This is a genomic window from Ligilactobacillus acidipiscis (assembly GCF_900116935.1).
Taxonomy (GTDB): Bacteria; Bacillota; Bacilli; order Lactobacillales; family Lactobacillaceae; genus Ligilactobacillus; species Ligilactobacillus acidipiscis.
Genome location: NZ_LT630287.1, coordinates 1,614,800 through 1,672,470, shown reverse-complemented (window position 1 = coordinate 1,672,470; position 57,671 = coordinate 1,614,800). Strand labels below are relative to the sequence as shown.

The following is a 57,671-nucleotide window of genomic DNA, read 5'->3' as shown; positions in this document are numbered from 1 at the left end:
TGATCTTGTCGTCATTTCTGGGGGCCTTGGACCTACCGCAGATGATTTAACTAAACAGGTAGTTGCTCGCTATTTGAAGCGTGACTTGGTCGTCGATAAAGCGGCCATGCACAAAATCACGGCTTTTTTTAAAAAAAGAAAACGCGAGATGACACCAAATAACAAGATACAGGCGATGTATGTTCAAGGAGCACTTTCGCTGCCAAATGAGGTCGGGTTGGCCGTTGGTAATTATTATCAAGATCCAAATGGTGCCGATTTCTTATTATTGCCAGGTCCGCCTCATGAGATGCAGTCGATGTTTGAAAAAACGGCCAAGCCCTTGCTGGCCAAACAGTATCAAGGACAGCAAGTGTTGAACTCACGACTGCTGCGGTTTTTTGGCATTGGCGAGTCCAACTTAGTTACTAAGCTGGCCGATCTGATCGATGAACAGGCCAATCCAACGATCGCACCTTATGCCAAGGAAAATGAAGTGACCTTGCGTTTGACCGCTGCTGGGCATTCAGATGCTGAAGATGCAAGGTTGTTGGATGAATTAGAAGAAAAGATCACTGATCGTGTGGGTGAATATCTTTATGGTTATGGTGAAAACAACAGTTTGCCAGCAGTAGTCGTCAATAAACTACGGCAACGCAAATTGACCTTATCTGCATCTGAAAGTTTGACAGGCGGGAGTTTTCAAGCTGCTGTCACGGCGATCCCAGGTGCATCTGAGATCTTTCCAGGCGGCTTTGTGACTTACGCTGCTGAACAAAAAGAAAAATTACTGGGGATACCTGCTGATTTGATTGAAAAAAATGGTGTTGTCAGTCGAAAAACAGCGATCGCGATGGCTGAAAATACTCGCGATCTGCTTCAGACGGATTTTACTGTTTCATTTACTGGTGCGGCTGGTCCTGATCCGTTGGAAGGCAAACCTGCCGGGACCGTTTGGATCGGTTTAGCTGGCAAAAATATGGTAACCCAGGCAAAGCTTTATCATTTCCAGTATGATCGGCAACGGGTCCGCAACAGTGCAGTTATGACTGGTTTTGGAATGTTGAATAAGGCATTGGATAAATAATTTTTTCAAACATTCGTTCGATTTTTCTTGCGTTTTGGGTAAAACATCAGTATGATAAGTATACGGTATTAATCGAAAGTTGCTGAATTAAGCAATAAGGAGGAACTTGATGGTGGCTGATGAAAGACAAGCAGCATTAGACGCTGCATTAAAAAAGATTGAAAAAAATTTCGGTAAAGGTTCAATTATGCGGATGGGCGATAAGGCCGACACGCAGATCTCGACGATCCCAAGTGGTTCATTGGCTTTAGATGAAGCTTTGGGGGTAGGAGGTTACCCGCGGGGACGGATCGTTGAGATCTACGGTCCAGAAAGTTCTGGTAAAACAACGGTTGCTTTGCATGCTGTCGCTGAAGTACAAGCTCAAGGAGGCACTGCTGCTTATATCGATGCCGAGAACGCTTTGGATCCGGTCTATGCGAGTGCTCTTGGAGTCAACATTGATGAGCTTTTGCTTTCACAGCCCGATACTGGTGAACAGGGCTTGGAAATCGCCGATGCCTTAGTTTCTTCAGGTGCTGTAGATATAGTTGTTGTTGATTCTGTAGCGGCTTTAGTTCCACGAGCTGAAATAGAAGGTGAAATGGGTGACGCGCATGTTGGTTTGCAAGCTCGCCTAATGTCACAAGCTTTAAGGAAGCTTTCAGGTACGATCAATAAAACAAAGACGATTGCGCTTTTTATTAATCAGATCCGTGAAAAAGTTGGTGTGATGTTTGGTAATCCTGAAACAACACCAGGCGGACGAGCTTTGAAATTTTATGCTACGATCCGTTTGGAGATCAGACGTGCCGAACAGATCAAAGACGGTTCTGACATCGTCGGGAATCGCGTGCGGATCAAGGTCGTTAAAAATAAAGTTGCTCCGCCATTCAGGAAAGCCGAAGTTGACATTATGTATGGCGAAGGTATATCTAAGACCGGAGAGCTGATCGATATGGCTGTTGAAAAAGACATCGTGCATAAAAGCGGTTCGTGGTTCTCGTATGGTGAAGAACGAATCGGTCAAGGGCGTGAAAATGCCAAGAAGTATATGGCTGATCACCCTGAAATGATGAACGAAGTTACAACTAAAGTTCGTCAAGCATACGGGATCGCCGATGAAAATAGTGACAACGCTAAAGAAGCAGGGCAAAAAGATCAGTTAGATCTTGATTTAAAAAATAATGCCAAAGAAACAAAAAAAGAATCTAAAAAAGCTGCTAAAAAATAATTTTTAATAACTTTAAAGAACGGTGAAAATAATCAGTTAGGTGGGTGTCTGCTAGAAGATGAAAGTCTGATTTTGGCAGATATTTGCTCTGACTGATTTTTTAGTGGGACATGTTTTACTTGTTGTTAAGCCTTCTTTGAGAATAAGATCAAGAGATAGACCAATAATGATTGACAGCAACAGCTAACAAACATTAAAATAGTAATGTGTGCATGAACATTGAGCATCGAATTGACGTAATTGTTGAATTTTAAATAAAAAATTTAACGATGCGGAGGTGCAATTTGAATTCTATATTTATTATCCTCGTCATCGCTATTTTGGCTTTATTGATAGGTTTCGCTGGTGGTTCTTCTTATCGCAAAAAAACATATGAAAAATCACTTGATAGTGCGACACAAACGGCTGAAGGTATTGTTGCAACTGCTAAAAAAGAAGCAGAAGCACAAAAAAAAGAAACTCTTTTGGAAGCAAAAGAGGAAGGTCATAAGTATCGCAGCGAAATAGAAAATGAACTCAAGGACAGACGCTCTGAAGTTCAAAAGCAGGAAAACCGGATGCTCGCGCGGGAAGAAAATTTGGATCGTAAAGATACCAATTTGGAGAAACGTGAACATATGCTTGAACAAAAAGAAAAGCAATTGGATTCTATGCAGAGCGACCTTGATAAAAAACATCAAGAAGTCTCATCATTGGTTTCGAAACAACAAGATAAACTTGAAGAAGTTGCGGCCTTGACTAAAGATCAGGCCAAAGATTTGATTTTACAGCAGACTAAATCAAGCTTAGATCACGAAATGGCAGTGATGATCAAAGATAGCGAAGAACAGGCTAAAGTAAGTGCTGATAAAAAAGCAAAAGTGTTGATTGCAGAAGCAATCCAACGCAGTGCAGCAGATACAGTCTCGGAAACTACGGTGTCCGTGGTAAATCTCCCTAACGATGAAATGAAGGGTAGAATTATTGGTCGCGAAGGTCGAAACATTCGGACGTTAGAAACCTTAACTGGAATCGATTTGATTATTGATGACACTCCCGAAGCTGTTGTTTTAAGCGGCTTTGATCCAATCAGACGTGAAATCGCTAAGATTGCCTTAAAGAAGTTGATTCAAGATGGGCGGATACATCCGGCACGGATCGAAGAAATGGTTGAAAAGGCCACTAAAGAAATGGATGCTAAGGTCCGAGAGACCGGTGAAGAAGCAATTTTTGATTTAGGTTTGCATTCTATGCATCCAGATCTGATCAAAATCGTCGGTCGTTTGAGTTATCGAACAAGTTATGGTCAAAATGTTTTGGATCATTCGGTCGAAGTTGCAAAACTAGCTGGTGTTATGGCTAGTGAGCTGGGCGAAGATGTTACGCTTGCTAGGCGTGCTGGTTTACTGCATGATATTGGTAAGGCGGTCGACCACGAAGTCGAAGGCTCACACGTTGAGATCGGTGTGGAATTAGCGAAGAAGTATAACGAAGGTAAAACTGTTGTTAATACTATCGCTTCTCACCATGGTGACGTTGAAGTAGAGTCGACTATCGCCGTACTTGTAGCTGCTGCTGATGCAGTTTCTGCTGCTCGTCCTGGTGCACGTAGTGAGTCGTTAGAAAACTACATCCATCGTTTGGAAAAACTCGAATCGATTTCAAATAACTTTGAGGGTGTCAAAAAGAGTTATGCTATCCAAGCGGGTCGTGAAGTTCGTGTCATAGTAAAACCTGACAAGATCACTGATGCTAAGACGACGATTTTGGCTCGGGATATTAAGAACCAGATCGAAGAAGAAATGGAGTATCCAGGCCATATTAAAGTCACGGTTATTCGTGAAACACGCGCTATTGAATACGCAAAATAAAGCACTAAAAGCTGAAAGTTTACCTAACCACGGTACTTTCGGCTTTTTTAGTTCTTGTTAAGACAGTTATGATTTTCTAACTCGTTTTATTAGTTGCATTTTGAAACTCAGATAAGTCTGCTGGTCTAACTTAGATCTTACAGTGTAAAAAAACATATAATACTTAGATCCGACATTTCTGCTGCTTAAACGGCTAGATGTACTTTCGTTATTAGTATGCACATTTACTCTTAAAAATGGTAAAATTAACTTTAACTGAATTGTGAAGAATAGAAGAGGAGATAAATAATGCGGATCTTATTTATTGGCGATGTTATGGGTGAGCCTGGGCAGGATATGTTCGAAGAAACGGTACCTGTTTTAAAAAGAAGTTTACACCCCCAACTTACGATCGCTAACGGTGAAAATGCAACACGTGGGCGAGGGATCAACGAGAAAGTTTATAAAAAACTATTGAAAGCTGGGGCTGACGTGATCACCATGGGAAACCATACTTGGGATAATCAAGAGATCCAAGATTTTATTTCCTCTACCAACAAGCTAATCCGACCCGCTAATTTTTCAGCAGGACAAGTTCCGGGAGCTGGTCATACAATAGTTAACGTTAATGGAGTTAAGGTCGGTGTTTTGAACATCCAAGGACGAGTATTTATGAATCCTTCTGACGATCCATTTGCTGTGGCTGAAGACTTGATCTCAAAAATGGAAAAAGAAACTTCGGTGATCTTTGTTGATTTTCATGGTGAAGCAACCAGTGAAAAAGGGGCTTTTACTTGGAACTTTGATGGTCGTATTTCGGCGGTCATTGGTACGCATACTCATGTTCAAACTAACGATGCACGGATCTTGCCACAAGGAACAGCTTTCTTATCTGACGTTGGTTTTACTGGACCGTATGACGGGATCTTAGGAATGCGGCGGGAAAACGTGATCAGTCGTTTCAAAAATCAGATGCCAACTAGATTTGAAGTTGAAACCGATGGACAGCAGACTTTAGGCGCTGTTATGATCGATGTTGATGAAAAAACAGGACGAGCAAAAAAAATTAAAAACATTCGGGTCGATCCGGATCATCCGTATATGGACTAAAAATTAAGTGGGGGGAACTGTTGATGCCGCAAAAAACAAAAAGAACACCGATGATGGAACAGTATATGAAGGTCAAAGAGCAGTATCCAGATGCCTTCTTGTTTTATCGCCTGGGTGATTTTTATGAAATGTTTTATGATGATGCGATCAAAGGTTCTCAGATACTTGAACTAACATTAACGTCACGAAATAAAAATGCGAGCGAACCGATTCCTATGTGTGGAGTACCGCACCATGCTGCGCAAAATTACATTGATATTTTAGTTGACCAGGGCTATAAGGTCGCAATTTGCGAGCAGATGGAAGATCCTAAATTGGCTAAGGACATGGTCAAAAGGGAGGTCATTCAATTAGTGACTCCGGGGACTTTGATCGATGATAAGGCTGGGGAAGCTAAGGAAAATAATTATTTGACAGCTGTTCACGAAAGTAGCGGCAAGTTTGGTTTTGCATATACAGACCTGTCGACTGGTGAGCTGAAGACTGCTGAGTTAGACAATGTGGATGCATTGATCAATGAAATGTTGAGTCTGCGTACTAAAGAAGTTGTGATCGATAAAAGTGTGAGTGGTTCAACAATAACGGCCTTCAATAGTTTGAAAATATTGTTATCTCATCAAGATGAAATCGAAGAAAAATCCGAAGTTGCGTACTCCACGCAAGAATTGACCAACAAACTGGAAATCAATGTAGTTAGTCATCTGGTTTCTTATTTGGAAGTCACACAAAAAAGAGCCTTGGCTCATATTCAAAAGGCGATTCACTATGAACCTGCACAATATTTAAAACTAGATCATAGAGTCAAACGTAATTTAGAATTATTAGAAAATTCACGAACGCATAAAAAATCGGGAACATTATTGTGGCTGCTTGATAAGACAAAGACTGCGATGGGTGGCCGTTTGCTTAAACAGTGGATCGACCGGCCATTGTTAAACAAAGAAGGTATTTTAGAGCGACAAAATATTGTCCAAGTTTTACTGGATAACTATTTTGAAAGGTCAGGCCTCCAAGAAGAACTTTCTCAGGTCTACGATTTAGAACGTCTTGCTGGTCGAGTAGCATTTGGCAACGTTAATGGGCGAGATTTGATCCAGTTGATGACTTCTTTGCATCATGTGCCACAGATCAAATACATCCTAGAACAATTAAACAATGGTCAGCTGGACAATTTACTCAGTCAGATCGACCCAGTCGAAGAAGTTGCTGACCTGATTGAAACTGCAATAGTTGATGAACCGCCAATTTCAGTGACGGATGGTAATTTGATCCGAGAAGGATACAATTCACAATTAGATGAGTACAACGATGCATTGAACAATGGACAAAAATGGCTAGCGGAGTTGGAAGCAAAAGAACGTCAAGAAACTGGTATCCATAACTTGAAAATTGGGTATAACAAGGTTTTTGGCTACTATATTGAAGTTTCCAAGGGCAATGTTGCCAAGCTGGCTGAAGGACGTTATCAGCGCAAACAAACATTGGTGAATGCAGAACGGTTTATTACACCAGAATTGAAAGAAAAAGAAGCAATGATACTGGGGGCTCAAAGTAAGGCGGCTGATTTGGAATATCAGTTATTTATCGATATTCGCGAACAAATCAAGGATCAAATCCAACGTTTGCAGAAATTAGCTGCTGCGATTGCTAAGTTAGATGTGCTGCAAAGTTTCGCAGTCGTGAGTGAAGATGGCCATTTTGTCAGGCCAGAATTTGTGAGCAATCATCAGATCGATATCAAGCAAGGCTGGCATCCAGTTGTTCAAAAAGTCATGGGTAAGCAAAGCTACGTGCCAAACAAGATTTCAATGGCACAGGATCTGACGATCTTGCTTATTACGGGTCCTAATATGTCCGGTAAAAGTACCTATATGCGCCAGTTGGCTTTAACTGTGATCATGGCTCAACTTGGATGTTACGTGCCCGCACAAAGTGCAAAGATGCCGTTGTTCGATCAAATATTTACGCGGATCGGTGCTGCAGATGATCTGATTTCAGGTGAATCAACTTTCATGGTGGAAATGATGGAGGCCAATGAGGCTTTGAAAAACGCTACTCCTAACAGTCTCTTGTTATTTGATGAGATTGGCCGTGGGACTGCGACTTACGATGGGATGGCTTTAGCGCAAGCAATCATTGAGTATGTTCATGACAAAGTGCAGGCGAAAACTCTATTTTCCACGCATTATCATGAATTAACGGCTTTAGAAAGCGAGTTGCCTCAGCTCAAAAATATCCATGTTGGTGCTGTTGAAAAAAATGGTGAATTGGTCTTCTTACATCAGATGCAAGCTGGTCCTGCGGATCGTTCTTATGGTGTGCATGTTGCAAAACTGGCTGGTTTACCAGAAAGTTTGCTTAAAAATGCCGCTCAAATCTTGAAAAGACTTGAAAATGAAGGACAACAATTGCCCGCATCTGTAAGTAAACCGGAAGAACAACCTGCTTTGAGCAGTGAACAGAAGGAAAGTACTGCAGAAAATAACGACGTTTCCCCAGACCAGCAGCTTTCGTTATTTGGCGATTCAGAACCGGCAGTTGATCCTGTGGGGGAAAAAGTTGTTAGTGAGTTAAAAAATGCTAACCTAATGGCAATGACGCCGATGGAAGTTATGAATGCTGTGTACAAGTGGCAGGGCCGTCTAAATAAAAAGAAGTAATTTAAAAGTACGTACTTTGTTAAGTTAGGATCATATTGATACCCAAAAATTCACGAAAGGAGAGAGCTTATGGTTCAAATTCATCAACTCGACTCGATTTTAGCCGATCAAATTTCGGCCGGTGAAGTTGTTGAACGACCAGCCTCAGTTGTGAAAGAATTGGTTGAAAATTCGATCGACGCTGGAAGTTCACAAGTTGACATTGCTGTTGAAGATGCTGGCCTCAAGTCTATTCAAGTCATCGATAACGGTCAAGGGATCCCTGTTGATGAAATTGAGATGGCTTTTCGCCGTCACGCTACCAGCAAGATCTCAGACCGCCAAGATTTATTTCAAATCGTGACTTTAGGATTTCGTGGGGAAGCTTTGCCGAGCATTGTTTCAGTTTCTGACGTGACAATGGAAACAGCGATCGAAGGCAAAGCCGGCACGAAGATTCATCTTAAAGGTGGTAAAATATTAGAAAAGCAGGTTTCTGAAAGTCGACGTGGAACCAATATCATTGTCAATGATCTCTTTTTTAATACTCCAGCCAGATTAAAATATTTAAGTTCTGTGCAAACGGAATTGTCTGCGATCACAGATATTGTAAATAGACTTGCGCTTAGTCATACAGATATTGCTTTTTCTTTATTAAGCAATGGACGTGAACTGTTGCACACGCCAGGTAATGGTAATTTAAAGCAAGTGATCAGTGCGATTTACGGGATCAATGTTGCAAAACAGATGATTCATTTTGAAAAACAAAATAATGATTTTAAAGTGAGCGGATATATTTCTTTGCCAAAATTGACAAGAGCGTCTCGCAATTATGTCAGCTTTTTGCTGAATGGCAGGTACGTTAGGAACAATCAGTTGAGCAAAGCTTTAGTTCAAGGTTACGGTTCTAAGCTAATGGTCGGCAGGTATCCGTTGGCCGTAGTTTCGATCGAATCCGATCCCATTTTGGTGGATGTTAATGTGCACCCCACTAAACAAGAAGTTAAGATCAGTAAGGAACAAGAACTGTGTGAGTTATTGTCTAAAAGTGTTTATGCCAGGATCTCACAGGAAAACTTGATCCCAGACGCTTTAAAAAACATGCGCAGCCAAAAACGATCTGTGCCAAAAGATGAGCAGCTTGATTTTGGATTGAGTGAAAGTTCGTCACCTTATAATTCACAGCAGTCTACTCGACCGGACAAAAAAGAAATCTTGGATGCGTTGATGGGTGGAGCTAAAAAAGTTGAAAATGAGTCGATCGTTCAAGCGGATCATCAGCAAAAAAATGATGTTGAACCAGTCATGATCAACGATGTGGCTGACTTGAATTCTCCGGCTGTCAAACAATGGGACGAAAAGTACCAACAAAATTCACAACAAACTGTGGACGTAAAAAAAGAATCGAATTATAAAACTGAAATACAGGCTTCAAAAGATTTTACTGAAAAAGAAGTTACAGGAAAAGAACCTTTCCCAGCTTTAAACTATTTTGGACAGATGCATGGGACTTTCTTATTTGCAGAATCGAATGACGGTTTTTATATTGTCGATCAACATGCGGCCCAAGAAAGGGTCAAATACGAGTATTATCGGGAACAGATCGGTCAAGTTTCTGCCGACCAACAAAATATGTTGTTACCGATCATTTTGACATATCCTGTCAATGATGCTTTAAGGATCGAGCAAAATAAGGATAAATTAGCTGAGGTCGGAATTTATTTGGAAGATTTTGGTCAAAATACGTTTGCGATCCATCAACATCCTACTTGGTTTAAAAAAGGTCAGGAAGAATCAATAATTCGTGAAATGATCGACTATGTCTTAACTGATAATAAGTTGACTGTAGCCAAATTCAGAGAAAAGACGGCTATCATGATGAGTTGTAAGAGATCGATCAAAGCCAACCATCATTTAGACGAAAAACAAGCACGATCGCTTTTAGAGCAGTTGCGTCAGTGTGAGAACCCCTATAACTGTCCTCATGGCAGGCCAACGTTAGTTCATTTTACGACAGGGGATATGGAGCACATGTTCAAACGGATCCAAGATCCACATCAGGGACATGATTTTTTGGATTAAGGATCTGCTTATTCCATGCTTCGTATAAAAAATGTTACAGTTGATAAGTTGGATGATGTCTTGGTCATTAGAACTGGAGAAGTATTATGTATGAATATTTTATTGGTTTGATCACCAGTGTTACACCGCATTATATTGTTTTGGAAGTGAATGGGATCGGTTATCAGTTAAATGTGGCTAATCCCTTCAGCTATCGGATCGATCATGAGAAGAAACAACAATTGTTTATTTATCAAGCAGTTAGAGAAAATGATGTCAGTTTATATGGCTTTAAAGATTTTCAAGAAAAACAGCTTTTTTTAAAATTGATCAGCGTTTCAGGCATCGGTCCTAAAAGTGCTTTAGCAATTTTGGCAACTGAGGATCATGCTGGATTGGTTAATGCAATTGATTCAAATGATGAATCTTATTTGACCAAGTTTCCAAGTATTGGTAAGAAAACTGCCAAACAGATCATTTTAGACTTGAAGGATAAAATGTCTGATCTTTCGACACAAACACCAATGATGGATGATCAATTACAATTAAGTCAGGCTGACGATCCTGTTTATTTAAAGGAGAGTTTAGAAGCTATGTTGGCCTTAGGATATACTAAAGCAGAAGTTAAAAGAGTTGGCAAAAAATTACGTGATTTTGACGGCAATTCGACTGACGAATATTTGCGACAAGCGCTGAAACTCTTGATGAAAAAATAGTATAGTAAAGGAGGTCTACGATCATGGATGATGATGAACGAATAATTTCAGGTGAAAGTACTGGTTTGGACGAAGAAAAAACTGAACTTAGCCTGCGTCCGCGGACATTAAAGCAGTATATCGGTCAGGAAAAGATCAAAAAAGAAGTTGCGATCTACATCGAAGCTGCTAAAAATCGTGAAGAACCACTTGATCATGTACTGCTATATGGACCTCCGGGTTTAGGGAAAACAACATTAGCGGGTGTTATTGCGACTGAAATGGGTGTTAATTTTAAAACGACCAGTGGTCCGGCCATTGAAAAGCCAGGTGATTTAGTGGCATTATTGAATGAACTTCAACCTGGTGATATTTTGTTTATTGATGAAATTCACCGTTTACCCAAAAATGTGGAAGAAATTTTGTATTCCGCGATGGAGGATTTCTATATCGACATTGTGGTCGGTCAGGATGCAACAGCTCATCCAGTGCATTTTCCGTTACCGCCATTCACTCTGGTTGGTGCTACCACTCGAGCAGGACTTTTGTCAGCACCTTTACGTGCACGCTTTGGAATAGTGGAACATATGAATTATTACACTGAAGATGAATTAACAGCGGTCGTTTTGCGTTCTGCAGCAGTTTTCGATTCGAAGATCGATCCGCAAGGAGCACATGAGATTGCCAGACGTTCACGGGGAACGCCGCGTGTTTCTAATCGTTTGTTAAAACGGGTACGTGATTTCGCTCAAGTTGCTCATAAAGAGAGTATTGATTTAGAAATTGTTAACTATGCGTTAAAGTTACTGCAAGTCGATGAACGCGGTTTGGATGAAACTGACCGCAAGATGTTAATGACAATGATCAAGCTTTATGCTGGAGGGCCAGTTGGTTTAGCTACAATTGCTGCCAATATCGGTGAAGAGACCGATACAGTTGCTGATATGATCGAACCATACTTAATGCAGATCGGTTTTGTTAAAAGAACAGCACGTGGTCGAATGGTTACGCCGGCTGCATATTCCCATTTAGGGCTCGATTTACATGATGAAAAAAATTAATAATAAAAAAGAAGGTATTACTAGTGTCTGAAGAACATTTAACTACAGAAGATTTTGATTATGATTTACCGCAAGAGCTAATAGCTCAAACTCCACTAAAGAAACGTGATGAATCACGGATGTTGGTATTGGACCATGTTAGTGGAAAATATCAAGACGATCATTTTTATAATGTAATTGATCAATTAAATCCTGGCGATGCCTTGGTTATGAATGATTCACGAGTAATGCCTGCACGCCTTTACGGAGATAAGCCTGCTACAGGTGGTCATTTGGAAGTGCTGCTATTAAATAACACTGATGGAGATAACTGGGAAACATTGGTTAAGCCTGCTAAGAGAGCTAAGGTCGGAACAGAGATCTCATTTGGTAACGGAAAATTAACTGCAACAGTTACTAAAGAATTGGACCATGGTGGACGAATGATCGAGTTCCACTATGATGGCATCTTTATGGAAATTTTGGAGAGTTTGGGTGAAACACCGCTTCCTCCATACATTAAAGAAAAGCTTGATGACCCAGAAATGTACCAAACGGTTTATTCTAAAGAAATTGGTTCTGCTGCGGCACCAACTGCTGGCTTGCACTTTACTAAGGAATTATTGCAAAAAATCGAAGACAAGGGAGTAAAGTTGGTTTACTTGACATTGCATGTCGGTTTGGGGACCTTCCGTCCTGTCACTGAAGAAAACATCGAAGATCACAAGATGCATAGTGAATTTTATAGTTTGAGTGAAGGATCAGCACAGACATTGAATGAAGTTCGTCAAAATGGTGGTAAGATCGTTGCGACAGGAACAACGACGATCAGGACACTTGAAACTATTGGAACAAAATTCAATGGTGAGATCAAGGCTGATAGCGGTTGGACAGATATTTTCCTAAAACCTGGTTATGAATGGAAAGTAGTGCAAGCGTTTATTACTAATTTCCACTTACCAAAATCCACTTTGGTAATGTTGGTTGCATCATTTACAGGTAGAGAAAATATTTTGAATGCCTACAAGCATGCTGTAGAAGAAAAGTACCGCTTCTTTAGCTTTGGGGATTGCATGTTTATTTATTAAAAGGGCGCAGAAAAACCGATGAGACTAAAATATTAGTGAACAAATGTGATAAACTGCGGTTTTTCAGCGATTTAAAGCATTTGTTGGCTAAGCGGAAAGTCTTGGCTTTCAAAGCCTGACTAAGAACGCAGGGCAAAAGCAAGCGGGAAGAAATGAGTATATCGGACTTAAACAAGCGGCGTGTGTTTTTTGCATTGTGCTGTTTAAGTTGGATAAACAAAACTTCTTGCTTGCCGCAGCCTGATAAAGAAAAATACACAATTTCTGATTGGATACAGTTAGAAATTGCATCAGAATAGGATGGAGTTTTAATGAGTGAAGCGGCAATCAAATACCGTTTGATCAAAAAAGAAAAACATACGGGGGCTCGTTTAGGTGAGATCACAACGCCGCATGGAACGATTCAAACACCGATCTTCATGCCAGTTGGGACACAAGCGACTGTAAAGTCACTTTCACCTGAAGAATTAAAAGAAATGAACGCCCAAATTATTTTGTCCAACACTTATCATCTCTGGGAACGACCTGGAGATGACTTGGTTGCTGAAGCAGGTGGATTGCATAAGTTCATGAATTGGGATCGGCCAATTTTAACCGATTCAGGCGGATTTCAAGTTTTTTCGTTAGCAAAGTTGCGTGACATCAGTGAGGAAGGCGTTCATTTTCGTAGTAATTTGAATGGTGCTAAATTATTTTTGTCACCTGAAAAAGCGATCCATATTGAAAATAATCTTGGCGCTGATATTATGATGAGTTTCGATGAATGTCCACCATTTTTTGAATCGTATGACTATATCAAAAAGTCGGTTGAACGGACATCACGCTGGGCTGAACGCGGTCTATTGGCCCATCAAAATCCAAGCAGTCAGGGTTTGTTTGGTATCGTACAGGGTGGCGGACATAAAGAATTACGAAAACAAAGTGCCCGAGATCTAACATCAATGGATTTTGCCGGTTATTCGATCGGTGGTTTGTCCGTAGGTGAATCCAAGGCGGAGATGAATCATGTCCTGGAATTTACGACACCTTTATTGCCAGAAAATAAACCCCGGTATTTAATGGGTGTTGGTTCGCCGGATGCTTTGATCGACGGTGCACTTCGCGGAGTCGATATGTTTGATTGTGTGTTACCGACTCGAATTGCGCGCAATGGGACTTGCATGACTTCTCATGGTCGTTTGGTCGTCAAAAATGCCAAATTTGCCAGAGATTTTCGACCAATTGATGAGAACTGTCACTGTTATACTTGTCGTAATTTTACGCGAGCCTACGTACGTCATTTGTTTAAAACAGATGAAACTTTTGGATTACGTTTAACAAGTTACCATAATTTGTACTTCTTATTAGATCTAATGAAACAAGTCCGTGAAGCAATTAAAAATGATGAATTGTTAGACTTTAAAGAAGCTTTCTTTGAACAATATGGTCTTAATAAGGCAAATGCGAAAAACTTTTAATTTTTTTAGAAAGATAGGTAGTCAGAAATAGGTTTTTCTGCTAAAGTTAATAGTGTATATTAAGTTAGGAGCGAGAAATAATGTATATTCTTGGTGCAGGAGGCGGCGCAGGCGGCCTTTCGACAATTCTTGTTTTTGTGGCTTTCATCGCTTTAATGTATTTCATGATGATCCGTCCACAAAAGAAACAACAAGATAAACGCAAGCAAATGATGGATGCCTTGAAAAAAGGCGATAATGTTGTCACTATTGGTGGTTTACATGGTGTGATCGATAGTATCGACGAAGCTGATAAATCAGTAACTTTGGATTGTGATGGCGTTTATTTGGTTTTTAACCGTTCCGCTATAGGTCGTGTTGTTGATCATGCATCAACACAGCCTGTTGGACCTTCGACAGAAGAGGAAACTGAAGAAAAGCCTGATAATGCAGCTGAAGATACAGCTTCAAATGATGATGTATCTTCTACTGATGCTGAAGACAAGCAAGATTCAGATGATTCAGAGAAATAATATGAACTCGATGTAAGTTCTCTTTGGAGACTTGCGTCGAGTTTTTTTGAAAGGTCACAAAATGTCATTTTCTCTTGTAGCTTATATATCTAATAAAAACCTTTTTCTTTAGTTAACTGCCACAATTTGGTAAAATTAAAGGGAAATAGTTTATTATGAAGGGAACGAATATAATGCAGATCACACGTCACGATCAACCACTTCAAACAAGTGGAGAACCTCAAAAAGTAGGGGAAAAGATGCCCAACTTTACTGTTACAAATGCTGAAGGAAAGCAAGTACAGTTAAAAGATCTTTTGATCAAGCCGAGTCTTTTTAGCGTTGTCCCAGATATTAATACTCGTGTTTGCAGTATTTCCACTAAGAAATTTAATCAAGAAGTTGACAAGTATGATGGAGTTAATTTTTATACGGTCTCTACAAATTCTCCTGACCAGCAAAAAGACTGGTGTGCCACTGAAGATGTGAAAAATATGCAGCTTCTTTCAGATGAACAAACAGAATTTGGACAAAAAACTGGTTTGTTTGTCAGTGAAAATAATACTGACGCTCGGAGTATATGGATCGTTGATCAGCATGGGACAATCCTATACCAGGAGCTTGTTCCTGAAATGACTAATGAGCCAAATTATGCAGGAGCACTTGGTTTTTTATCTGCTCTTTAAAAAAGAAATAGTTATTTAAAAGCGTAAGTCGATGATTTACGCTTTTTTTGAACTAAAATTTAACCAGTTAAATTATAATTTGATGATAATTTTGAACATCAAACTAAAAATATTTTTTTAAAATAGGATCTTTCTCTTTATAAACATAAGTTAACAGTATATATATGTATAAGAAAATAAAAATGATAATTTGTATAAAAAAGCTTTAAATAAGGTACATAATGCCTTTGTGGATACTGAAAAGACACGTTTCTGTTAGAAAATTAGGGAATATTTTTACTATCTAAAATCTTCGATATTAATTGTCCATAAAAATTTGACACATTTTATTTACTGTAATATCATTCTTTCATCGAATATTTTGATGTTCGAAATACTTTTGAGTGAGGTGGCAAGTTTGAAAATAATGGGTGCTCAAGAAATCATGGACTTGATTCCGAATCGCTACCCGATATGTTATATCGATTATGTTGACGAATTAGAACCTGGTGAGCGGATCGTCGCAACCAAAAATGTCACGATCAATGAATCTTTTTTTAAGGGTCATTTTCCAGGAAATCCGGTCATGCCGGGAGCATTGATCATTGAAACATTAGCACAGGCTGCTTCGATATTGATTTTAAAATCACCAGAGTTTAAAGGTAAAACGGCTTATTTGGGTTCAGTTCGGAATGCTAAATTTCGTGAGATGGTTCGCCCAGGCGATGTTTTAAAACTTGAGATCAAAATGATCAAAAAACGTGCGAACGTTGGCATTGTGGAGACTTTGGCTCGAGTAGCTGATAAAATTGCATGTAGTGCTGAATTGATGTTTGTCGTTGAAGAGACGGGTCAAAAGGTTTAACACCTTGCTAAAAGTGTCATATATGTTTTGGTTACCAAATTATTTGAATGGCAAACAAAAAAGGACGGTAAGGCGATGTCTGAAAATTATCAACGGATCAGTGATTCATTGGTTAAAATTTATTCCAATATTTTGCGGATCGAAGAAAGTGAATTGCGCAAAAGCCAATTTAATAACCTTACTATTCAGGAGATGCATGCTATCAATGCAATTTCTATGTATGAGCACAAAACAGCTTCAGAGGTGGCCAAAGAATTACATTTGACGCCAGGAACATTGACATCGACCATCGATCGTTTGGCAAAAAAAGGTTACGTTGAAAGAATTCGTTCTAAAGATGATCGGCGTGTTGTTCGACTTGGCTTAACTAAGAAAGGCAGGGTCGAGTATCGGGCACACGCTGCTTTTCACCACACGCTGGTCAAGGAATTTTTAAACGGCTTCAATGATGAAGAAGTCAGCGTGATCCAGCGAGCGCTAAGAAACCTAGAACGCTTTATGGATGATCATTCTTGATTATTGGGAGAAAACATAAAATGGGAAAAATAAGGATCGTTGAAACAGCAAGCTATGTTCCATCTAAGACGGTCTCTAACGATGAATTAAGTCACCTCATGGATACATCAGATGAATGGATCTCAGCTCGCACAGGAATCAAGAGACGTCATATCAGTATTGGAGAAAATACTTCTGACCTATGTACTAAGGTTGCTCAACGTCTTTTAGACCAAAGCGGCTGGCCGGCCGAATCATTGGATATGATTATAGTAGCAACTATGTCTCCAGATTCCTACACGCCATCGACTGCAGCTATAGTTCAAGGCAACATCGCTGCTAGCAAAGCCTTTTGCTTTGATATTTCTGCAGCATGTTCCGGTTTTGTTTATGGACTTGATGTTGCCGCTCGTTTTTTGGCCGGTAAAAAGGCAATGCGTACGATGCTGATCGGTGGTGAGGTATTATCCAAAGTCATCGACTGGCAAGATCGGAGCACAGCGGTACTTTTTGGAGATGGAGCTGCGGGAGTCTTACTTGAAAATAAGCAAACGGCTGCTTCAGAAATTTTGGCTAGTGTCCTAAAAACATATGGGGCACAGCACGATAAGTTAGCAGCCGGCAAAACGATGCCGCTAAGTAAGTTCCCCCCGCAAAAAAGTACGGTACTTCATCCGTTTGAAATGGATGGTCAAGCTGTATATAAATTTGCGACCCATGCCGTACCTGAGTCGATCAATGAAGCATGCGATCAGGCAGGAATATCTATGGAAGATGTGGACTTGTTTGTTTTACATCAGGCTAATGCTCGAATTGTTAAAGCAATAGCGAAAAGAATGAAACAACCACAAGATAAGTTTCCAATCAATATTGCTGAATATGGGAATACTTCTGCTGCCAGTGAACCTATTTTATTGGATGAGTTAGTTAAAAAAGAACAGCTCAAGCGAGGACAAGTAGTTGTGCTCAGTGGTTTCGGCGGCGGTTTGACCGTAGGAACACAAGTTATTAAATTTTAATAGACAAGTAATAATACTAATTAACAAATATTTATCAATCAAAAGGAGAAAATTATTATGAATGAACAGGAAATTTTGAAAAAAGTACAGGATATCGTTGTGGATGAATTAGATGTAGATGCTGCTGATGTTACTTTAGAGGCAGATATCAAGGATGATCTAGATGCTGACAGCTTAGACGTTTTTGAGATCATGAATGAACTTGAAGATGACTTAGATATCAAGTTAGAAGCAAGTGAAGATGTTAAAACTATTCAAGATGTTGTCAACTATGTAAAAAAAGAAATTGACGCAAAAGCTGAATAAGCGAGGTGAGCGGGATGGGAAAGGCTGCTATCCTTTTTAGCGGTCAAGGGTCTCAGTATAGTGAAATGGGACTTGATCTCTATGAAAAGGATCCTTTGTTTAAGGAGACTCTCGATCGGATCAATTCTGAAATAGGTTCATTTGATTTGCTTGAAGTTTTGGCCGATAAAAATCAGCAATTAGAGCAAACTATGTACCAACAACCTGCGATTGTTGCTTTAGGTTTAGGCCTTAATGCGATGGTCAAGCGTGATCTGCCAGAGCTGCCATTAGGTGGGATCGTTGGGTTATCGTTGGGTGAATACGCGGCTTTGATCACCGCTGATGCTCTGTCTGAAAAAGATGGTATCAAAGCACTGGAAGCCAGGGCTCGTTTCATGCAAGAAGATGCAGAAAATAGTCAAAGTAAGATGGCTGCATTATTGAAACCAGATATTGCTGCTGTTGAACAAATCTGTCGCAAGCTGGCTGAAAGCGGCCAGATCATTGCTGTTTCTAACTACAATTCGCCAAAACAAGTTGTGATCGGCGGACAAGCAGATGCCGTCTCTCAAGCTATTGCTCAAATCACTGATGCTAAAGCTGCTAAAAGGGCGATCGAATTGCCGGTTTCCGGCGCATTTCACACCAAACTTTTTGCGAATGCCAGTGACAAGATGGCTCCAATTTTACATGAAATCACTTTTTCTGAGCCAAGCGTGCCAGTCATTAGTAATACGACAGGTCAACCATTCGCTAAAGAGTCGATTCCTTTGACTCTGGTGAAACAAATCGTTTCTCCAACACACTTCGCAGATTGTATTTCTTACTTATTTGACAACGAAGATGTAGATACGACGATCGAGCTCGGTCCAGGAGGAACATTAACTCAGTTTGTAAAGCAAGTTGATCGTAAGGTCAAACGCTATCAAGTTGAAGATCACGACACTTATCAAGCATTTTTAGAAGAAATACGAGGTAATTAGATGGATCTAGAAGGTAAAACAGCTTTCATCACAGGGTCTTCTCGTGGGATCGGTAAACAGATCGCACTAGCATTTGCACAAGCGAAATGTAATGTGATCTTAAATGCCAGAAAAGAAGTCCCTGCTGACTTAGAAGAAGAAATTAAAGCATGTGGAGTAGAATGTACCACGATCTTGGGAGACATTTCTCAGGCCGAGGATGTTAAACGAATGGTCAAAGAAGCTTATCAAGCTTTTCCACAAATTGATGTTTTGGTCAATAATGCCGGTATTACAAACGATAAGTTGTTGATCGGTATGAATGAAGATGATTTTCGTTCAGTTATCGATGTTAATTTAGTCGGAACCTATGCAATGACTCGCGCAGTTTTACGAAAAATGAATAAAAAACGTTCAGGTGTCATTATTAATTTAGCTAGTGTAGTTGGTTTGCACGGTAATGTTGGTCAAGCAAATTATGCCGCCAGCAAGGCCGGTGTCATTGGCTTGACTAAGACAACTGCTAAAGAAGGCGCCTTACGTAATATTCGTTGTAACGCAATTGCTCCAGGAATGATCGAAAGCGATATGACCAAGATCTTAAGTGATAAAGTTAAAAAGCAACTGCTTGAAGGTATTTCACTTGGGCGTTTTGGAGATGCTAAAGAAGTTGCACAAACTGCGACATTTTTAGCACAAAATGACTATATTACTGGACAAGTTATTAGTGTTGATGGCGGAATGACAATTTAAAAGTTAAATGAAAGGAGGTCACTGCTGCAAGCTTGTCGTATCACGATATGCTAGTTAGTCAGGTGGCCTTCTGTCAAAAAAACAGGGTGAAGTGAACCGGTTAAAAGTAGCGCATGATCGGGCTTTACCAATAAGTCGCGATTTTGACGGCTTGTTGGTAAAGTTGGATAGGCGCAGACTTTTGGTTCACGCAACCCAACTACAAAAACAGGGTGAAGTGAACCGGTTAAAAGTAGCGCACGATCTGACCTTATCAATAAGTCGTGATTTTGACGGCTTGTTGGTAAAGTTGGATAGACGCAGACTTTTGGTTCACGCAACCCAACTACGAAAACAGAGCAAAGAAACCCGTTTAAAAGTGAGCACTAGCAGTCGTTGCCAACATATTGCATACGTTGACAACGTAGTGTTAGATTCGGTGAGTGGTTACCGTTTGGGTTTCGGATCTCAACTAGAAATTAGGGCAAGAAAGATTAAATGGGGCCTAAAAGGATTTTTAAGTAATGATCCTAATATAGCTCGAAAAACATAATCAAGGGAGCGTGAAGTATGACTAGAGTAGTGATTACCGGAATGGGGGCTGTGACCCCGATCGGAAATGATGCGAAAGCCTTTAGTGAAAACGTTTTGGCGGGGAAACTTGGTATCGACGAGATCACTAAATTTGATGCAACTGAAACTGGTGTTCATGTTGCAGGTGAAGTAAAAAATTTTGATGTCAAAGAAAGAGTTGGCAAAAAAGCAGGCCGCAGAATGGATCTTTTTTCACAATATGCAGTTCATAGTGCTTTAGAAGCAGCTGAACAGGCTGGCATCAGCGAAGGAAATACAGATCCTTATGAATTAGGTGTGATCTATGGTTCTGGGATCGGTGGTTTGACTACTATTCAAGAACAAGTTATCAAGATGCATGATAAGGGACCACAACGAGTTTCACCAATGTTTGTCCCAACTTCTATTGTAAATATGGCTGCCGGAAATATTTCAATTCGTCTGGGCGCCAAAAATATCTCAACATCAATCGTGACAGCTTGTTCTTCAGGTACGAATGCAATCGGTGAAGCTTACCGGCAAATTAAAGAAGGCCGAGCACAAGTAATGATCACTGGTGGTTCGGAGGCTTCTGTCAACGAGATCGGGATTGCCGGTTTTGCTGCCTTAACAGCTTTGACGACTGAAGCAGACAAAAACAAAGCATCTTTGCCATTTGACAGTAACCGTTCAGGTTTTGTTATGGGTGAAGGCGGAGCAACATTGATTTTGGAAAGTCTGGAACATGCACAAAAACGCGGAGCCAAAATTTTAGCTGAAATTGTTGGATATGGGTCGACTTCTGATGCTTATCACATGACATCACCTGATCCTTCTGGCGAAGGGGCAGCTCGGGCTATGCAACAAGCAATCGCTGAAGCACAGATCACACCGGCACAGGTCGGTTATATCAATGCCCATGGAACTGCTACACCAAGTAATGATTCAAGTGAATCTCATGCTATCAACCAAGTTTTCGGTAAAGATAGCGATGTTAAAGTCAGCAGTACTAAGTCAATGACAGGGCATTTATTAGGTGCAGCCGGTGCGATCGAAGCAGTTGCTACCGTTGCGGCCTTACAAACAGGGATTTTACCTCCTAATATTGGTTTAGTTGAACAAGACCCAGAATGTAAGGTCAATGTTGTGACAGAAATTAACGAGAAAAAAGCAGATTTAGAATATGCCATCAGTAATTCATTCGGATTTGGTGGTCATAATGCAGTATTGACATTTAAAAAATGGAGTGACTAACAGTTGGAATTTAACGAAATTAAAGATTTGATGGATGAATTTAATTCTTCAAGCACAAGAGAAATGGAAATTTCGACAGAAGGCTTTCACATCCATCTTAGTAAGAATGAAACATCTTTTCAGCCTGCAGCTCCTGTTGTCAATGCACCTGCTGCTCCAGTTCAAACAGCTAGTGTTCCACAAAAACAAGCTCCTGCTGAAGAAGAAAAGGTTGAAGAAAAAGGAACACCGATCAATGCACCGATGGTTGGAACAGTTTATTTGAAGCCGGAACCAGAAAAACCTTCATATGTTTCTGTTGGACAAAAAGTCTCTAAAGGTGACGTTGTTTGTATCATTGAGGCAATGAAGATGATGACTGAAATCAAAAGTGAAGTAGCTGGTACAATTAGAGAAATTTTGATTGAAAATGAAGAATTAGTTGAATTCGATCAACCACTATTCCTTGTTGAGGAGGGTTAAGATGACAGTTTTAGATTCAACTCAGATCCAAGAAATAATTCCGCACCGCTATCCGATGTTACTGATAGACAGGATCGAGGAACTAGAACCGGGACAAAGAGCAGTTTCAGTGCGTAATGTGACCGCACATGAGGAGATTTTCCAAGGACACTTTCCTGGCAACCCAGTTATGCCTGGGGTTTTGATCGTTGAAGCCATGGCACAGACTGGAGCAGTTGCATTATTGACTCTGGATGAGTTTAAGGGTAAGACCGCTTATTTTGGCGGCATCAAGACAGCCAAATTTAGGAAGGTCGTGCGGCCAGGTGATCAGATGAAAATCGAGGCCAATTTAGAAAAAATCAGAGGCAATGTTGGCCTAGGCAAAGCTGTTGCAAAAGTTGATGGAAAAAAGGCCTGTACGGCTGAAATCACATTTATGATTGGAGATTAGCAATTAGAATGTTTTCGAAAGTATTAGTAGCAAATCGTGGTGAAATTGCAGTCCGAATCATTCGTTCTCTGAAAGAATTGGGAATCAAGTCAGTAGCTATTTATTCCACGGCAGACCGGGAAAGTCTGCACGTTCAGTTAGCAGATGAAGCAGTATGTGTAGGGACAGCTCGACCGCAAGATTCATATTTGAATATGGAAAATATTTTGGCCGCAGCCGTGGGTACCGGTGCTCAAGCGATCCATCCGGGATTTGGCTTTCTTTCAGAAAACAGCCGCTTTGTTGAAATGTGTGAAGATTGCGGGATCACTTTTATCGGACCACGTTCAGAAACAATTGATTTGATGGGAAACAAGGCCAACGCTCGTGTTCAAATGCAAAAGAGCGGTGTTCCAGTGATCCCAGGCAGTGAAGGCTTTTTAAAAAATGCTACTGAGGCTAAAGAGGTAGCTAAAGAAGTTGGTTTTCCAATCTTACTTAAGGCAGCTGCTGGTGGCGGCGGTAAAGGTATCCGCCGTGTTGATGATGAAGATTCTTTAACGGCTTCATTTGAAGAAGCCAGCCGTGAAGCTCAGAGTGCGTTTGGTGATGGCCGCATGTATTTGGAAAAAATTTTGGGTAATGTTAAGCATATTGAAGTGCAGATCTTTTGCGATCAGCAAGGTAATTCAGTCTATTTTCCTGAACGTGATTGTTCGGTTCAACGGGGAAAGCAAAAAATGATCGAAGAGAGCCCTTGTTCGCTGATCACCGGTGATCAGCGGCGCCAGTTAGGTGAAATCGCCTTGCGTGCAGCGAACTCGATCAATTATTTAAATACAGGAACGATCGAGTTTTTAATGGATCAAAAGCATAATTTTTATTTTATGGAAATGAACACACGGATCCAAGTTGAACACACAGTTACGGAGATGGTAACCGGGATCGACTTGGTCAAAGCTCAGTTAAGGGTGGCTGCCGGTGAAAAATTACCCTTTGCACAAAAAAATATTCACCTCGAAGGTGCTGCAATTGAATGCCGAATTAATGCTGAAGATCCAAGTAAAAATTTTTTTCCATCTACAGGGGAAGTTAAATATCTCTATGTTCCAGTTGGAAACTTAGGAATGAGGATGGATACTGCTTTATATGCAGGTTGTACGATCTCGCCATTTTATGACTCAATGATCGCTAAGTTGATTGCTTTAGGCCATGATCGAACTGAAGCAATCGAAAAGGTCAAAAGATTATTAGATGAAATGATTATTTCAGGGATCACCACTAACCAGAAGTTTTATCTGGCGTTATTAGAAGATCCGGAGTTTAAAAAGGGTACGATTACCACGGACTATGTAGAACGGGTATTCTTGCCTGAATGGAAGAGAAGGGAAAGCAATGCAGCTGTTTGATGAACTGAAAACACTGGGACAAAAACATATCAAAGCAGATAAAAACGCGCAGCAAAGTGTGCCTAGTGGTGTCTGGTTAGCTTGTCCTAAATGTAAAAAATCAGTGTATCATAAAGATCTAGGTATTTATACTACTTGCCCTAATTGCGATTATGGTTTTCGAATCTCCAGTCGTCAGCGACTTGAATGGCTGACGGACAGCTTTTCCGAGATGGACCAAGATTTACAGACCGCTGATCCACTGGACTTTCCTGATTATGATAAGAAAATTGAGAAAGCTCAACGGGTTACCGATTTAAATGATTCTGTTTTGACTGGCGTAGCCAAAATCGGGGAGCAGGAATTTTGTTTGGGTATCATGGATCCTAAATTTATTATGGGTTCAATGGGTACCGTGACTGGTGAAAAAATTACTCGTTTATTCGAATATGCCACGGAGCACCAAAAAGCAGTCGTTTTGTTTACTGCATCTGGGGGAGCACGCATGCAAGAAGGAATATTTTCGTTGATGCAAATGGCTAAAGTCTCTCAAGCTGTTTATGCTCATTCCCAAGCTGGTCTGTTTTATCTTTCAATTATTACAGATCCAACTACTGGCGGTGTTACCGCTAGTTTTGCGATGCAGGGTGACATTATTTTGTCAGAGCCGCATGCATTAATTGGTTTTGCTGGGAAACGAGTGATCGAACAGACGATGCACCAAAAAATACCCGAAGATCTTCAAGATGCAGAAAATATTTTGAATCATGGCTTTATTGATGCGATAGTTAAACGTGAGGACGAAAAGAAAACTATTGTTTGGCTCTTAGAAATGAACCAAGGAAAGGCGGGCGAGCAGTCATCGTAAGTTTGTTTCCGAAAAAGCAGCGGACGGCCGGCGAAATCGTCGCAACCGCACGTGATGGACAAAAAGTTACCGGTCAGGAATTATTGGCAGAGATCTTTCCCGATTTTATGGAAATGCATGGCGATCGGCTAAATGATGATGATCCTTCTATCGTTGGTGGTTTAGCTCATTTTAACGGGCGGGCAGTGACCGTCTTAGTAATAGATAAAGGAACATCTGCCAAAGACCGGATCGCCAAACATTTTGGCAGTCCGGCACCTGCTGCCTATAGAAAATCACTGCGTTTGATCAAGCAGGCTGAAAAATTTGAACGGCCGGTTTTAGCTTTTGTCAATACAGCTGGTGCTTATCCGGCTGCAAGTGCAGAAGAGCAAGGTCAAGGCGAAGCAATTGCAAGAAATTTACTGGGGATCGCCGGTGTTAAAGTTCCGCTATTAACGGTGATCTATGGTGAAGGCGGTAGTGGCGGTGCTTTAGCATTGGCGTGCGGTGATGAAGTTTGGATGAGTGAAAATAGTATGTATTCAGTGCTTTCACCCGAAGGATTTGCTTCAATTTTATGGAAAGATGCTAGTAAATCGGATGAAGCTGCGGAGGTAATGCAATTAACTCCAGAAGATTTGCTAAAGGCAAATATTATTGAAGGAATCATTCCGGAACCCAATGCGCATAAGCGTTTTTGTAAAAATATCATTCAAATTTTGAGACCAGAACTTGAAAAACTTGAAAAATTATCACCTGATGAATTAGTAGCGCAAAGAAAGGCCAGATTTAGAAAATTTTAGTAAAGTAGGTAACTAAGTTATGACCGCTTGGGACTAATGTGCTGAAATCTATTTGGTCGTTGAAACATCTAGTTGGGTTAAAAAACAAGGGAGCGATTTTTATGGGAAGTTTGTTAGAAGGAAAGAAAATTTTAGTGATGGGCGTTGCTAATAAACGTTCGATTGCTTGGGGCTGTGCTTCACAATTAAAAAAACAAGGAGCTACAGTCATTTATACTTATCAAAATGAACGGATGAAAAAAAGTATTAAAAAGTTAGTTGATAATGAAGACTTGTTGATTGAATGCGATGTTGCTACTGATGAAAGTATGGATAAAGCTTTTTCTGAGATCAAGGAACGTTTTGGTAAACTCGATGGTATCGTTCATGCCATTGCATTTGCCAATAAAGAAGAATTAGATGGTGATATTCAAAATACTAGTCGTGACGGTTATGCGATGGCTCAAAACATTTCATCATACTCATTACTAGCTGTTGCGCGTTATGGTAAAGAGATTTTAAATGATCCTGCAAGTATTGTTACGCTAACGTATTTTGGTTCTGAAAGGGCGATCCCTAATTATAATGTAATGGGCGTTGCTAAAGCTGCTTTGGAAGCGAATGTACGTTACCTGGCTCGTGATATGGGACAATACGGTGTCCGTGTCAATGCGATCTCTGCTGGAGCAGTGAAGACACTCGCTGTTACTGGTGTTAAGGATCATTCGACTTTACTGTCAGAATCAGAAAGTCGGACTGTTGATGGTAACTCGGTAACTACTGATGAAATCGGCGGAGCATGTGCCTTTTTGATGAGTGATTTGGCAACTGGTGTTGTTGGTGACACGATCTACGTTGATAAGGGTGTCCATTTGATTTAATTTGTAAACATACTTAAGAATGCCTCGTGTTTGATAGTTGATCTATTAAATATGGGGTATTTTAATTGGCTGCAGTCATACTTGTTATTTAATAAAGTTAAAATTAATATGTTAAGAGACTATCAATTCTTTAGAAACATCTGACTGGTCTTGATAAAATAAACAATGGTACAATAAGTTGTGATTAGTAAAAATATATGAAAGTGGTGCGCAATAAAATGACAAATGAAAAAAAAGCGTTGTTTATTATCTTTGGTGGGACGGGAGATTTGGCCCAACGCAAATTATATCCTTCATTGTTTAACTTGTATAAACAAGGGTATTTAAAAAAGCATTTTGCCGTTGTTGGGACCGCCCGGCGACCGTGGACTAACGAACGCTATCAAGAAATTGTACGTAATTCTATTTCTGGTATGGAAGTCACTGCGCAACAGGCAAATGAATTTTCAAGCCATTTTTACTATCAGTCACATAATGTAAATGATACCGAACACTATGAAACTTTGCGGAAATTGGCTGATGAACTGGAAAATAAGTATGAATTTGAAGGTAATAGAGTCTTTTATTTGGCGATGTCCCCCCAATTCTTTGCTACGATCTGCCAACACGTTAAAACTCAAGGACTCGTGACTGAAAAGGGTTATAATAGGGTTGTGATCGAAAAGCCATTCGGTCATAATGTCAAAAGTGCTTGTGAATTGAATGACAGCATTAATAAGTATTTCCCAGAAAAAGATGTTTACCGGATCGATCATTATTTAGGCAAAGAAATGATTCAGAGTATTCCAGCTTTGCGTTTTAGCAACAATATTTTTAATGCTTTATGGAATTATCGTTACATTGACAACATTCAGATCACTTTAAGCGAAGCCTTGGGCGTTGAAGAACGTGCGGGTTATTATGAAAATGCTGGTGCTTTGCGGGACATGGTTCAAAATCATATCTTGCAAACCGTTGCTTTGCTGACTATGAATGCGCCGACGATGTATGCAGATGAAGATATTCGCAAGGAAAAAATCAGTGCTCTGAAAGCTTTGCGTGTTTATGATCCAGAAGGTGTTAAACAAAATTTTGTTCGTGGACAGTATGGTCCAGGCAATGGACAAGTTGCTTACAGGGAAGAAAATCAGGTCGATCCACATTCTCAGACAGAAACATTTGTAGCGGGACGGATCTTTGTTGATAATATGAGCATGGCTGGTGTCCCGATTTATATTAGAACCGGGAAACGCTTAACGAAAAAAGAAACCCGCATTGATGTAGTCTTTAAGAATGCACCATACAATGTTTTTGGTCATGGAAAATTAAAACGCAATATTTTGTCGTTTAAGGTGGAGCCAAATCCAGGGATGGAACTGCGTTTAAATGGTAAAAAAGTTGATTTTGACCAATACAGTATTCAAAGTATGCATTTGCGGCATGAACATGGCGAAGAGATCCAGTCTAAGATGCCGGTTGGCTACGAAAAACTTTTGTATGATGTTTTGCAAGGGGATTCAGCCAGTTTCTCACATTGGGATGAAGTTTACTATTCTTGGAGATTTGTCGATTCTATCCGTCAAGCTTGGGATCAAGAAAATCTGCCAGAAGATGCCTTTCCCAATTATGCCTGTGGCTCAATGGGACCAAAGGCTGCAACTGATCTCTTAAAAGAGGATGGAAATAAGTGGCATTTTCGTCCAGATGAGGCGTAGGATCTCACAGTAAATATTTTATAATTGAATATTGGATGATAAAATAGCAGTGACAAGGTTTTTGTTGCTGCTATTTTTAACTCGATTTTTAGTGTAGGGGGTGGGCAAAAGAAATGGATGATCGCAAGATAATTCATATTGATATGGATGCTTTTTATGCTTCGATCGAAATGAGAGATGACCCGAAACTGGCATCGTTGCCGTTAATAATTGCCCGTGATCCGCGTAAAACTGGTGGACACGGCGTGGTCGCGACTGCTAATTACGTTGCGCGTTCATATGGGATTCATTCTGCAATGAGCAGTCAGAAAGCCTTAAAGCTATGTTCACAAGCCTACTTTAAGGATCCTGATTTTAAAAAATACCGCGCCGTTTCCAACCAGATCCATGAGATCTTTCATGAATATACTGACTATATTGAACCGATTGCCTTCGATGAAGCCTATTTAGATATCACGTCTAATAAAAAACACCTTGATTCAGCTCTTCAAACTGCGCGGATGATCCAACAAGAAATTTTCACTAAAGTACATCTGACCTGTTCTGCAGGTATTTCTTATAATAAATTTCTAGCAAAACTTGCTTCGGATTATCGTAAACCTGTGGGGATCACACTTGTCAGGCAAGATGAAGTCCAAGATTTTTTATTTCCTTTAGCAATTGAGAAGTTTCGGGGTGTTGGTAAAAAAACAGTGCCTAAAATGCACCAATTGGGTGTCTTTACCGGTAAAAATCTATATCAATTGAGTTCTGGTGAGTTGATCTCTCATTTTGGCAAAATGGGCTATATTTTGTATCAACGAGTACGTGGGATCGATGAGCGTCCGGTCGAATGGCAAAGGAGCAGAAAGTCATTAGGGAATGAGAGGACCTTTGATCGCCCGTTGACAACTGTTGCTTCCGTTGAGAGTTTTCTTCAAAAAAGTGCAAAACGATTGGCCAACGAACTTGACCATCAACAAAAACACGGCAAGACTCTAGTTATTAAAGTCAGAAATTCTGAATTTGAAACTACTACTAAACGTATTACTTTAGATGACTATTTTCCAAATGATAGCCAGACCTTTCAATTTTACGGCAAAAAACTATTGGAACAGATCCAGTCAAATGAACACTATGATGTCAGACTGTTAGGATTGACTGTTACTAATTTGGCACCTTTAGAGTTTGAAAATATCGTCTTGCCTTTATGGCACAATAACAGCGATCAGTTGTAAAGTTGTTTGGTAACATCCAAGCATTTTTGTTTAGCAAGTCGGGGTCAGAATGCTTTGAAACTTAGGATGAAAAAATGTATAGTAAAGTGTTAGATAAAAAAACGAGACTAAATTATTATATGAACAGTTTTCGTTGACAATTTTAAATAAATTAAAAATTATAAGGAGTTTTTTATGTCGATTCAAGAAAAGATAATTGAGCAAATCGAAAAATATGAGACGATCATTATTCACCGCCATCAGCGGCCAGATCCGGATGCAATCGGCTCACAGTGCGGTTTGGCTACAGTTATCAGAGAAAGTTTTCCAGATAAGAAAGTGTTCCAGGTCGGATCTAAAGCTAATGGGTTGGCTTGGATAGCTGAAGAACAAGAAATTGAAGACAAAGAATATGAAAATGCGTTGGTGATCGTGGTCGATACTGCCAACACGCCTCGCGTTGATGACAGCCGTTATACAAAGGGAAGAATGCTGATCAAAATTGATCATCACCCAAACGATGATGCTTTCGGTGATCTCAGTTGGGTAGTTCCTAGTGCATCCAGCACTTCTGAATTGATTTATGATCTTACAGCAGCTTCTCATGGCAAAATGCAGCTTTCAAAAAATGCAGCTCGGATGTTATATGCGGGGATCGTTGGTGACACCGGTCGTTTCATGTATGATGCAACAACACCACACACGATGCGGGTCGCTGCAGGGCTAATGGAGACTGGTTTTGACGCTGCTGGGATCAATCGTCAGTTAGACGATATCGCGCCAGCAGTTGCTCGGCTTTCCGCGTATGTTTGGGAAAATATGCAGATCACTGAACATAATGCGGCTTATATTGTGTTGACTACGGATATTTTAGAAAAATTTGAACTGGGAGATGCTGGAACTGCAGGCATCGTTCCCTTACTGGGAAAGGTTTCTACTGTCAAATGCTGGACGATTTTTGTGCAGCAAAAAGATGGTTCCTACCGTTTAAGGATCCGTTCTAAAAAGCCGATCATCAATGAATTAGCTAAAGAATATGGTGGCGGAGGACATCCATTGGCCAGTGGCGCAATGATCAAGGAAGATTCTTCGATCAAAGAATTTGTAGACAAGTTAGACCAAATCGCAGCAGGCGATATAGGAGAAGATAATGACAAATAGATTTACAGATTACAACTTTAAGCCCTTTGTGCAGCGGGCACTTGAAAATTTGAATTTTACTGAACCGACCGAGGTGCAAAAAAGACTTTTACCTCCTATCATGCATGGTAAAAGTGTTGTTGGACAAGCGCAGACTGGTAGTGGCAAGACGCATGCTTTTTTGCTGCCGATCTTTAATAAGTTAGATGTGCAAGAACACGAAGTTCAGGCTGTTATCACTACTCCTAGCCGAGAATTAGCATATCAGATCTATGATGCAGCTAAGCAAATTGCGGCACAGTCTGAACAAAAAATCTCAGTAGTTAATTATGTTGGCGGTACTGACAAGAAAAGACAGACGGCTAAACTGGAAAATCATCAGCCTCAAATCGTGATCGGTACTCCCGGACGCGTTTTGGACATGATCAATACTCATGAATTAGACATCCATGCAGTCAAATATTTTGTTGTTGACGAAGCAGATATGACATTAGACATGGGTTTCTTAAAAGAAACCGATGCTATTGCCTCGGCATTGCCTGAAAAGTTACAGATGATGGTCTTTTCAGCAACGATCCCGGTTAAATTAGAACCGTTTTTAAGAAAATATATGAGCAATCCAGTAATAGAGGTCGTTGAAAATCGCGCGGTCATTAGTCCCACGGTTGATAATTGGCTGCTTTCGACTAAAGGCAGAGACCGCAACCAATTGATCTACAAATTATTGACAATTGGTGAGCCGTATTTAGTTTTGGTTTTTGCCAACACCAAAGAAAGAGTTGACGAACTGACCGAATATTTGCGTAAATGTGGGTTAGAGGTGGCTAAGATCCATGGTGGATTACAACCGCGGGAAAGAAAACGAGTCATGAAGAAAATCCACAATTTAGACTATCAGTTTGTAGTTGCAACGGATCTGGCAGCACGGGGGATAGACATTGAAGGTGTCTCTCATGTTATCAATGATGATATTCCCAATGATTTGGAGTTCTTTATTCATCGGGTTGGTCGGACAGGTCGGAATAATATGTCCGGTACAGCAATCACTTTGTATGGTCCAGATGATGATCAAAAGGTTTCTGAACTTGAAGATATGGGTATCAAATTTAGTCCCAAGGCTATTAAAGATGATGAGATCGTTGATTCATATGATCGTGAACGTCGAATTAAGCGCAAGAAACGCCATGATCCGATGGATCCTTCCTTACGAGGCATGGCTAAAAAAGAGAAAACCAAGCATAAGCCTGGCTATAAGAAGCGGATCAAAAGGGCAATCAAGAAAAATGAACAGCAAAAACGTCGGATCGAACAGCGTGCTCAGCGGAGAAAAAATAAGCGTTAGTATTGGCTTTCAGCTTACTAGTTATTGCGACATGTGAAATTGATGGTTTTTATGTTTCATGTTTAACTTTATTGACTTTTTCGTGGAAAATAACTATACTTTTAAATTATAAATGGTTTTGGGACATATTTTTCTGGAGCTCCGTTTAAGAGAGGATCTGTTTGCTGAGAGGGTCTACGTGAAACAGATTAATGCTACCCACGATAAAACTTAAATAATAGCTGGTAAAAGCACAAAGAGGTAAACGATGAACATCGTTGCAAGCAAGGTGGTACCGCGCATTAGGCGTCCTTGTTAGCAACGATGTTTTTTGTAAAAATTTGTTTAGCATAATGGTGTTTAGTGTTTGGGCAGTATAAATGACGGCACGATAATTATCTTGCAATGCGTTTGTCAGCTTGCCAAACGACTAAGTACCAGTTAGCTTTTTTGGTAATTATGGAAGGGAATTTATTTATGAAAAAATTATCTAGTGCACAGATTCGGCAGATGTATTTAGACTTCTTTAAAAGCAAGGGGCACGATATTTTAAAAAGTGCTCCGCTTGTACCTCAGGATGATCCAACTTTATTATGGATCAACTCAGGTGTTGCAACAATGAAAAAGTATTTTGATGGTTCAGTTGTTCCTAAAAACCACCGTTTGACCAGCTCTCAAAAGTCTATTAGGACTAATGATATTGAAAATGTTGGTCATACCGCACGACATCATACGTTATTTGAGATGTTGGGAAACTTTTCTGTTGGCGACTACTTTAAAAAAGAAGCAATTACTTGGGCCTGGGAACTTTTGACCAGCCCTGACTGGTACGGTATGGATCCAGAAAAATTGTATATCACAGTTTATCCCAAAGACCAAGATTCTAAAAAAATATGGGAAAAAGTCGGTGTTGCTCCGACACATATCTTCGAAGCAGAAGACAACTTTTGGGATATTGGACAAGGACCTTCTGGCCCAGACTCAGAGATTTTTTATGACCGTGGCCAGGAAATGAATAATTTAGCAGAAGATGACCCGGAAAGTTATCCTGGCGGTGAAAATGAACGCTACCTTGAAATTTGGAATATCGTATTTTCTGAATTTAATCACAAGCCTGATAATACCTATGAACCATTACCACATAAAAATATTGATACGGGTATGGGCTTGGAACGTTTGGTATCAGTTTTTCAGAATGCTAAAACTAACTTTGAAACTGATCTATTTATGCCACTCATTCAAAAAACTGCTGATTTTTCAAATGGTTACCAGTACGGACAGGATAAAGCAACAGATGTTTCATTTAAAGTCATCGCTGATCATATCCGGGCCATCACATTTGCAATCGGTGATGGGGCCTTGCCAAGTAATGACGGTCGGGGCTATGTTATCCGCCGCTTGATCAGAAGAGCCGTTATGCACGGTAGAAAATTAGGGATCGAAAATGCTTTCTTGTATAAACTGGTTCCTGTAGTTGGCGAAATCATGAAATCTGCTTATCCGGAAGTTTTAGATCAGGCAGATTACATTGGAAAAGTAGTCCGCGATGAGGAAAATCGTTTTAATGTGACATTAAAAGATGGTATGGAATTGATGGACAACTTGATTCAAGCAACTAAACAAAATGGTCAAGATACTATTGCCGGTAAACCAGTCTTTAAGTTATACGATACCTATGGTTTTCCTGTTGAATTGACCGAAGAGTATGCCGACGATAATGGCCTGAAAGTTGATCATGCTGGTTTTGAAAAAGAAATGAAAGCTCAAAAAGATCGAGCACGTGCCGCAAGAAGTGATGCTAAGTCTATGGGTGTGCAGGACGCTTTGTTAACAGATATTAAAACACCTAGTGAATACGTCGGTTATGACACATTAGCCGCTTCTGGTGTTTTGAAAGATATTATCGTTAAAGATAAGATCCTCGATAAAATTGCAGACGGACGGGCACGGATGCTCTTTTCGCAAACTCCTTTTTATGCTGAAATGGGGGGACAGGTTGCAGATACAGGTGTGATCAAGGATCGTCTCGGCAATGTTGTTGCTGAAGTCACTGATGTACAACATGCACCAAACGGACAAAATTTGCACACTGTTGAAGTTAAATCCACTATGGTTTCTGGTGAGGAGTACCAGCTAGAAGTCGACGTTAAACGGCACAATAAGATCAAAAAGAATCACACGGCAACTCACTTATTGGATCAGGCTTTACGCGATGTTTTAGGTGAACATGCTCATCAAGCTGGTTCGTTAGTTGAACCGACATATCTACGCTTTGATTTCACCAACATGGGCAATGTGACACCAGAACAATTAACGCAGGTCGAACAGATCGTGAATGAAAAAATTTGGGCAAATATAGCGGTGACAACAACAGTAACTGATATTGAATCAGCTAAAAAAATGGGGGCAATCGCCTTATTCTCCGAAAAATATGGGGACGTTGTTCGTGTTGTTTCTGCTGGTTATTATTCACGTGAATTTTGTGGAGGAAATCACGTTGACAATACAAGTGAGATCGGATTATTTAAGATAATTTCTGAGTCTGGGATCGGCGCAGGAACACGTCGGATCGAAGCAGTTACTGCGCGTGAAGCTTTCGAATATCTCGAGGGTCAAAACAACTTGTTGCAAACGGCTGCGATTGATTTGAAGATTGCTAAAACAAAGGATGTTCCGGTTAAAGTTGAAAGTTTATTGGAAAAAGTTAAACAATTAGAAAATAAAGTTCAAAGTTTAGAGGATAGATTTGCCAGTCAACAAGCTGCCAATGTTTGGGGAAATGTCCAAATTGTTGGGAAACACTCAATCGTGGCTGAACAAGTTAATGTCTCCGGCATGAACCAGTTACGCCAGCTGGCTGATCAGTGGAAGGCAAAGAAAATTTCCGATGTTCTTATTTTGGCTACACAAACGGACGATGGCAAAGTCAATTTATTGACAGCCATGTCAACGGCTTGTGTGAAGGAAGGCCTTAAGGCTGGGGATCTGATCAAGAAAATTGCACCTCTTGTTGGGGGTGGCGGCGGTGGTCGTCCTGATCTTGCGCAAGCAGGCGGGAAGAAACCAGCTGGAATTTCAGATGCCTTGAAACAAGGTGTTCAATGGCTTGAAAATCAGGAAAATAACTAAAAATATGTAACTAATAAGATTTCATTTCTATCTCTAAATGATTACGTCTTGATTACAAGTTGCACATTCCATTGTTACAACCTCTATGTTTTAGTAAGATTGTAACAAGAGTAACTGTTAACGCGGAGGTGCAGGGAAATGAGTTCGTTGGATGAAACGAGATACTTTAATTTTGATGACAATGGCCCTAAAGATGTACATGATACCCTTGAAACGGTCTATCGTTCATTGGAAGAGAAGGGCTACAATCCTATAAATCAAATCGTTGGATACTTATTGTCAGGTGATCCTGCCTACATTCCACGATTAAATGATGCGCGAAATTTAATCCGTAAACATGAACGTGACGAAATTGTCGAAGAGTTAGTGCGTTCATATTTAAATAAGGGGGATCAGCACTAGTGTCACGAATTATGGGCCTAGATGTCGGCTCGAAAACAGTGGGCGTGGCAGTTAGCGATCAGTTAGGCTGGACAGCTCAGGGCGTGGAGATCATTAAGATCGATGAAGACCAGGAACAGTTTGGACTGGAACGAGTTGCACAGTTAGTTGCCAAGTACGAAGTAACAGCCTTTGTACTCGGTCTGCCAAAAAATATGAACAATACGCTTGGACCGCGTGTTGAAGCTAGTCAGGCATACGGCGAGTGTTTGAAAGAAAAATTTGGTCTTCCAATTGATTATCAAGATGAACGTTTGACGACGGTCGAGGCTGAGAGGATGTTGGTCGAGCAAGCCGATACCTCAAGAAAAAAGCGAAAAAAAGTGATCGATAAGTTGGCGGCCAGTCTAATTTTACAAAACTATTTGGATCGTCATGGAAAGCTACTACAAAATCTCTAAGAAATGGGGCGTTCTTGATGAGTGAAGAACAAAATAACGCTGACAATAAAATTACTTTAGTTGATGATGATGGTAATGAGACTGAATATGAGATCTTGTTTACCTTTGATTCTGAAGATTATGGGAAGTCATATATTCTCTTAGTTCCAGCTGACTCAGAGCCAGAAGAGCAAGTCGATGTACTTGCCTTTTCATATGATCCTAATGCATCAGGAGCAGAAGATGAAGACATTGATTTAATTGAAATCGATGATGATGATGAATGGCAAATGGTCGAAGATGTCTTAGATACCTTTTTAAATGATGAAAATATGCAATGATCAATTGCATCAAGTCAATTATTAACATGAAAGCAACCAGGGCCGGGTCAAGGTTTTGGCTGCTTTTTTACTAGTTTTTGAACGATATCAATGAGTTGCAGTTTGTTTAAAAATCTGGCATTTAGCTTAATGCAAAGAGAAATTATGCTAAAATAAAATTTGTGTATTAAAGCGGTGAATGGAGGAGCTAGAATGTCTGCAGACAAAAAAAGATTTAAAATGCAAATCGCAAATAAAAATTATGTAGTGATCGGGGATAGTACTTCTGAGCATATGCGGGCTGTTTCTCAACTGGTCAATGAACAAATGACAGAAATTATGGCTGCCAATGTTAATCGCGAGGATGCAGCAATTTTATTAGCGATAAATGCAGTTTCTGACCAACTAAAAAAACAAAAGGAATTAGATGATATTCGTGATAAAAATAAGTTTGATGGGAAATAGTAGGTGAGTGAATGCTAGTTTCACTAATAATTTTACTCATTTTGGTAATGGGATTTCGCTACGGTTTCAAGCGGGGGTTATTGCAAACCTTGCTCAGTGTGGTTGGCTATGTACTAGTTTTACTTTTGTCCTTGTATCTTTCTGGACCGTTGGGCGAATTTCTAACACAATATATGCCTGCTTTAGATCAAGATCCTGGTAGTACTGGCACATTTACTCTTCTTTTTTATAGAATTTTGGCTTTTTGGATTATTGCAATTTTAGGTGGTATCATTTTACGGATCGTGACCAATACCTTTACATCGATCACAAAATTGCCCGTGATCTCTCAATTTAATGCACTGGCAGGTGGGTTGGCCTGGCTGATCATTGCTTATACAGTAGTATTTTTCGGCTTACTTTTATTAGCGACCAGTCCTACATCCCAAGTACAAGAATCCTTAGAAAATTCTGCGATCGCAGAAAAAATAATAAAAGAGACCCCCATTTTTTCGAGACAAATTTTTGATAAATGGATAAAGTGAATGGTCAAAAGAGGTGGAAATAATGAATGAAAAAAGTTTGACGACATTAGAATATTTTAAGATCAAGCAACAGGCTAAACAATATTTAGTCACGGATATGGGACAGAAAGAACTAACAAAATTACTCCCCTTTACTACTAAGGCTGAAATTGTACTTGCTCTTAGCGAAACGAAAGACGCAGCTGACATTTTGCGTTTAAAAGATGGGATACCATTGCCAAAAATCACAGATGTTAAACCTTTTTTAAAGCGATTGGACATCGGTGCGTCGTTGAGTGCCAAAGAGTTAGCTGCAGTGGGAAAAGTTTTACGTACTACAAGCGAGGTACGACGATTTTTTGTAAATTTACAAGATGATGATGTAGCTTTAGATAAGCTTTATGAAACAGCTTTTGACCTGGAAACTTTGCCCCAGGTTACTAAAAGGTTAACCTTGTCAATTGAAAATGACGGTCATGTGACCGATGATGCATCTAGTTTGTTAAAGAGCCTTAGACGACAGATCATTACAACTGAACAAAGTATTCGCGATACATTGGCTGACTTTACTCGGGGAAAATCTGCCAAGTATTTAAGTGAAGCGGTAGTTACTATTCGACAAGATCGCTATGTGTTGCCAGTTAAAGCAGAATACCGGAATTCTTTTGGTGGGCAGGTTTATGATCAAAGTACGAGTGGTCAGACACTCTTTATTGAACCAAAACAGATCGTGGCACTTAATAATAGATTATCTCAGCAAGAAGCTGCACAAAAAGAAGAGGTCCGGCGTATTTTGCGTGAGCTTTCGGAACTGATCGCGCCATATACGTCCGAAATCGAAGCTAATGCGCAACTTTTAGGACACTTGGATCTTGCTAATGCTAAGGCTGCTTATGCTAAGGATCTGGGTGCATCAGAACCATTTTTAACAGATGACGATTCATTGTATTTTAGGCAGGCATGGCATCCATTGCTTGATCCTAAAAAAGCAGTTAAAAATGACATCATGTTAGGGAAAGATTTTAAAACAATGTTGATCACTGGTCCCAATACTGGGGGGAAAACGATCACACTAAAAACTATTGGTTTGATTCAACTAATGGGTCAATCAGGCCTGTTTATCCCTGCAAATGAAGGTAGTCGGATCTGTATATTTGCTGAAATATTTGCTGACATTGGCGATGAACAGTCGATCGAGCAAAATCTTAGTACTTTTTCTTCACACATGACAAATATAGTTGATTTTTTGGATCAAATTTCACCCAGGTCTTTAGTCTTATTTGACGAATTAGGCTCAGGTACTGATCCACAAGAAGGTGCAGCTTTAGCAATCGCTATTTTAGATGACGTGGCTGCTAAGGGAAGCTATGTGGTTGCAACTACACATTATCCTGAGTTAAAAGTGTACGGTTATGAGCGTCCTGAAACGGTCAATGCTTCTGTTGAATTTGACAGTAGTACTTTGAAACCAACTTATAAATTGCTGATCGGTATTCCGGGGCGAAGTAATGCTTTAGATATTTCTCGCCGTTTAGGTTTGCCGCAAACGATCATTGATTCGGCAACCCAATTAGTCTCAAAGGACAGTCAAGATCTTAATAATATGATCGGCGACCTAGTTCAAAAACGACATGATGCTGAAGAAGAGAAAATTCAAACTCATAAATATCTAGTAGAATCTGAACAATTGCACTCAGACCTTGAAAAGGCATATGCTGCTTTAAATGACCAGCGTGACAAGCTTTTAGAAAAAGCTAAACAAAAGGCTAATGATACGGTAGCTGAGACTACGAAGAAGGCTGATCAGATAATTGCTGATCTTCGTCAGCTGAGACTGAATGGCGGTCTAAATGTTAAAGAAGATAAGCTGATCAATGCCAAAGGACAACTGAATAAACTTCACCAACCTGAAAATTTGCAGAAGAACAAAGTTCTAAAACGTGCTAAACAAAAGCATGACCTGCACCCGAATGATGATGTCTTAGTCAAAACATATGGTCAGAAAGGTGTTTTGCTGCATAAAGCAGGGAATCATGACTGGAAAGTACAAATTGGTATTCTTAAAATGAAAATCAATGAAAATGACCTTGAAAAAATCTCTGTGTCTGAAGAAAACAATCAAGACAACAAAGCTTCTGTCAAAAGAACTGCCAGCAGTGGGATCTCTACCAGCCTTGATCTACGTGGCCAGCGCTATGAAGAAGCATTGACCAATGTTGATCGCTATTTGGACAGTGCACAGCTTGCGGGTTATTCGTCTGTAACCTTGATTCATGGAAAAGGGACAGGTTCTTTGCGTCAAGGGATTATCAAGTATTTAAAAAATAGCCGTTCTGTTAAGAGCTTTGAATATGCTTCTCCTAACGCTGGAGGCAATGGTGCGACTATTGTACATTTAAAGTAGTGAAAAAGCAGTAGGTGAGCTTGTATTAGAGCTCTGCTTGCTGCTTTTGAATTATGAGTAGGTTAAAAAAGTAGGTTCTTTATCAAGTGGTACTGATGAAATGAATTATTAAAAATAATAAGCAATTGGTCTACTTGGTCAAGCTGCTTGTTCCTGAATGGAATGAGCAGCTTTTTTAAGTGCGCCCGGCATGGGCAGTAACTAGGCGGTGTAAGTCCGCTGTGAGCCGTAGTGGCCGGTATCACGAGTCGAAGACAAGGGTGTCTATCGTGAGGTAGAATCTGAAGGAAGTCCTAGACGAAACATCGAATCGATGAACAAGAAGTGGCTAAAAGGCTGGAAACGGTGGGATGAGATTGCTTAACAAATCGAAGTCCCTGACCACTCGAAACCGTCACAGTAAAGCCAACGGTTTGATGCGAAAGCTACTGCTCTTACCCGGGGAGGTCTGTCATGGTAGTTCTCTCAAGCTGGAAGTTATTTCTGGCAGGAACAGGCTCAATAGTAATGTTGAGTTGTCCATGACAGAAGTCAGCCGAGGCCATAGTAGCCAGTAATGGTGAAGGGCTGAACAACAATAATTTTGATTCATCCTGGAGGTGGAAACAATACGACAATCGCAGAAAACAGAAAATAAAGCTGACTACCTGCGGAGGGTAACCCTGGAAGGGTCAGAGCAAACAGGAGCGCGTAGCGTTGTTTCTGGTGAAAAGAGAACTCAAAATGGCTTATTACGTGAGAAGGTCTTAGACCGGAATAATTTAAATCGGGCCTTTGTCCATGTCAAGCGTAATAAAGGGGCTGGAGGAATTGACGGCATGTCCGTTGAGGAACTTGGCCCATACTTGAAAGAGAATAACGTAAAACTAATCGAGGCCTTGCGAACCGAAAGCTATGAACCCCAACCTGTCAAACGAGTTGAGATTCCTAAGCCAGATGGTTCGAAACGTCAGTTAGGAATCCCAACGGTCGTTGACCGTGTGGTTCAACAGGCGTTACAACAGCAACTGTCTCCTATTTTTGAAAAAGTATTCTCAGATAATAGTTATGGTTTTCGACCACACCGCAGTGCACAAAGTGCTGTGAAAAAGGTGGTTGCTTATTATAATCAGGGTTATCACTACGTGGTCGACCTTGATTTAAAGTCCTATTTTGACAATGTGAACCATGATTTACTAATTAAATTTGTTGAAAATTACATTAGTGAGCCATGGGTCTTGCATTTGATTCGTAAGTTCTTGACGAGTGGTGTTATGAATGGTCGATTTTTCGAGAAGTCCGCTAAAGGTACACCGCAAGGTGGCAATATTTCACCATTACTAGCAAATATTTATCTGAACGAGCTGGACAAAGAATTGACCAGAAGAGGACATAAATTTGTACGCTATGCGGATGACTGTAATATCTATGTTAAAAGTAAGCGTGCGGGTGAACGGGTTCTCAAAAGCATCACCCAGTTTTTAGAAAAGGAACTCAAAGTTGAAGTGAATGCAGAAAAGACGCAAGTCGGTTCTCCACTAAGACTGAAGTTTCTAGGTTTTTCTCTGGGTGTGGGACGCAATAGCGCCTACCCGCGTCCTCATCAAAAACCTAAACAGAGAATTAAACAGGAATTGACAAGAATCACCAAGAGAAGCCGAGGCGTCAGCCTTGATAGGATTCTGCATGAAATTAAGCAGAAAATGCAGGGCTGGATCCAATATTATTCCATTGGGAAGATGAAAATCTTTCTCCAACAACTAGACAAATGGTTGCGCTCGCGCATCCGCCAGTATATCTGGAAACAGTGGAAGAATATCGGAACCCGTTATAAAGCATTGATTAAACTAGGCTTGACACCCAAACAGGCGAAAATCTACGTCAATACTCGTAAGGGATACTGGCGCAACGCGCACAGTAAAACACTGTTGATGACCATAACTAATAAAAGACTGGCACAGCGTGGGCTAATAAATCTGTCCAAACTGTACCAGTCTATTCAAGCAAAAGCTTAAGTTGTTGAACCGCCGTATACGGTTCCGTACGTACGGTGGTGTGGGAGGTCGATAGTGTGAACTATCTCCTACCCGATTGTGACTATGAAAATTCAAACTGACATAACTATTCTTTAATTCGATGAGAAGACGTAAACGGAAGTTTTCAAAGTTCCGGAAACCGTAAGCAGTCTTTTTAATGGCTTTGATCTTGTTGTTTGTTCCTTCCACGGGTCCATTAGAAAAGGTCGTCTGAAAGCTGTTCTTGATTTCTTGTAGATGTTTACGCAAGGTACGATTAGTTTTTTTGATGGGCTCAGGCATGCCTGCAGCTGAACGTGTTAGACTTTCTAAGAGCCTTGGATCTCGCTGATGGACAGCTTGTAAAAGTGTTTGATAATAAACGTAAGCTTGTCGCAAAGCGGAGGACATGTTTAATAAACGCTCCACAATATCCTGTTCACATAACTGCATATTACGAAAGTTTCTGCTTTTACGATAGGTTTTAAAATCAAGTTTGGTCGAGTCTTTAGTTAACGATTTCCAATAATGTTTCAAAGCACGTGCGTTGTGCGAACCCTGTCCCGCCTGTTTCATGGTTTGTGTCCGAACTAAGTTTAAGGCCCGATAAGCTTGGGTTACGACATGGAAGCGGTCGGCAATGATCAGCGCTTGCGGAAAGATCTCATGGATCAAGGATCGATAAGGCGAGTACAGATCAACTGTGACCGTTTGGACTGCCCAGCGAGCTTGACGGTCATATTGTAAAAAGTAACTTCGTAAGTATGTATTATGCCGAGAACGCACGATATCTAACGTGCGGCGTGTCGCAATGTCCATGACAATGATACTCATGCCGCTACTAGAAAAGTTGCCCGCTTTAAAGTCGTCAAAAGCGATATTTTGCGGTAAGAAATGATGATTGGGCCTTAAGTAAGTTGAGAGCTCTTGCGCAAAGCGCATCACTGTCATTCCAGAGATCCCAAAATCAGCGGCAATATCTTTTTGTGAGATATTCTGGTCTAATTTAGAAATAGCCTGATATTTAACGGCTTGTGAGATTTGGTCGTTAGCCTTGACGTCCTTGATCTCCGCAAGTTTTGTAATAGTTTTAGGGCAGGCAGCTGAAGCCGGGCAGAGATATTTTTGTTTGCGGATCGAAAAAACATTTGTGATCCCACCCGAAGGCAAACCGAGCATCTCAACGGTTTTAAAACCGTTGTAGCGCATTTTTTGACCACAAACTGGGCAAGCACAAGGATAAGATTGCCGCAAATGGATCTTGCGGACTTTTTTATGCTGGTAAAATCCTGCAGCTATCACTTTATTCTTATATTTTGGATCAAATTCCAGGTGTGAGTCTTTAATTCCCAATAGATCCAGTGTACAATTCTTCATGTAGGACATTCCTTTCAGTGTAGGGATTATTTCTTTGAGATGAAGTGTGTCTCCATCTCTATTTTTTTATCATAAAACAAAATTGGTACTGAGAGAAGATTTTTCTATCAGTACCAAATATTATAGAACCAAAAAGGTAATGTGTATATGCTGTTGCCATAACATCGTAATGGTCTTAAAATCTGTTGTCGTGTTTTTCCACCAAATTAATACGATTATTTTCTTCAACGTCTTCTTGTTCTGTAGAACTGTTTAAATCAACTTGTACAATGATCGTAACAATATTTTTCTTTGTGCTTGAAATTAGTGCTTCTGCTAAATGTCCTATTTGGTTTTGAATAGTTTCGGCTAAAAAGCCTGCCTCTAACAAATAGTTGGCTGACTTGTCAACCTTTTGCCGCGTTTCAATAATTGTTCCAGACAGTTCAAATGTTTGTGTGTTTCTTTTGGATTTGATGCGTTCTAAATTGCCCCAACCGGCTTCTTTAAAAAAAACAGCTATTTCTTCATCTTTTGTTAAGACAAATTCACGAGCGATTTTTTTGCCTGCCCAGTATAAAATATTACCATCTTTGCCGACTAAAGCAGGGATCAATTCATCACGTAAAAGGGTGGTGGGGAAACTTCTTGTATCTGATGAAACATCGAAAAATTTTTTTGACATGGATTTTTACTCCTTTAAATTTCTAAAGTATATTATACATACATTTTTTCTTTGAAACCAAAAAAAATTTAACTTTGAAAAAAATATAGTATTTTGTTGTGAATGGTGGTAATTTTGACAATTATTTGGGATAATTAATTAGGAAAAACTATTTGTTGGAGGGATATATGTGGACACAATACTAATTGCGACAGCTAATCCAGGAAAAGCTGCGGAATATCGAAAAATTTTCGAGAAGAAGGGTGTTACTGTTAAAACTTTGGCAGATCTTGAAAACAATTATGAGATCGAAGAAAATGGGCAGACTTTCCAAGAAAATGCCTTGATCAAGGCCAACACGCTGATGTCTGCACTAGGTATCCCGGTTTTGGCTGATGATTCCGGTTTGATAGTGGATGCTTTAAATGGAAGACCTGGTATCCATTCAGCGCGTTATGCTGGTGATCATGATGATGAGGCTAATAAGAGAAAGTTGTTGACTGAGTTACAAGGTATTCCTTATGAGAAAAGAACTGCACGTTTCCATTGCTCGATAGTGGCAGTACGTCCTGAAGTTAAACCCTTGAGTGTTACAGGAGAAGTCGAGGGTTTAATTTTATTTAAGGAGCAAGGTACAGACGGTTTTGGTTATGACCCCTTATTTTATTACCCACCTTTGAATAAATCATTTGCTGAGCTGACTATGGAGAAGAAAAATAAAGTTAGCCATCGTGGGCATGCGGTCGAAAAATTACAAGAAGTTTTTGATGAGTGGTGGCAAGATTAGAGTCATTATCTTTTATTGTAAACTAAATAAAAAAACGCTTTTTATAAAAATATTCTAAAATTGGTTTGACAATTGCCGTCTATCATGTATAATTAAAAGAGTAATTTTGCCCGTTGGTCAAATTGGTTAAGACGTCGCCCTCTCAAGGCGGAGTTACGGGTTCGATCCCCGTACGGGTGATTATGGCAAGATACGAGTTAAGAGAATGCTTGTAAATCAAATTTTGCAGGCGTTCTTTCTTTTTATCATCAATTATATAATAACTGGTTATCATCGACTGATTTAGGTTATAATAGTCAATGATAAGACGAATTGCCAGGAAAATATCACCAAGGAGGGTTCAAACTTGCTCAAAAAAACAAAACATTTCTTGCGTGCAAACAAGATCCCGTATACTAAAGAGCACGTTAATCCATTGATGGTACCTGAAAGGGTCTATGTTTTGAACTTTGGTCAAGATGCTGAAGGTCATTATTTGAACAGATTTATTGTCGAACATACCTACACATGGACTGGTCGAATCAAAATTAACCAGATCACTTTGCGTTTGCATGGACAAGTTCATCCGCACGTTTTTAAAAATGAACATGAGTTGTTACATTATCTTAAAAAGCATACGGATCAGCTAACTAAAGCCCTTGATCAAGGTAAATAGTGGATTTTATTTTTATATATGGTTTTCTTCATTAGGTGTTATTGTAAAAAAATTTAAATTCAGCTTGACAAATTTTTATATTTACAGTAAACTAATGGAGTTGAGTTATTGGGCATTCGCCAAACTGGTAAGGCAGTGGACTCTGAATCCATAATTTACAGGTTCGAGACCTGTATGCCCAATATTAAGCTTTTAATATCCCTCAAATCTTCGTATGCCGTTGATTTGGGGTTTTTTAATTATAGCAATTTATTAGTATTGATATATTTTTCGTGGGTCTTTTCATAGTGTGCAAGCAATGTTTTGCCGCATACTGTCGTATAATTTATTTTGGTTCTTTATCAAGTGGTACTGATGAAATGAATTATTAAAAATAATAAGCAATTGGTCTACTTGGTCAAGCTGCTTGTTCCTGAATGGAATGAGCAGCTTTTTTAAGGTGCGCCCGGCATGGGCAGTAACTAGGCGGTGTAAGTCCGCTGTGAGCCGTAGTGGCCGGTATCACGAGTCGAAGACAAGGGTGTCTATCGTGAGGTAGAATCTGAAGGAAGTCCTAGACGAAACATCGAATCGATGAACAAGAAGTGGCTAAAAGGCTGGAAACGGTGGGATGAGATTGCCTAACAAATCGAAGTCCCTGACCACTCGAAACCGTCACAGTAAAGCCAACGGTTTGATGCGAAAGCTACTGCTCTTACCCGGGGAGGTCTGTCATGGTAGTTCTCTCAAGCTGGAAGTTATTTCTGGCAGGAACAGGCTCAATAGTAATGTTGAGTTGTCCATGACAGAAGTCAGCCGAGGCCATAGTAGCCAGTAATGGTGAAGGGCTGAACAACAATAATTTTGATTCATCCTGGAGGTGGAAACAATACGACAATCGCAGAAAACAGAAAATAAAGCTGACTACCTGCGGAGGGTAACCCTGGAAGGGTCAGAGCAAACAGGAGCGCGTAGCGTTGTTTCTGGTGAAAAGAGAACTCAAAATGGCTTATTACGTGAGAAGGTCTTAGACCGGAATAATTTAAATCGGGCCTTTGTCCATGTCAAGCGTAATAAAGGGGCTGGAGGAATTGACGGCATGTCCGTTGAGGAACTTGGCCCATACTTGAAAGAGAATAACGTAAAACTAATCGAGGCCTTGCGAACCGAAAGCTATGAACCCCAACCTGTCAAACGAGTTGAGATTCCTAAGCCAGATGGTTCGAAACGTCAGTTAGGAATCCCAACGGTCGTTGACCGTGTGGTTCAACAGGCGTTACAACAGCAACTGTCTCCTATTTTTGAAAAAGTATTCTCAGATAATAGTTATGGTTTTCGACCACACCGCAGTGCACAAAGTGCTGTGAAAAAGGTGGTTGCTTATTATAATCAGGGTTATCACTACGTGGTCGACCTTGATTTAAAGTCCTATTTTGACAATGTGAACCATGATTTACTAATTAAATTTGTTGAAAATTACATTAGTGAGCCATGGGTCTTGCATTTGATTCGTAAGTTCTTGACGAGTGGTGTGATGAATGGTCGATTTTTCGAGAAGTCCGCTAAAGGTACACCGCAAGGTGGCAATATTTCACCATTACTAGCAAATATTTATCTGAACGAGCTGGACAAAGAATTGACCAGAAGAGGACATAAATTTGTACGCTATGCGGATGACTGTAATATCTATGTTAAAAGTAAGCGTGCGGGTGAACGGGTTCTCAAAAGCATCACCCAGTTTTTAGAAAAGGAACTCAAAGTTGAAGTGAATGCAGAAAAGACGCAAGTCGGTTCTCCACTAAGACTGAAGTTTCTAGGTTTTTCTCTGGGTGTGGGACGCAATAGCGCCTACCCGCGTCCTCATCAAAAACCTAAACAGAGAATTAAACAGGAATTGACAAGAATCACCAAGAGAAGCCGAGGCGTCAGCCTTGATAGGATTCTGCATGAAATTAAGCAGAAAATGCAGGGCTGGATCCAGTATTATTCCATTGGGAAGATGAAAATCTTTCTCCAACAACTAGACAAATGGTTGCGCTCGCGCATCCGCCAGTATATCTGGAAACAGTGGAAGAATATCGGAACCCGTTATAAAGCATTGATTAAACTAGGCTTGACACCCAAACAGGCGAAAATCTACGTCAATACTCGTAAGGGATACTGGCGCAACGCGCACAGTAAAACACTGTTGATGACCATAACTAATAAAAGACTGGCACAGCGTGGGCTAATAAATCTGTCCAAACTGTACCAGTCTATTCAAGCAAAAGCTTAAGTTGTTGAACCGCCGTATACGGTTCCGTACGTACGGTGGTGTGGGAGGTCGATAGTGTGAACTATCTCCTACCCGATTGCGCCCGGCATGGGCAGTAACTAGGCGGTGTAAGTCCGCTGTGAGCCGTAGTGGCCGGTATCACGAGTCGAAGACAAGGGTGTCTATCGTGAGGTAGAATCTGAAGGAAGTCCTAGACGAAACATCGAATCGATGAACAAGAAGTGGCTAAAAGGCTGGAAACGGTGGGATGAGATTGCTTAACAAATCGAAGTCCCTGACCACTCGAAACCGTCACAGTAAAGCCAACGGTTTGATGCGAAAGCTACTGCTCTTACCCGGGGAGGTCTGTCATGGTAGTTCTCTCAAGCTGGAAGTTATTTCTGGCAGGAACAGGCTCAATAGTAATGTTGAGTTGTCCATGACAGAAGTCAGCCGAGGCCATAGTAGCCAGTAATGGTGAAGGGCTGAACAACAATAATTTTGATTCATCCTGGAGGTGGAAACAATACGACAATCGCAGAAAACAGAAAATAAAGCTGACTACCTGCGGAGGGTAACCCTGGAAGGGTCAGAGCAAACAGGAGCGCGTAGCGTTGTTTCTGGTGAAAAGAGAACTCAAAATGGCTTATTACGTGAGAAGGTCTTAGACCGGAATAATTTAAATCGGGCCTTTGTCCATGTCAAGCGTAATAAAGGGGCTGGAGGAATTGACGGCATGTCCGTTGAGGAACTTGGCCCATACTTGAAAGAGAATAACGTAAAACTAATCGAGGCCTTGCGAACCGAAAGCTATGAACCCCAACCTGTCAAACGAGTTGAGATTCCTAAGCCAGATGGTTCGAAACGTCAGTTAGGAATCCCAACGGTCGTTGACCGTGTGGTTCAACAGGCGTTACAACAGCAACTGTCTCCTATTTTTGAAAAAGTATTCTCAGATAATAGTTATGGTTTTCGACCACACCGCAGTGCACAAAGTGCTGTGAAAAAGGTGGTTGCTTATTATAATCAGGGTTATCACTACGTGGTCGACCTTGATTTAAAGTCCTATTTTGACAATGTGAACCATGATTTACTAATTAAATTTGTTGAAAATTACATTAGTGAGCCATGGGTCTTGCATTTGATTCGTAAGTTCTTGACGAGTGGTGTTATGAATGGTCGATTTTTCGAGAAGTCCGCTAAAGGTACACCGCAAGGTGGCAATATTTCACCATTACTAGCAAATATTTATCTGAACGAGCTGGACAAAGAATTGACCAAAAGAGGACATAAATTTGTACGCTATGCGGATGACTGTAATATCTATGTTAAAAGTAAGCGTGCGGGTGAACGGGTTCTCAAAAGCATCACCCAGTTTTTAGAAAAGGAACTCAAAGTTGAAGTGAATGCAGAAAAGACGCAAGTCGGTTCTCCACTAAGACTGAAGTTTCTAGGTTTTTCTCTGGGTGTGGGACGCAATAGCGCCTACCCGCGTCCTCATCAAAAACCTAAACAGAGAATTAAACAGGAATTGACAAGAATCACCAAGAGAAGCCGAGGCGTCAGCCTTGATAGGATTCTGCATGAAATTAAGCAGAAAATGCAGGGCTGGATCCAATATTATTCCATTGGGAAGATGAAAACCTTTCTCCAACAACTAGACAAATGGTTGCGCTCGCGCATCCGCCAGTATATCTGGAAACAGTGGAAGAATATCGGAACCCGTTATAAAGCATTGATTAAACTAGGCTTGACACCCAAACAGGCGAAAATCTACGTCAATACTCGTAAGGGATACTGGCGCAACGCGCACAGTAAAACACTGTTGATGACCATAACTAATAAAAGACTGGCACAGCGTGGGCTAATAAATCTGTCCAACTGTACCAGTCTATTCAAGCAAAAGCTTAAGTTGTTGAACCGCCGTATACGGTTCCGTACGTACGGTGGTGTGGGAGGTCGATAGTGTGAACTATCTCCTACCCGATTGTGACTATGAAAATTCAAACTGACATAACTATTCTTTAATTCGATGAGAAGACGTAAACGGAAGTTTTCAAAGTTCCGGAAACCGTAAGCAGTCTTTTTAATGGCTTTGATCTTGTTGTTTGTTCCTTCCACGGGTCCATTAGAAAAGGTCGTCTGAAAGCTGTTCTTGATTTCTTGTAGATGTTTACGCAAGGTACGATTAGTTTTTTTGATGGGCTCAGGCATGCCTGCAGCTGAACGTGTTAGACTTTCTAAGAGCCTTGGATCTCGCTGATGGACAGCTTGTAAAAGTGTTTGATAATAAACGTAAGCTTGTCGCAAAGCGGAGGACATGTTTAATAAACGCTCCACAATATCCTGTTCACATAACTGCATATTACGAAAGTTTCTGCTTTTACGATAGGTTTTAAAATCAAGTTTGGTCGAGTCTTTAGTTAACGATTTCCAATAATGTTTCAAAGCACGTGCGTTGTGCGAACCCTGTCCCGCCTGTTTCATGGTTTGTGTCCGAACTAAGTTTAAGGCCCGATAAGCTTGGGTTACGACATGGAAGCGGTCGGCAATGATCAGCGCTTGCGGAAAGATCTCATGGATCAAGGATCGATAAGGCGAGTACAGATCAACTGTGACCGTTTGGACTGCCCAGCGAGCTTGACGGTCATATTGTAAAAAGTAACTTCGTAAGTATGTATTATGCCGAGAACGCACGATATCTAACGTGCGGCGTGTCGCAATGTCCATGACAATGATACTCATGCCGCTACTAGAAAAGTTGCCCGCTTTAAAGTCGTCAAAAGCGATATTTTGCGGTAAGAAATGATGATTGGGCCTTAAGTAAGTTGAGAGCTCTTGCGCAAAGCGCATCACTGTCATTCCAGAGATCCCAAAATCAGCGGCAATATCTTTTTGTGAGATATTCTGGTCTAATTTAGAAATAGCCTGATATTTAACGGCTTGTGAGATTTGGTCGTTAGCCTTGACGTCCTTGATCTCCGCAAGTTTTGTAATAGTTTTAGGGCAGGCAGCTGAAGCCGGGCAGAGATATTTTTGTTTGCGGATCGAAAAAACATTTGTGATCCCACCCGAAGGCAAACCGAGCATCTCAACGGTTTTAAAACCGTTGTAGCGCATTTTTTGACCACAAACTGGGCAAGCACAAGGATAAGATTGCCGCAAATGGATCTTGCGGACTTTTTTATGCTGGTAAAATCCTGCAGCTATCACTTTATTCTTATATTTTGGATCAAATTCCAGGTGTGAGTCTTTAATTCCCAATAGATCCAGTGTACAATTCTTCATGTAGGACATTCCTTTCAGTGTAGGGATTATTTCTTTGAGATGAAGTGTGTCTCCATCTCTATTTTTTTATCATAAAACAAAATTGGTACTGAGAGAAGATTTTTCTATCAGTACCAAATATTATAGAACACGCGTGGTGCTAGTTCGTAACATTCAACTATTTAGTACAAAATTTTACAAAAAAAGCCCAACAAGGTTAGACTCTTAAGTGACTTAAACAAAGGAGACCTGATCTTGTTGGACCACTTAAAGTTTAAACAAAAACGACATAATTTACAAGTCAATTTAGCTCAACTTAAAGTTCTTTGTGCTGAGCTTTATCAAAAATACTGCCCGCGCTATATTTCGCAACGCCGTAACACCACTAATTCTCGTGTTTCTGATGTGCAGATCTTAGCCTTACTGTGTTTACAGGTCATTACACAGATGCACTCCCAGCGTAAATTCTTTGCCTGGGCACAGACCTTCATCCCACATCAATTGAACATTGAGCGCTCCCGTTTTAACCGACGAGCACAACGTCTTCTCCCAGTGGTCATGGCCATGCGGCAGGGGTTGACTCGCGACTATGCGCAAACAGGACAGTTTGCGATCATTGATAGTTTGCCTAACCCTTTATGCCAAAAAGTTAGAAATAAGCGGGCCAAGGTTTTCCGCGGCATAGCTGACCTAGGCTACAATGCGACCAAAGACATGTATTTTTACGGGTTTAAGACTCATTTTGAGACCTCGCTCAGCGGTTATATCTTAAATTACACTGTCACCGAGGCCTCTAAACATGACACCCAAGCGGCGTCAACTTTGATCGCAGGCTGTCCGTGTCCCTTTGTTTTAGCGGATGTCGGTTATGTGGGACAGCCCTTACAAGAAGATTTTGGCGAGCTAGGTTATGAGCTCTGGACACCTTACCGTTCAAACATGAAAGGAGCCAAACAGCACAATGTTCCGGCTTTGAAAGATCTCCGGCGCACGATCGAATCCCGTTTCTCGATCCTAGTTGAAGATTATGGGATCGAAAAAAACCTCACGCGGTCAGTGGTAGGCTTTTGGTTAAAAATCGAATTGACCGTCTTTATTTATAATTTAGGCTTTTTTGATTTTACAGAAAATAGAATTATTACGAACTAGCACCACGCGTATAGAACCTTTATTTTCAACAGATGCATTTTACCAATAGTTCGCTGGAATTTAATGTCCCACAATAGGGTAACAAGTACGGGTTAAAAAAGTGAGTGTCCTGAAAGTAATTGTTAATGAAATAAAAGGGTGTCGTCTGTAGAACATGGGAATAGTACAAGATAATGGATGACAAGAATTTAAAAAAGATTTATGGACTTTCATTTGGTATGGTATCTGGGTTGTTCTATACATTTGGTTACAAATGTATGGTGGTATACAGAGGTAGGAGAGAAAACATATTATTTCCTGAATTATTCATACTTTTCCCTTAAGGACTACTTTTTGTTGTTGTCATGCTAGTTCGCATCTTTTTCGTTTTTCACCTGTTGGGTGTACAAAAAGAGCACATCCTGTGCTATTGTTAAGTCGTTGAAAACCACAAAGAACAGGAGTGCTCCTTATGTCAACTTTACATCATGAAAAACTTTTATTCAATGACCAGATCAACATTTCTAATGACGGTGGTGAGTTAGCGAACGATGCCGGAACTTTATTAATTGCTGAATTTCTGCACCAAATTCACTTTGACCAGCTCTTAGAAGATAACTTGCATTTTAAAGATGACCGTAAATATTGTACCTTTCCCTTGAACAATTTATTTAAGCAGTTGCTGTTGCAATTGCTGGCAGGATACTGCCAAGATCAGTCGGCTAATACCTTGTCACACGCCGTTGATTTTAAGCTGGTCTTGTCTCAAGCGGTCGCTTCCCAGCCGACACTTTCACGCTTTATCAATCACATTTCAGCGTCTGGGCTCTTTTCAGTCAAATCATTGCTCGGCTCGGTAGCTCACTTTGTTCTTGGGCAGCTAAATCAACATCAGCTGATCCTTGATCTAGATTCGACACATGCCGATACGTTTGGTGACCAAGAAAAGAGTGCTTATAACGGTCACTACCAGACCAACGGTTATCATCCTTTACTAGCCTTTGATGCTTTATCGGGCTGCTTGTTGAATGCTCAATTACGCCCCGGCAATCGCTATACTTCCCAAGGTGCGACTAAATTTTTATTACGGAGCTTACGGGCCTATGACGGATCTTCCCTGGATGTCTTAGTGCGAGGAGATTCTGGTTTCGCAGCTCCAGGGATCTACCATGCGTGTGATAAAAAGCAGGCTAAGTTCGTGATTCGTTTAAAAGCGAACTACCAGCTCCAAAGTCGGGCTGAAAACCTGATCCAAGTGGGTGACCAGGACTTCACCGAAGCTGAAGTCCAATGGCATGTCCTGCGAGACTATTGTCCTCAAAGTTGGTCACGACCTTATCGTGTGATTATTAAATCAACGCGGCCGGCGGGCAACTTTCTGTTTGACCATGAGTTTATCGTGACCAACTTGGAAGAATTAAGCGGTCCACAAGTCTTTGCCCTCTATCACCAACGCGGTTCCATGGAAGACTTGATCAAAGAAGTTAAACGTGGCTTTCACTTTGATAAAACGGACAGTTCTAGTTTTGAGGCCAATGAGTTCCGGATGCTGGTAGCTGGGGTCGCTTATAATATACTGCAAGCCATGAAGAACTTAGTTTTACCAACAAAGCTTAAACACGCTCAGGTCGGGACGATCCGTTTTAAATTACTCCATGTGGCAGCTAAGGTCACGCACCATGCGCGTCAAATCTGGGTCCATTTATCTCAGACCAATGTGTTCGATAAATTATTTTGGCAGACACTGTTCAAGATTCAAAATCTAAAAATATATCCGCTGTGAACTCACAAAATAAAAAATGTTTTTCTTAGGGAAAGGGTGAAGTCTGTCCTTTTTTAAACAGTCCGACAACAAAACTAACAAAAAGCTGTTTTTTTTACACACTAAAGTAACTTTGCACAAAGTTTTAACTGCAACGAAAAGTATGAATAATTCAAAAGTATGAATAATTCAGGTATTTGATAGTTTTACAGGGAGTGTCAAGAAGTTTGTGTAAAAAGGGATTGCCCTTTCTCCATAAAATTAAATCTTTTCAGTCGAAAAGTGATTCTAATGTATCCTTAACTTGTCCGAATCCACGATGAATTCGATTAAAGTTCTTTTCGTTGTAACTAATTACTTGCACTCCAATGAAATTGTCTAATGATTTTTCATTGGGAAACTGTTCTTTTGCTTTAGTCTTGCGTTTAATCTTTTTATTTAGCGATTCTATAATATTTGTTGAATAAATGGTTGGGCGTATTGCGGCTGGAAAAGCCAAAAAAGCTAATAATTCCTTTTCAATTGACCTAATGTGACTAATCAGATTTGTGTATTGCTTTTCCCAAGTACTATAAAAATCGGCAAGCATTTTATGAGCTTCAGTTTTATTAGTTACCGAATGAAGCTGTTTGAAATCATTTAAAATGACCTCACGGTCTTTTAAACGGACATGTGTACTAATATTACGCATAACATGAACTAAACATCTTTGAAATTTTGCTTTAGGAAAAGCATGTAACAGCGCTGGTTGAAGTCCGACCATTCCGTCCGCAATAATTAATTGAACCTGTTTAAGCCCTCGCTGCTTAAGATCTGCTGCCATTTCCGACCAGACTTCAGCATTTTCACTGGGTGCAATGCGATAATCAAGAACTTCCTTAATTCCAGTGGGTGTAATTCCTAAGGCAATATAAACCGCTTCTCTTTGAACTGTGTCACGACGCAAAGGTAAATAAGTTGCATCTAAGAATAAGCAAACATAGTTTGCTTTAATGGTTCGTTGATGAAAAGCTTCAATCTGCTCAGTTACTTGAGCAGTAATGTTAGAAACAGTTGTAGCTGAATAATAAGAACCATACATTTTCTCAATCAAATCAGCGATTTCACGAGTGGTAACACCTTTAGAGTAAAGTTGAATAATTGTAGTTTCTAAAGCATCTTGACGACGAGAATAAGCTGGAAGTAAATGATTATGAAACTTGCCTTGTCGGTCACGCGGCACAGCAATTTTCAACTTACCATATTCGGAATCAATTAACCGAAAGTATTGACCATTCCGATAATTGTTAGCCTTAAAACCATTACGTTCATAAGGATCATAACCGAGTAACGAAGTTAACTCAGCTTGTAAGATTTGATTAATAGCTTTTTCAAGTTGTTGGCGAAAAAGTTCTTTAACATCGCCATTTGATAATAGAGTTTTGGTTAAATCTTTGGTAAACTGTTCCATGGGGAATCCCTCCGTTTTGGTTTGGTTTGACGATTTAATCATACGGGGAAGGGATTCCCTTTTCAATAGGATTTTATTTATTTACACAAACTATTTTATACTCTCGTTTTACAAGAACGCCGTTTTTTTTCATGATTTGCGATGGTACTTTTAAATTTAAAAAAGCAACTTCTCAAATATCAATGTTAATGGTCCACTAAATCAAGATAATTATTCACCATTACAATCCTGAAAAAAACTGCTCTGCTTTAGTTTCACTGATGTGACTACTAAGTCTTTTAAAAGGATATCGCTATTGAGTTAAAATTTTTAAAGAGCTTTTGGTCTAGAAGATATATTTGTTTTCGTAGTGCGGTTGACTCTTTATTTTTGAAAAAAATGAAATTACTTTTTTTATTTAAAGTGAAAAGAAAAACCAAAAAAGTTGTCAAAGCTGGTTGTCTAAAAGTGCTAATTTTAAATTAACTTAACAAAAATGAATTTAGTTTGCTTTGATTTAATTATATCGATGTTGTAGATTTACTAATGTGGTATACTTGTGACATTAGATTTGAATTAACTTTTGAAAAATTCACATTGAATAGTTATAAAAGAAGCAAGATCGTTTGAGGAGGGGTTCTAGTGTCAGACTTAAAAGTAAATGTTAAAGATTTAAATAAAAGTTATGGTGATAATCACGTTTTGAAAGGAATAAACTTTTCTGTCAAAAATAATGAAGTAGTGGTTGTTATTGGCCCTTCCGGTTCAGGAAAAAGTACTTTATTACGCTGTTTAAACAAGCTTGAAGATCCTACTTCCGGTTCGATTGAGATTGACGGAGTGGATATTAGTGAACCTAAGGTCGATATTGATAAAGCTCGAGAAAATATAGGCATGGTTTTTCAACACTTTAATTTGTTTAATAATTTAACGGTTGGTGAAAATATTAAACTTGCTCCAACTCAATTAGGTAAAGAAACTAGTGAAGAAGCACAGAAGACCGCTAAAGATTTATTAGAAACTGTTGGATTGTCCGACAAATTTGATGCTATGCCAGCCTCACTTTCTGGTGGTCAAAAACAACGGGTAGCAATCGCTCGTGCCTTAGCAATGAATCCTGATATTATGCTTTTTGATGAACCTACATCAGCGCTTGATCCTGAAATGGTGGGTGATGTGCTAGCTGTAATGAAGAAATTAGCTAAAGATGGAATGACAATGGTAGTTGTTACTCATGAGATGGGTTTTGCCAAGGAAGTGGCAGATCGAGTGGTATTTATGGATGATGGTCGAGTTTTGGAAGAAGGGACTCCTCAGCAAATCTTTGAGGATCCTTCCAATGAAAGAACTAAAGTATTCCTTGAAAAAGTGATCGATGTGTAAGCAACTTTTTTGCTACACATTTTGCTAAATAATCTGTATGATTTTAGTCTTGTGATAGATATTATTCAAAGTGGGGGAAATTGAAATGCTGAAAGTAATTCTAGTGATGCATGATGTAGAACATAATGATTACTATCGGATGAACAAGACATATTTTGAAAGTATGCCAGTTGCCGGACAGTACATTTATAATACTGATGCAAATGCATATTTAGTTGAAGAAGTTGTTTCATTTGCAGGTTATGTTTCGAGTAAAGGGGCAATCGCTGTTATAGTTGTGACGCCTGCTGATAAGGACCAGCCAGTTGGTCAAATTTATGGACTTGATATTGGAGAAGATTTGGATGATTAACTAACCATCCATACTTAAGAGGAGAAAATGGGGACAACACATTTTTATTTAGTACGACATGGACAGACTCAAGTAAATCGTCTTGTGCGTTTGCAAGGAACGACTGATTCTGCCCTGACAGTTCGGGGGATAAGGGATGCGAGGAAACTTGGGCGCCGTTTAGCTGATGTCGAATTCAGCGCGGTCTTTGCGAGTAACTTGCGTCGCACACAAGAAACTGCAAATAATATCATCCAAATGAATGAATTTCCAGACCCGCCAAGCTTTTATTTGAGTGATCTTAGGGAGTTTGATTTTGGACAATATGAAGAAGCTAGAAAAAGAACTCTGATACCTAACGCGATGCGTGCGTTAGGTCCCTTTCAGATTTTACGAACGGCTTTTGGCAAACATCATGCGAATGGTTTAGTTGATTTGTTTGATCGGATGTCAAATGATGCGCCATTGGAGTCCAGTGCCGACTTAAGTCAACGGATGACACATACTCTAGAAGCAATTGCTAGAGCCTATGGTGGTGCTGATCGCAATATTTTGATCGTGACACATGGCTTGCTTTTATCTTCCTTTATCGAAAGCTTGAATGGCAGTGTACCACTATTGTTGGTCAAAAATACTAACGTAGTGCGTGTTGATTATGAGCAGGAAAAATTTGTTATTAAAACTACTAATTTTGCTGGAAAAAAGAAGTGATGTTTTTGAACCCAAAGACAACAAAGTTACTACACGATTTAGCTGAAAAGAGGATAGTGCCGGGCGTTTCTTACTCAATGATCCATCAGGGAAAGCTGCAGTCGGAAGTTTTTGGTGAAAAAGAAATTTTCCCTAGACATGAGAAACTCGTGCCAGGGCTGTTATACGATGTCGCTTCATTGACAAAAGTCGTTTGTACGACCCCAATGATTTTAAAGTTGCTCGAGGAACAAAGACTTTCTTTAGATCAGCCAATTGCTCAGCTCCTACCTTGTTTTACAGACCAACGTGTCACTTTACGGCACTTATTGACACACACTTCAGCAATTACTGGGTATATCAAGGATCGTGATCAACTAAATGCAACAGAGTTATTAACTGCAATTTACGAACAAATGCATGTTGGTGACTGGTTGGGTGAAAAGGTAGTTTATACAGATATTAATATGATATTACTGGGACAGATCATTGAGAAATTTTATCATTTGCCTGTCCAAACGGTCTTCAAAAATGAAGTTCTTAAGCCTTTGAAATTAAATGAAAGCACTTTTGAACCCAGCAAGCAATATTGTGTTCCAACTGCTGTTGATCCTATCAGAGGGTTGATCAAGGGAGAGGTACATGATCCGAAGGCGTATGTCTTGGGTAAGCATTGTGCTTCTGCCGGTTTGTTCATGACACT

General features: G+C 40.1%; 49 protein-coding genes, 2 tRNA genes and 2 pseudogenes (2 of these 53 running past the window's edge). 49 read left to right on the top strand and 4 right to left on the bottom strand.

The genetic code is table 11. From position 1 onward, the window contains the following. The 37 genes from BQ5903_RS07755 to ltrA (BQ5903_RS07575) all read left to right on the top strand — a co-directional run. Window positions 1-1,066, top strand: partial view of a competence/damage-inducible protein A gene (locus BQ5903_RS07755; protein ID WP_056988046.1) — the 3' portion only. It extends 179 nt beyond the left edge of the window; the window shows 1,066 of its 1,245 coding nt (coding positions 180-1,245); its start codon lies beyond the left edge, outside the window; it ends in the stop codon at window positions 1,064-1,066. A gap of 112 nt (window positions 1,067-1,178) precedes the next feature. After that, on the top strand, window positions 1,179-2,279 hold the full coding sequence (gene recA / locus BQ5903_RS07750) for a recombinase RecA (RefSeq protein ID WP_079579666.1): 1,101 nt from the start codon (window positions 1,179-1,181) through the stop codon (window positions 2,277-2,279). Between the two features lie 284 nt (window positions 2,280-2,563). Next, window positions 2,564-4,129 carry a ribonuclease Y gene (rny, locus tag BQ5903_RS07745; protein WP_331199988.1) on the top strand — a complete coding sequence of 522 codons (1,566 nt, stop codon included), beginning with the start codon at window positions 2,564-2,566 and terminating at the stop codon, window positions 4,127-4,129. 288 nt (window positions 4,130-4,417) lie between these two features. Next, window positions 4,418-5,218, top strand: coding sequence for a TIGR00282 family metallophosphoesterase (locus tag BQ5903_RS07740; protein ID WP_079579286.1), 801 nt, complete (start codon window positions 4,418-4,420; stop codon window positions 5,216-5,218). Between the two features lie 23 nt (window positions 5,219-5,241). After that, window positions 5,242-7,878 carry a DNA mismatch repair protein MutS gene (gene mutS, locus BQ5903_RS07735; protein WP_079579285.1) on the top strand — a complete coding sequence of 879 codons (2,637 nt, stop codon included), beginning with the start codon at window positions 5,242-5,244 and terminating at the stop codon, window positions 7,876-7,878. Window positions 7,879-7,947: 69 nt separating this feature from the next. Beyond that, window positions 7,948-9,939: a DNA mismatch repair endonuclease MutL gene (gene mutL / locus BQ5903_RS07730; protein WP_079579284.1), complete on the top strand. Its 1,992-nt coding sequence runs from the start codon at window positions 7,948-7,950 to the stop codon at window positions 9,937-9,939. A gap of 86 nt (window positions 9,940-10,025) precedes the next feature. After that, window positions 10,026-10,634 carry a Holliday junction branch migration protein RuvA gene (gene ruvA, locus BQ5903_RS07725; protein WP_010499025.1) on the top strand — a complete coding sequence of 203 codons (609 nt, stop codon included), beginning with the start codon at window positions 10,026-10,028 and terminating at the stop codon, window positions 10,632-10,634. 23 nt (window positions 10,635-10,657) lie between these two features. Continuing rightward, window positions 10,658-11,674 (top strand): Holliday junction branch migration DNA helicase RuvB, encoded by a 1,017-nt coding sequence (ruvB, locus tag BQ5903_RS07720; protein ID WP_079579283.1) that lies wholly within the window; start codon window positions 10,658-10,660, stop codon window positions 11,672-11,674. Between the two features lie 23 nt (window positions 11,675-11,697). Next, entirely contained in the window at window positions 11,698-12,741 is a 1,044-nt protein-coding gene (queA, locus tag BQ5903_RS07715; RefSeq protein ID WP_010499030.1) for a tRNA preQ1(34) S-adenosylmethionine ribosyltransferase-isomerase QueA, read from the top strand. A gap of 311 nt (window positions 12,742-13,052) precedes the next feature. Continuing rightward, entirely contained in the window at window positions 13,053-14,198 is a 1,146-nt protein-coding gene (gene tgt, locus BQ5903_RS07710; RefSeq protein ID WP_010499034.1) for a tRNA guanosine(34) transglycosylase Tgt, read from the top strand. A gap of 80 nt (window positions 14,199-14,278) precedes the next feature. Further along, window positions 14,279-14,710 (top strand): preprotein translocase subunit YajC, encoded by a 432-nt coding sequence (gene yajC, locus BQ5903_RS07705; protein WP_010499036.1) that lies wholly within the window; start codon window positions 14,279-14,281, stop codon window positions 14,708-14,710. A gap of 173 nt (window positions 14,711-14,883) precedes the next feature. After that, window positions 14,884-15,375, top strand: a complete 492-nt coding sequence (tpx, locus tag BQ5903_RS07700; RefSeq protein WP_079579281.1) for a thiol peroxidase — start codon at window positions 14,884-14,886, stop codon at window positions 15,373-15,375. A 397-nt stretch (window positions 15,376-15,772) separates the two neighbouring features. Beyond that, on the top strand, window positions 15,773-16,219 hold the full coding sequence (gene fabZ / locus BQ5903_RS07695) for a 3-hydroxyacyl-ACP dehydratase FabZ (RefSeq protein WP_010499047.1): 447 nt from the start codon (window positions 15,773-15,775) through the stop codon (window positions 16,217-16,219). A gap of 75 nt (window positions 16,220-16,294) precedes the next feature. Then, entirely contained in the window at window positions 16,295-16,735 is a 441-nt protein-coding gene (locus tag BQ5903_RS07690) for a MarR family winged helix-turn-helix transcriptional regulator (protein ID WP_010499049.1), read from the top strand. 20 nt (window positions 16,736-16,755) lie between these two features. Continuing rightward, window positions 16,756-17,733 (top strand): beta-ketoacyl-ACP synthase III, encoded by a 978-nt coding sequence (locus tag BQ5903_RS07685; RefSeq protein WP_079579280.1) that lies wholly within the window; start codon window positions 16,756-16,758, stop codon window positions 17,731-17,733. Between the two features lie 57 nt (window positions 17,734-17,790). Beyond that, window positions 17,791-18,039, top strand: coding sequence for an acyl carrier protein (locus BQ5903_RS07680; protein WP_010499053.1), 249 nt, complete (start codon window positions 17,791-17,793; stop codon window positions 18,037-18,039). Between the two features lie 14 nt (window positions 18,040-18,053). Continuing rightward, complete coding sequence (locus BQ5903_RS07675; protein WP_079579279.1) at window positions 18,054-19,004, top strand: ACP S-malonyltransferase; 951 nt, start codon at window positions 18,054-18,056, stop codon at window positions 19,002-19,004. Continuing rightward, window positions 19,005-19,736, top strand: coding sequence for a 3-oxoacyl-[acyl-carrier-protein] reductase (gene fabG, locus BQ5903_RS07670; RefSeq protein ID WP_079579278.1), 732 nt, complete (start codon window positions 19,005-19,007; stop codon window positions 19,734-19,736). A 549-nt stretch (window positions 19,737-20,285) separates the two neighbouring features. Then, window positions 20,286-21,521, top strand: coding sequence for a beta-ketoacyl-ACP synthase II (gene fabF / locus BQ5903_RS07665; RefSeq protein WP_079579276.1), 1,236 nt, complete (start codon window positions 20,286-20,288; stop codon window positions 21,519-21,521). 3 nt (window positions 21,522-21,524) lie between these two features. Then, window positions 21,525-21,983, top strand: coding sequence for an acetyl-CoA carboxylase biotin carboxyl carrier protein (accB, locus tag BQ5903_RS07660; RefSeq protein ID WP_079579275.1), 459 nt, complete (start codon window positions 21,525-21,527; stop codon window positions 21,981-21,983). Window position 21,984: 1 nt separating this feature from the next. Continuing rightward, window positions 21,985-22,416 (top strand): 3-hydroxyacyl-ACP dehydratase FabZ, encoded by a 432-nt coding sequence (gene fabZ / locus BQ5903_RS07655; RefSeq protein ID WP_079579274.1) that lies wholly within the window; start codon window positions 21,985-21,987, stop codon window positions 22,414-22,416. 8 nt (window positions 22,417-22,424) lie between these two features. Continuing rightward, window positions 22,425-23,804 (top strand): acetyl-CoA carboxylase biotin carboxylase subunit, encoded by a 1,380-nt coding sequence (gene accC / locus BQ5903_RS07650; RefSeq protein ID WP_079579273.1) that lies wholly within the window; start codon window positions 22,425-22,427, stop codon window positions 23,802-23,804. After that, window positions 23,791-24,651: an acetyl-CoA carboxylase, carboxyltransferase subunit beta gene (accD, locus tag BQ5903_RS07645; protein ID WP_079579272.1), complete on the top strand. Its 861-nt coding sequence runs from the start codon at window positions 23,791-23,793 to the stop codon at window positions 24,649-24,651. The genes accC and accD overlap by 14 nt, the downstream gene beginning before the upstream one ends. Before the next feature lie 2 nt (window positions 24,652-24,653). Beyond that, complete coding sequence (gene accA, locus BQ5903_RS07640; RefSeq protein WP_079579271.1) at window positions 24,654-25,436, top strand: acetyl-CoA carboxylase carboxyltransferase subunit alpha; 783 nt, start codon at window positions 24,654-24,656, stop codon at window positions 25,434-25,436. 101 nt (window positions 25,437-25,537) lie between these two features. Next, window positions 25,538-26,296 carry an enoyl-ACP reductase FabI gene (gene fabI, locus BQ5903_RS07635; RefSeq protein WP_056971670.1) on the top strand — a complete coding sequence of 253 codons (759 nt, stop codon included), beginning with the start codon at window positions 25,538-25,540 and terminating at the stop codon, window positions 26,294-26,296. A gap of 218 nt (window positions 26,297-26,514) precedes the next feature. Further along, window positions 26,515-27,990 (top strand): glucose-6-phosphate dehydrogenase, encoded by a 1,476-nt coding sequence (gene zwf / locus BQ5903_RS07630; RefSeq protein WP_079579270.1) that lies wholly within the window; start codon window positions 26,515-26,517, stop codon window positions 27,988-27,990. 113 nt (window positions 27,991-28,103) lie between these two features. Continuing rightward, complete coding sequence (dinB, locus tag BQ5903_RS07625; RefSeq protein ID WP_079579269.1) at window positions 28,104-29,207, top strand: DNA polymerase IV; 1,104 nt, start codon at window positions 28,104-28,106, stop codon at window positions 29,205-29,207. A gap of 174 nt (window positions 29,208-29,381) precedes the next feature. Beyond that, a complete protein-coding gene (locus BQ5903_RS07620) occupies window positions 29,382-30,347 on the top strand; it encodes a DHH family phosphoesterase (protein WP_079579268.1) in 966 nt (321 codons plus the stop codon). Then, entirely contained in the window at window positions 30,337-31,668 is a 1,332-nt protein-coding gene (locus BQ5903_RS07615) for a DEAD/DEAH box helicase (RefSeq protein WP_079579267.1), read from the top strand. Before BQ5903_RS07620 ends, BQ5903_RS07615 begins: the two co-directional genes overlap by 11 nt. Window positions 31,669-32,124: 456 nt before the next feature. Next, complete coding sequence (gene alaS, locus BQ5903_RS07610; RefSeq protein WP_079579266.1) at window positions 32,125-34,776, top strand: alanine--tRNA ligase; 2,652 nt, start codon at window positions 32,125-32,127, stop codon at window positions 34,774-34,776. 138 nt (window positions 34,777-34,914) lie between these two features. Continuing rightward, window positions 34,915-35,178, top strand: a complete 264-nt coding sequence (locus tag BQ5903_RS07605; protein WP_010499097.1) for an IreB family regulatory phosphoprotein — start codon at window positions 34,915-34,917, stop codon at window positions 35,176-35,178. Beyond that, on the top strand, window positions 35,178-35,618 hold the full coding sequence (ruvX, locus tag BQ5903_RS07600) for a Holliday junction resolvase RuvX (protein ID WP_010499099.1): 441 nt from the start codon (window positions 35,178-35,180) through the stop codon (window positions 35,616-35,618). The genes BQ5903_RS07605 and ruvX overlap by 1 nt, the downstream gene beginning before the upstream one ends. A gap of 17 nt (window positions 35,619-35,635) precedes the next feature. Then, complete coding sequence (locus tag BQ5903_RS07595; RefSeq protein WP_010499101.1) at window positions 35,636-35,938, top strand: DUF1292 domain-containing protein; 303 nt, start codon at window positions 35,636-35,638, stop codon at window positions 35,936-35,938. Between the two features lie 192 nt (window positions 35,939-36,130). Further along, entirely contained in the window at window positions 36,131-36,382 is a 252-nt protein-coding gene (locus BQ5903_RS07590; protein ID WP_010499104.1) for a cell division protein ZapA, read from the top strand. Between the two features lie 11 nt (window positions 36,383-36,393). Continuing rightward, window positions 36,394-36,906 carry a CvpA family protein gene (locus tag BQ5903_RS07585; RefSeq protein ID WP_010499106.1) on the top strand — a complete coding sequence of 171 codons (513 nt, stop codon included), beginning with the start codon at window positions 36,394-36,396 and terminating at the stop codon, window positions 36,904-36,906. Between the two features lie 22 nt (window positions 36,907-36,928). Beyond that, window positions 36,929-39,289: an endonuclease MutS2 gene (locus BQ5903_RS07580; protein WP_010499108.1), complete on the top strand. Its 2,361-nt coding sequence runs from the start codon at window positions 36,929-36,931 to the stop codon at window positions 39,287-39,289. A gap of 608 nt (window positions 39,290-39,897) precedes the next feature. Next, window positions 39,898-41,283, top strand: coding sequence for a group II intron reverse transcriptase/maturase (ltrA, locus tag BQ5903_RS07575; protein WP_079579310.1), 1,386 nt, complete (start codon window positions 39,898-39,900; stop codon window positions 41,281-41,283). A gap of 78 nt (window positions 41,284-41,361) precedes the next feature. On the opposite strand, the pseudogene BQ5903_RS07570 reads toward ltrA (BQ5903_RS07575), so the two are convergent. Next, window positions 41,362-42,660, bottom strand: a pseudogene (locus BQ5903_RS07570) (ISL3 family transposase); the annotation flags it as partial. 175 nt (window positions 42,661-42,835) lie between these two features. Next, a complete protein-coding gene (locus tag BQ5903_RS07565) occupies window positions 42,836-43,324 on the bottom strand; it encodes a YslB family protein (RefSeq protein ID WP_010499869.1) in 489 nt (162 codons plus the stop codon). Between the two features lie 169 nt (window positions 43,325-43,493). Between BQ5903_RS07565 and BQ5903_RS07560 the strand changes: the two genes are divergently transcribed. From BQ5903_RS07560 to ltrA (BQ5903_RS07535), 6 genes are all read left to right on the top strand, one after another. After that, window positions 43,494-44,090: an XTP/dITP diphosphatase gene (locus BQ5903_RS07560; RefSeq protein ID WP_010499867.1), complete on the top strand. Its 597-nt coding sequence runs from the start codon at window positions 43,494-43,496 to the stop codon at window positions 44,088-44,090. A gap of 107 nt (window positions 44,091-44,197) precedes the next feature. Beyond that, window positions 44,198-44,270 (top strand) — tRNA-Glu (locus tag BQ5903_RS07555). Window positions 44,271-44,436: 166 nt separating this feature from the next. Continuing rightward, window positions 44,437-44,745, top strand: coding sequence for a hypothetical protein (locus BQ5903_RS07550; protein WP_010499866.1), 309 nt, complete (start codon window positions 44,437-44,439; stop codon window positions 44,743-44,745). A gap of 109 nt (window positions 44,746-44,854) precedes the next feature. Further along, window positions 44,855-44,927 (top strand) — tRNA-Gln (locus BQ5903_RS07545). Between the two features lie 686 nt (window positions 44,928-45,613). Next, complete coding sequence (gene ltrA / locus BQ5903_RS07540) at window positions 45,614-46,999, top strand: group II intron reverse transcriptase/maturase (protein ID WP_079579310.1); 1,386 nt, start codon at window positions 45,614-45,616, stop codon at window positions 46,997-46,999. Between the two features lie 505 nt (window positions 47,000-47,504). Then, window positions 47,505-48,944: a group II intron reverse transcriptase/maturase gene (ltrA, locus tag BQ5903_RS07535; RefSeq protein ID WP_079579665.1), complete on the top strand. Its 1,440-nt coding sequence runs from the start codon at window positions 47,505-47,507 to the stop codon at window positions 48,942-48,944. Between the two features lie 23 nt (window positions 48,945-48,967). Here the strand turns inward: ltrA (BQ5903_RS07535) and BQ5903_RS07530 are convergent. Beyond that, window positions 48,968-50,266: pseudogene (locus tag BQ5903_RS07530) on the bottom strand (ISL3 family transposase); the annotation flags it as partial. A gap of 234 nt (window positions 50,267-50,500) precedes the next feature. Between BQ5903_RS07530 and BQ5903_RS07525 the strand changes: the two are divergent. Both BQ5903_RS07525 and BQ5903_RS07520 read left to right on the top strand, forming a co-directional pair. Then, window positions 50,501-51,394 carry an IS982 family transposase gene (locus BQ5903_RS07525; protein WP_079578748.1) on the top strand — a complete coding sequence of 298 codons (894 nt, stop codon included), beginning with the start codon at window positions 50,501-50,503 and terminating at the stop codon, window positions 51,392-51,394. Between the two features lie 451 nt (window positions 51,395-51,845). After that, entirely contained in the window at window positions 51,846-53,156 is a 1,311-nt protein-coding gene (locus BQ5903_RS07520; protein ID WP_079578588.1) for an IS1380 family transposase, read from the top strand. A gap of 250 nt (window positions 53,157-53,406) precedes the next feature. Here the strand turns inward: BQ5903_RS07520 and BQ5903_RS07515 are convergent, their stop codons facing one another. Next, window positions 53,407-54,585, bottom strand: a complete 1,179-nt coding sequence (locus tag BQ5903_RS07515) for an IS256 family transposase (protein ID WP_057785074.1) — start codon at window positions 54,583-54,585, stop codon at window positions 53,407-53,409. A gap of 621 nt (window positions 54,586-55,206) precedes the next feature. Here BQ5903_RS07515 and BQ5903_RS07510 point away from each other — a divergent pair. The 4 genes from BQ5903_RS07510 to BQ5903_RS07495 all read left to right on the top strand — a co-directional run. Then, window positions 55,207-55,947, top strand: coding sequence for an amino acid ABC transporter ATP-binding protein (locus tag BQ5903_RS07510; RefSeq protein ID WP_079579265.1), 741 nt, complete (start codon window positions 55,207-55,209; stop codon window positions 55,945-55,947). A gap of 85 nt (window positions 55,948-56,032) precedes the next feature. Then, on the top strand, window positions 56,033-56,299 hold the full coding sequence (locus tag BQ5903_RS07505) for a hypothetical protein (protein WP_010499528.1): 267 nt from the start codon (window positions 56,033-56,035) through the stop codon (window positions 56,297-56,299). 27 nt (window positions 56,300-56,326) lie between these two features. Then, window positions 56,327-56,989, top strand: coding sequence for a histidine phosphatase family protein (locus tag BQ5903_RS07500; RefSeq protein WP_010499526.1), 663 nt, complete (start codon window positions 56,327-56,329; stop codon window positions 56,987-56,989). A 5-nt stretch (window positions 56,990-56,994) separates the two neighbouring features. Then, window positions 56,995-57,671, top strand: partial view of a serine hydrolase domain-containing protein gene (locus BQ5903_RS07495; protein WP_029605717.1) — the 5' portion only. The gene runs 325 nt beyond the window's last position; 677 of the gene's 1,002 nt are visible here — the first part of the coding sequence; it begins with the start codon at window positions 56,995-56,997; its stop codon lies beyond the right edge, outside the window.

What these genes read in the sequence shown, in the direction of transcription:
- fabF (WP_079579276.1), top strand. Translation starts at nt 20,286, where the DNA reads ATGACTAGAGTAGTGATTACCGGAATGGGGGCTGTGACCCCGATCGGA.
- mutL (WP_079579284.1), top strand. Translation starts at nt 7,948, where the DNA reads ATGGTTCAAATTCATCAACTCGACTCGATTTTAGCCGATCAAATTTCG.
- ruvB (WP_079579283.1), top strand. Translation starts at nt 10,658, where the DNA reads ATGGATGATGATGAACGAATAATTTCAGGTGAAAGTACTGGTTTGGAC.
- BQ5903_RS07585 (WP_010499106.1), top strand. Translation starts at nt 36,394, where the DNA reads ATGCTAGTTTCACTAATAATTTTACTCATTTTGGTAATGGGATTTCGC.
- zwf (WP_079579270.1), top strand. Translation starts at nt 26,515, where the DNA reads ATGACAAATGAAAAAAAAGCGTTGTTTATTATCTTTGGTGGGACGGGA.
- mutS (WP_079579285.1), top strand. Translation starts at nt 5,242, where the DNA reads ATGCCGCAAAAAACAAAAAGAACACCGATGATGGAACAGTATATGAAG.
- BQ5903_RS07520 (WP_079578588.1), top strand. Translation starts at nt 51,846, where the DNA reads ATGTCAACTTTACATCATGAAAAACTTTTATTCAATGACCAGATCAAC.
- dinB (WP_079579269.1), top strand. Translation starts at nt 28,104, where the DNA reads ATGGATGATCGCAAGATAATTCATATTGATATGGATGCTTTTTATGCT.
- BQ5903_RS07515 (WP_057785074.1), bottom strand. Translation starts at nt 54,585, where the DNA reads ATGGAACAGTTTACCAAAGATTTAACCAAAACTCTATTATCAAATGGC.
- tpx (WP_079579281.1), top strand. Translation starts at nt 14,884, where the DNA reads ATGCAGATCACACGTCACGATCAACCACTTCAAACAAGTGGAGAACCT.
- ruvA (WP_010499025.1), top strand. Translation starts at nt 10,026, where the DNA reads ATGTATGAATATTTTATTGGTTTGATCACCAGTGTTACACCGCATTAT.
- accD (WP_079579272.1), top strand. Translation starts at nt 23,791, where the DNA reads ATGCAGCTGTTTGATGAACTGAAAACACTGGGACAAAAACATATCAAA.
- BQ5903_RS07500 (WP_010499526.1), top strand. Translation starts at nt 56,327, where the DNA reads ATGGGGACAACACATTTTTATTTAGTACGACATGGACAGACTCAAGTA.
- BQ5903_RS07740 (WP_079579286.1), top strand. Translation starts at nt 4,418, where the DNA reads ATGCGGATCTTATTTATTGGCGATGTTATGGGTGAGCCTGGGCAGGAT.
- BQ5903_RS07675 (WP_079579279.1), top strand. Translation starts at nt 18,054, where the DNA reads ATGGGAAAGGCTGCTATCCTTTTTAGCGGTCAAGGGTCTCAGTATAGT.
- tgt (WP_010499034.1), top strand. Translation starts at nt 13,053, where the DNA reads ATGAGTGAAGCGGCAATCAAATACCGTTTGATCAAAAAAGAAAAACAT.
- BQ5903_RS07605 (WP_010499097.1), top strand. Translation starts at nt 34,915, where the DNA reads ATGAGTTCGTTGGATGAAACGAGATACTTTAATTTTGATGACAATGGC.
- BQ5903_RS07685 (WP_079579280.1), top strand. Translation starts at nt 16,756, where the DNA reads ATGGGAAAAATAAGGATCGTTGAAACAGCAAGCTATGTTCCATCTAAG.
- BQ5903_RS07505 (WP_010499528.1), top strand. Translation starts at nt 56,033, where the DNA reads ATGCTGAAAGTAATTCTAGTGATGCATGATGTAGAACATAATGATTAC.
- BQ5903_RS07615 (WP_079579267.1), top strand. Translation starts at nt 30,337, where the DNA reads ATGACAAATAGATTTACAGATTACAACTTTAAGCCCTTTGTGCAGCGG.
- BQ5903_RS07595 (WP_010499101.1), top strand. Translation starts at nt 35,636, where the DNA reads ATGAGTGAAGAACAAAATAACGCTGACAATAAAATTACTTTAGTTGAT.
- BQ5903_RS07565 (WP_010499869.1), bottom strand. Translation starts at nt 43,324, where the DNA reads ATGTCAAAAAAATTTTTCGATGTTTCATCAGATACAAGAAGTTTCCCC.
- accC (WP_079579273.1), top strand. Translation starts at nt 22,425, where the DNA reads ATGTTTTCGAAAGTATTAGTAGCAAATCGTGGTGAAATTGCAGTCCGA.
- BQ5903_RS07680 (WP_010499053.1), top strand. Translation starts at nt 17,791, where the DNA reads ATGAATGAACAGGAAATTTTGAAAAAAGTACAGGATATCGTTGTGGAT.
- BQ5903_RS07690 (WP_010499049.1), top strand. Translation starts at nt 16,295, where the DNA reads ATGTCTGAAAATTATCAACGGATCAGTGATTCATTGGTTAAAATTTAT.
- BQ5903_RS07590 (WP_010499104.1), top strand. Translation starts at nt 36,131, where the DNA reads ATGTCTGCAGACAAAAAAAGATTTAAAATGCAAATCGCAAATAAAAAT.
- fabZ (WP_079579274.1), top strand. Translation starts at nt 21,985, where the DNA reads ATGACAGTTTTAGATTCAACTCAGATCCAAGAAATAATTCCGCACCGC.
- BQ5903_RS07580 (WP_010499108.1), top strand. Translation starts at nt 36,929, where the DNA reads ATGAATGAAAAAAGTTTGACGACATTAGAATATTTTAAGATCAAGCAA.
- yajC (WP_010499036.1), top strand. Translation starts at nt 14,279, where the DNA reads ATGTATATTCTTGGTGCAGGAGGCGGCGCAGGCGGCCTTTCGACAATT.
- BQ5903_RS07620 (WP_079579268.1), top strand. Translation starts at nt 29,382, where the DNA reads ATGTCGATTCAAGAAAAGATAATTGAGCAAATCGAAAAATATGAGACG.
- fabI (WP_056971670.1), top strand. Translation starts at nt 25,538, where the DNA reads ATGGGAAGTTTGTTAGAAGGAAAGAAAATTTTAGTGATGGGCGTTGCT.
- alaS (WP_079579266.1), top strand. Translation starts at nt 32,125, where the DNA reads ATGAAAAAATTATCTAGTGCACAGATTCGGCAGATGTATTTAGACTTC.
- fabG (WP_079579278.1), top strand. Translation starts at nt 19,005, where the DNA reads ATGGATCTAGAAGGTAAAACAGCTTTCATCACAGGGTCTTCTCGTGGG.